Origin of the sequence: Achromobacter spanius (genome assembly GCF_029637605.1) — a bacterium.
In the GTDB taxonomy this organism is placed as follows: domain Bacteria; phylum Pseudomonadota; class Gammaproteobacteria; order Burkholderiales; family Burkholderiaceae_B; genus Achromobacter; species Achromobacter spanius_E.
Window position 1 is genome coordinate 5,136,198 of sequence record NZ_CP121261.1, and the last position, 56,959, is coordinate 5,193,156.

General features: G+C 63.1%; 51 protein-coding genes and 1 tRNA gene (2 of these 52 only partly in view). 30 read left to right on the forward strand and 22 right to left on the reverse strand.

What is annotated here, in order from left to right; all coding sequences use genetic code 11:
* On the reverse strand, positions 1-1,109 hold the 5' portion of the coding sequence (locus tag P8T11_RS22890) for a ribonucleoside-diphosphate reductase subunit alpha (RefSeq protein ID WP_268079871.1). 1,822 nt of this gene lie to the left of the window's left edge; 1,109 of the gene's 2,931 nt are visible here — the first part of the coding sequence; its start codon is at positions 1,107-1,109; the stop codon falls past the left edge of the window.
* A gap of 303 nt (positions 1,110-1,412) precedes the next feature.
* A complete protein-coding gene (locus P8T11_RS22895; protein ID WP_268079870.1) occupies positions 1,413-4,919 on the reverse strand; it encodes an indolepyruvate ferredoxin oxidoreductase family protein in 3,507 nt (1,168 codons plus the stop codon).
* Between the two features lie 130 nt (positions 4,920-5,049).
* On the opposite strand from P8T11_RS22895, the gene P8T11_RS22900 reads away from it, so the two are divergent.
* The 3 genes from P8T11_RS22900 to P8T11_RS22910 all read left to right on the forward strand — a co-directional run bounded on the left by P8T11_RS22900 (position 5,050) and on the right by P8T11_RS22910 (position 7,558).
* Positions 5,050-5,499: an Lrp/AsnC family transcriptional regulator gene (locus tag P8T11_RS22900; protein ID WP_046806515.1), complete on the forward strand. Its 450-nt coding sequence runs from the start codon at positions 5,050-5,052 to the stop codon at positions 5,497-5,499.
* A gap of 254 nt (positions 5,500-5,753) precedes the next feature.
* Complete coding sequence (locus tag P8T11_RS22905) at positions 5,754-6,260, forward strand: hypothetical protein (protein ID WP_268079869.1); 507 nt, start codon at positions 5,754-5,756, stop codon at positions 6,258-6,260.
* A gap of 98 nt (positions 6,261-6,358) precedes the next feature.
* Positions 6,359-7,558: an MFS transporter gene (locus tag P8T11_RS22910; protein ID WP_268079868.1), complete on the forward strand. Its 1,200-nt coding sequence runs from the start codon at positions 6,359-6,361 to the stop codon at positions 7,556-7,558.
* A 230-nt stretch (positions 7,559-7,788) separates the two neighbouring features.
* Here P8T11_RS22910 and gltX read toward each other — a convergent pair whose 3' ends face one another.
* On the reverse strand, positions 7,789-9,195 hold the full coding sequence (gene gltX, locus P8T11_RS22915) for a glutamate--tRNA ligase (RefSeq protein WP_050447116.1): 1,407 nt from the start codon (positions 9,193-9,195) through the stop codon (positions 7,789-7,791).
* A gap of 119 nt (positions 9,196-9,314) precedes the next feature.
* Here gltX and P8T11_RS22920 point away from each other — a divergent pair, with 119 nt between their 5' ends.
* Positions 9,315-11,756 (forward strand): GNAT family N-acetyltransferase, encoded by a 2,442-nt coding sequence (locus P8T11_RS22920; protein WP_268079867.1) that lies wholly within the window; start codon positions 9,315-9,317, stop codon positions 11,754-11,756.
* A 53-nt stretch (positions 11,757-11,809) separates the two neighbouring features.
* Here P8T11_RS22920 and P8T11_RS22925 read toward each other — a convergent pair whose 3' ends face one another.
* The 6 genes from P8T11_RS22925 to yjgA form a co-directional block, all read right to left on the reverse strand.
* Positions 11,810-12,502 carry a cysteine hydrolase family protein gene (locus tag P8T11_RS22925; protein ID WP_268079866.1) on the reverse strand — a complete coding sequence of 231 codons (693 nt, stop codon included), beginning with the start codon at positions 12,500-12,502 and terminating at the stop codon, positions 11,810-11,812.
* A gap of 9 nt (positions 12,503-12,511) precedes the next feature.
* Entirely contained in the window at positions 12,512-13,348 is an 837-nt protein-coding gene (locus tag P8T11_RS22930) for an ABC transporter permease (RefSeq protein ID WP_268079865.1), read from the reverse strand.
* Between the two features lie 3 nt (positions 13,349-13,351).
* Positions 13,352-14,164: an ABC transporter ATP-binding protein gene (locus tag P8T11_RS22935; RefSeq protein ID WP_268079864.1), complete on the reverse strand. Its 813-nt coding sequence runs from the start codon at positions 14,162-14,164 to the stop codon at positions 13,352-13,354.
* Complete coding sequence (locus P8T11_RS22940; protein ID WP_418910279.1) at positions 14,164-15,180, reverse strand: ABC transporter substrate-binding protein; 1,017 nt, start codon at positions 15,178-15,180, stop codon at positions 14,164-14,166. Before P8T11_RS22940 ends, P8T11_RS22935 begins: the two co-directional genes overlap by 1 nt.
* A gap of 612 nt (positions 15,181-15,792) precedes the next feature.
* Entirely contained in the window at positions 15,793-16,470 is a 678-nt protein-coding gene (locus tag P8T11_RS22945; RefSeq protein WP_268079863.1) for an alpha/beta hydrolase, read from the reverse strand.
* 33 nt (positions 16,471-16,503) lie between these two features.
* On the reverse strand, positions 16,504-17,055 hold the full coding sequence (gene yjgA / locus P8T11_RS22950; RefSeq protein ID WP_050447125.1) for a ribosome biogenesis factor YjgA: 552 nt from the start codon (positions 17,053-17,055) through the stop codon (positions 16,504-16,506).
* Positions 17,056-17,113: 58 nt separating this feature from the next.
* Between yjgA and pmbA the strand changes: the two genes are divergently transcribed.
* From pmbA to erpA, 12 genes are all read left to right on the forward strand, one after another.
* Complete coding sequence (gene pmbA, locus P8T11_RS22955) at positions 17,114-18,478, forward strand: metalloprotease PmbA (RefSeq protein ID WP_268079862.1); 1,365 nt, start codon at positions 17,114-17,116, stop codon at positions 18,476-18,478.
* Between the two features lie 291 nt (positions 18,479-18,769).
* The gene (locus P8T11_RS22960; RefSeq protein WP_268079861.1) at positions 18,770-19,864 is read left to right on the forward strand and encodes a TRAP transporter substrate-binding protein; all 1,095 of its coding nucleotides are present in this window, start codon (positions 18,770-18,772) and stop codon (positions 19,862-19,864) included.
* 260 nt (positions 19,865-20,124) lie between these two features.
* Complete coding sequence (locus tag P8T11_RS22965; protein ID WP_268079860.1) at positions 20,125-21,279, forward strand: ABC transporter substrate-binding protein; 1,155 nt, start codon at positions 20,125-20,127, stop codon at positions 21,277-21,279.
* Between the two features lie 172 nt (positions 21,280-21,451).
* Positions 21,452-22,333 (forward strand): branched-chain amino acid ABC transporter permease, encoded by an 882-nt coding sequence (locus P8T11_RS22970; RefSeq protein ID WP_100853198.1) that lies wholly within the window; start codon positions 21,452-21,454, stop codon positions 22,331-22,333.
* Between the two features lie 3 nt (positions 22,334-22,336).
* The gene (locus P8T11_RS22975; RefSeq protein ID WP_268079859.1) at positions 22,337-23,218 is read left to right on the forward strand and encodes a branched-chain amino acid ABC transporter permease; all 882 of its coding nucleotides are present in this window, start codon (positions 22,337-22,339) and stop codon (positions 23,216-23,218) included.
* On the forward strand, positions 23,211-23,999 hold the full coding sequence (locus tag P8T11_RS22980; RefSeq protein ID WP_268079858.1) for an ABC transporter ATP-binding protein: 789 nt from the start codon (positions 23,211-23,213) through the stop codon (positions 23,997-23,999). The genes P8T11_RS22975 and P8T11_RS22980 overlap by 8 nt, the downstream gene beginning before the upstream one ends.
* Positions 24,000-24,054: 55 nt before the next feature.
* Positions 24,055-24,765 (forward strand): ABC transporter ATP-binding protein, encoded by a 711-nt coding sequence (locus P8T11_RS22985; protein WP_100853195.1) that lies wholly within the window; start codon positions 24,055-24,057, stop codon positions 24,763-24,765.
* A 319-nt stretch (positions 24,766-25,084) separates the two neighbouring features.
* The gene (rplM, locus tag P8T11_RS22990) at positions 25,085-25,513 is read left to right on the forward strand and encodes a 50S ribosomal protein L13 (RefSeq protein ID WP_006217309.1); all 429 of its coding nucleotides are present in this window, start codon (positions 25,085-25,087) and stop codon (positions 25,511-25,513) included.
* Between the two features lie 9 nt (positions 25,514-25,522).
* Positions 25,523-25,915: a 30S ribosomal protein S9 gene (gene rpsI, locus P8T11_RS22995; RefSeq protein ID WP_006217310.1), complete on the forward strand. Its 393-nt coding sequence runs from the start codon at positions 25,523-25,525 to the stop codon at positions 25,913-25,915.
* Positions 25,916-26,134: 219 nt separating this feature from the next.
* A complete protein-coding gene (gene argC / locus P8T11_RS23000; protein ID WP_268079857.1) occupies positions 26,135-27,199 on the forward strand; it encodes an N-acetyl-gamma-glutamyl-phosphate reductase in 1,065 nt (354 codons plus the stop codon).
* Positions 27,200-27,245: 46 nt separating this feature from the next.
* On the forward strand, positions 27,246-28,001 hold the full coding sequence (locus P8T11_RS23005) for a DUF6776 family protein (protein WP_268079856.1): 756 nt from the start codon (positions 27,246-27,248) through the stop codon (positions 27,999-28,001).
* Between the two features lie 86 nt (positions 28,002-28,087).
* Positions 28,088-28,459 carry an iron-sulfur cluster insertion protein ErpA gene (gene erpA / locus P8T11_RS23010; protein ID WP_006217313.1) on the forward strand — a complete coding sequence of 124 codons (372 nt, stop codon included), beginning with the start codon at positions 28,088-28,090 and terminating at the stop codon, positions 28,457-28,459.
* Between the two features lie 112 nt (positions 28,460-28,571).
* Here erpA and P8T11_RS23015 read toward each other — a convergent pair whose 3' ends face one another.
* Entirely contained in the window at positions 28,572-29,705 is a 1,134-nt protein-coding gene (locus P8T11_RS23015; protein WP_268079855.1) for an anhydro-N-acetylmuramic acid kinase, read from the reverse strand.
* Between the two features lie 80 nt (positions 29,706-29,785).
* Entirely contained in the window at positions 29,786-31,195 is a 1,410-nt protein-coding gene (locus tag P8T11_RS23020) for a M23 family metallopeptidase (RefSeq protein WP_268079854.1), read from the reverse strand.
* Positions 31,196-31,451: 256 nt separating this feature from the next.
* On the opposite strand from P8T11_RS23020, the gene tyrS reads away from it, so the two are divergent.
* From tyrS to nrdR, 4 genes are all read left to right on the forward strand, one after another.
* Positions 31,452-32,681 carry a tyrosine--tRNA ligase gene (tyrS, locus tag P8T11_RS23025; protein WP_268079853.1) on the forward strand — a complete coding sequence of 410 codons (1,230 nt, stop codon included), beginning with the start codon at positions 31,452-31,454 and terminating at the stop codon, positions 32,679-32,681.
* Positions 32,682-32,753: 72 nt separating this feature from the next.
* On the forward strand, positions 32,754-33,410 hold the full coding sequence (locus P8T11_RS23030) for a YbhB/YbcL family Raf kinase inhibitor-like protein (protein WP_268079852.1): 657 nt from the start codon (positions 32,754-32,756) through the stop codon (positions 33,408-33,410).
* Between the two features lie 336 nt (positions 33,411-33,746).
* Positions 33,747-34,997: a serine hydroxymethyltransferase gene (gene glyA, locus P8T11_RS23035; RefSeq protein WP_268079851.1), complete on the forward strand. Its 1,251-nt coding sequence runs from the start codon at positions 33,747-33,749 to the stop codon at positions 34,995-34,997.
* A 219-nt stretch (positions 34,998-35,216) separates the two neighbouring features.
* Positions 35,217-35,696, forward strand: coding sequence for a transcriptional regulator NrdR (gene nrdR, locus P8T11_RS23040; RefSeq protein ID WP_006217321.1), 480 nt, complete (start codon positions 35,217-35,219; stop codon positions 35,694-35,696).
* Positions 35,697-35,737: 41 nt separating this feature from the next.
* Here nrdR and P8T11_RS23045 read toward each other — a convergent pair whose 3' ends face one another.
* Complete coding sequence (locus tag P8T11_RS23045) at positions 35,738-36,700, reverse strand: GlxA family transcriptional regulator (RefSeq protein ID WP_268079850.1); 963 nt, start codon at positions 36,698-36,700, stop codon at positions 35,738-35,740.
* Positions 36,701-36,717: 17 nt separating this feature from the next.
* The gene (locus P8T11_RS23050; protein ID WP_268079849.1) at positions 36,718-37,281 is read right to left on the reverse strand and encodes a cysteine hydrolase family protein; all 564 of its coding nucleotides are present in this window, start codon (positions 37,279-37,281) and stop codon (positions 36,718-36,720) included.
* A gap of 196 nt (positions 37,282-37,477) precedes the next feature.
* Between P8T11_RS23050 and ribD the strand changes: the two genes are divergently transcribed.
* The 5 genes from ribD to P8T11_RS23075 all read left to right on the forward strand — a co-directional run bounded on the left by ribD (position 37,478) and on the right by P8T11_RS23075 (position 44,373).
* Entirely contained in the window at positions 37,478-38,632 is a 1,155-nt protein-coding gene (ribD, locus tag P8T11_RS23055; protein WP_268079848.1) for a bifunctional diaminohydroxyphosphoribosylaminopyrimidine deaminase/5-amino-6-(5-phosphoribosylamino)uracil reductase RibD, read from the forward strand.
* 770 nt (positions 38,633-39,402) lie between these two features.
* On the forward strand, positions 39,403-41,319 hold the full coding sequence (locus P8T11_RS23060; RefSeq protein WP_418910319.1) for a PrkA family serine protein kinase: 1,917 nt from the start codon (positions 39,403-39,405) through the stop codon (positions 41,317-41,319).
* Between the two features lie 12 nt (positions 41,320-41,331).
* Positions 41,332-42,591, forward strand: a complete 1,260-nt coding sequence (locus P8T11_RS23065; protein ID WP_268079846.1) for a YeaH/YhbH family protein — start codon at positions 41,332-41,334, stop codon at positions 42,589-42,591.
* Complete coding sequence (locus tag P8T11_RS23070; RefSeq protein ID WP_268079845.1) at positions 42,588-44,141, forward strand: SpoVR family protein; 1,554 nt, start codon at positions 42,588-42,590, stop codon at positions 44,139-44,141. Before P8T11_RS23065 ends, P8T11_RS23070 begins: the two co-directional genes overlap by 4 nt.
* A gap of 141 nt (positions 44,142-44,282) precedes the next feature.
* Positions 44,283-44,373, forward strand: a tRNA-Ser gene (locus P8T11_RS23075).
* A gap of 116 nt (positions 44,374-44,489) precedes the next feature.
* Here P8T11_RS23075 and P8T11_RS23080 read toward each other — a convergent pair.
* The 3 genes from P8T11_RS23080 to P8T11_RS23090 all read right to left on the reverse strand — a co-directional run bounded on the left by P8T11_RS23080 (position 44,490) and on the right by P8T11_RS23090 (position 46,839).
* Entirely contained in the window at positions 44,490-45,161 is a 672-nt protein-coding gene (locus P8T11_RS23080; protein WP_278072149.1) for a DUF1120 domain-containing protein, read from the reverse strand.
* Between the two features lie 78 nt (positions 45,162-45,239).
* Positions 45,240-45,941 carry a DUF1120 domain-containing protein gene (locus P8T11_RS23085; protein WP_268079843.1) on the reverse strand — a complete coding sequence of 234 codons (702 nt, stop codon included), beginning with the start codon at positions 45,939-45,941 and terminating at the stop codon, positions 45,240-45,242.
* Between the two features lie 178 nt (positions 45,942-46,119).
* The gene (locus P8T11_RS23090; protein WP_268079842.1) at positions 46,120-46,839 is read right to left on the reverse strand and encodes a DUF1120 domain-containing protein; all 720 of its coding nucleotides are present in this window, start codon (positions 46,837-46,839) and stop codon (positions 46,120-46,122) included.
* Between the two features lie 204 nt (positions 46,840-47,043).
* Between P8T11_RS23090 and P8T11_RS23095 the strand changes: the two genes are divergently transcribed.
* Positions 47,044-47,709 (forward strand): response regulator transcription factor, encoded by a 666-nt coding sequence (locus P8T11_RS23095; RefSeq protein WP_278072179.1) that lies wholly within the window; start codon positions 47,044-47,046, stop codon positions 47,707-47,709.
* A gap of 39 nt (positions 47,710-47,748) precedes the next feature.
* Here P8T11_RS23095 and P8T11_RS23100 read toward each other — a convergent pair whose 3' ends face one another.
* The 4 genes from P8T11_RS23100 to P8T11_RS23115 form a co-directional block, all read right to left on the reverse strand.
* Positions 47,749-48,198: a hypothetical protein gene (locus tag P8T11_RS23100; protein WP_268079840.1), complete on the reverse strand. Its 450-nt coding sequence runs from the start codon at positions 48,196-48,198 to the stop codon at positions 47,749-47,751.
* 189 nt (positions 48,199-48,387) lie between these two features.
* Positions 48,388-50,778, reverse strand: a complete 2,391-nt coding sequence (locus P8T11_RS23105) for a fimbria/pilus outer membrane usher protein (protein ID WP_268079839.1) — start codon at positions 50,776-50,778, stop codon at positions 48,388-48,390.
* 232 nt (positions 50,779-51,010) lie between these two features.
* Positions 51,011-51,715, reverse strand: a complete 705-nt coding sequence (locus tag P8T11_RS23110; protein ID WP_268079838.1) for a fimbria/pilus chaperone family protein — start codon at positions 51,713-51,715, stop codon at positions 51,011-51,013.
* A gap of 190 nt (positions 51,716-51,905) precedes the next feature.
* Positions 51,906-52,136 (reverse strand): hypothetical protein, encoded by a 231-nt coding sequence (locus tag P8T11_RS23115; protein WP_268079837.1) that lies wholly within the window; start codon positions 52,134-52,136, stop codon positions 51,906-51,908.
* Between the two features lie 177 nt (positions 52,137-52,313).
* Here P8T11_RS23115 and P8T11_RS23120 point away from each other — a divergent pair, with 177 nt between their 5' ends.
* The 3 genes from P8T11_RS23120 to P8T11_RS23130 all read left to right on the forward strand — a co-directional run bounded on the left by P8T11_RS23120 (position 52,314) and on the right by P8T11_RS23130 (position 55,254).
* On the forward strand, positions 52,314-53,288 hold the full coding sequence (locus P8T11_RS23120) for an NUDIX hydrolase (protein ID WP_268079836.1): 975 nt from the start codon (positions 52,314-52,316) through the stop codon (positions 53,286-53,288).
* Between the two features lie 82 nt (positions 53,289-53,370).
* Entirely contained in the window at positions 53,371-54,255 is an 885-nt protein-coding gene (gene nadC, locus P8T11_RS23125; protein ID WP_268079835.1) for a carboxylating nicotinate-nucleotide diphosphorylase, read from the forward strand.
* Positions 54,256-54,264: 9 nt separating this feature from the next.
* On the forward strand, positions 54,265-55,254 hold the full coding sequence (locus tag P8T11_RS23130) for a tripartite tricarboxylate transporter substrate binding protein (protein ID WP_268079834.1): 990 nt from the start codon (positions 54,265-54,267) through the stop codon (positions 55,252-55,254).
* A gap of 52 nt (positions 55,255-55,306) precedes the next feature.
* On the opposite strand, the gene P8T11_RS23135 is transcribed toward P8T11_RS23130, so the two are convergent.
* The gene (locus P8T11_RS23135; protein ID WP_100853171.1) at positions 55,307-55,999 is read right to left on the reverse strand and encodes a tellurite resistance TerB family protein; all 693 of its coding nucleotides are present in this window, start codon (positions 55,997-55,999) and stop codon (positions 55,307-55,309) included.
* A 158-nt stretch (positions 56,000-56,157) separates the two neighbouring features.
* On the opposite strand from P8T11_RS23135, the gene P8T11_RS23140 reads away from it, so the two are divergent.
* Complete coding sequence (locus tag P8T11_RS23140) at positions 56,158-56,556, forward strand: OsmC family protein (protein ID WP_268079833.1); 399 nt, start codon at positions 56,158-56,160, stop codon at positions 56,554-56,556.
* Positions 56,557-56,602: 46 nt separating this feature from the next.
* Here the strand turns inward: P8T11_RS23140 and fabI are convergent, their stop codons facing one another.
* Positions 56,603-56,959 carry the 3' portion of an enoyl-ACP reductase FabI gene (gene fabI / locus P8T11_RS23145; protein ID WP_268079832.1) on the reverse strand. It continues 429 nt past the right edge of the window, so the window shows 357 of its 786 coding nt (coding positions 430-786); the start codon falls outside the window, past its right edge; it ends in the stop codon at positions 56,603-56,605.

Sequence of the window (56,959 nt, forward strand, 5' to 3'; positions counted from 1 at the left end):
TGCGAGTGCAGCGTGCCCGAGTTGAACAGCGTCGGCGTCGAGCTCATGAAGTCGAACGAGGACAGGATCTCGTAGAACTCGATGGCGCGCGCTTCGCGGTCGGCTTCGCGCAGCGCCAGGCCCATGGCCACGCGCATGAAGAACACCTGCGGCAGTTCGATGCGGGTGCCGCGGATGTGCAGGAAGTAGCGGTCGTACAGGGTTTGCAGGCCCAGGTAGCCGAATTGCAGGTCGCGCTTGGCGTTCAAGGCCTTGCCCAGGCGGGTCAGGTCATAGTTGGCCAGTTCGGGCGACAGCAGGCCGCCTTCGATACCGCGGGTGATGAACGTGGGGAAGTACTCGGCGTAGCGCGCGATCATGCCGTCTTGCGAGACTTCTTCGCCCAGCACTTCCTTGCGGATCGTGTGCAGCAGGAGGCGAGCGGTGACCTGGCTGTAGGCCGGGTCCTTTTCAACCAGCGCGCGCGCGGACAGGATGGCGGACTTGAACACTTCGTCGACGGGGATGCCGTCGTACAGGTTCTTGACCGTTTCCTTCAGGATGGATTCGCTGTCGATGAATTCGGCCAGGCCTTCGCCGGCGGCAACGATGGTCGCGCGCAGTTCAGCCAGGTCCAGCGGACGGCGCACGCCGGCGTCGGTCACGTTCAGCACGTGTTCCACGGGCGCGGCGGCGGCCTTTTCCTGGCCTTCGGCGGCAGCGGCGGCGGCACGCTCTTGCGTGCGCTTCTCGCGGTACAGGACGTAGGCGCGGGCAACATCATGTTGGCCCGAGCGCATCAGCGCCAGTTCAACCTGGTCCTGGATGTCTTCAATATGGAAGGTGCCGCCGTTGGGGCGGTTGCGCACCAGGGCGTTCACGGCCTGGCTGGTCAGGTTCTCGACCAGTTCACGCACACGGGCGGACGCAGCGCCCTGGCCACCGTTCACGGCCAGGAAGGCCTTGGTCATGGCGATGGCGATCTTGCTGGGTTCAAACCCAACCACCGAGCCATTGCGGCGAATGATGTTGTAGCTGGCCCATTGCCCGCCATTGGCGTCGGCAGGGGAATCGGTTTGCGAGGGCGGCACGGCCGAAGGCCGGGTCACAGAGGCGATCGTAGTCTGCATGGAAGCTCCTGTGCGAAAACGCGTAGATAGCGACATGACGGCGGTCATGCCGGGTATGAATGTGGATCTTTTGAGGGGGTCGGAACGGCTTGGACGGCTTAGTCCAAAAGGCGTGGCCGACGAGAATCAGCGCTTAGGCGACCACAACATGTAGTGTAGCACCCCTCGTTGGACACTAATTCTAGTGATCGAGAACTACGGGAACAAGAAAAAGGTATGACGAAGCTCACAAAAGATTGTTACTAAATGCACTGGGCGCGCCCAGTAAGGCGCGCCCAGGAGTGCACGGCTCAAAGCGAATGTTTATGCGGTTTTCCGCAGGGGCATGTCGCGCGGGGCCGGTGCTGTATAGCTCTGCATCAATCGACCCAATTGCGTCCGGTACTTCTCGACGCTTGCTGCCTTCACGTGGCCGTAGCCGCGGATGGTTTCTGCAAGGCCGGCGATTGTAGCTGCTTGCGCGATGTTGTCCCGGCTCAACCCTACAAGAAGTTGGTCTATGGTCTGGCGGTACTCGGTGACAAGCGCCCGTTCCATCTTGCGTTCGGCGGTGTGGCCGAAGGGATCGAACCAGGTGCCGCGCAGGCCCTTCATGCGCGTCAGCAATTTCAGTGCCGTCATCGTGCGCGGGCCCAGGGTCATCTTGCGCGGCACGCCGGTGCGCGGGTCCTTGCGCGCGAAGATCGGCGGGGCCATATGAAAGCGCAGGCTGTAGTCGCCTTCGAACTGACCCTTCAATTGCGCCTGGAACGCGTCGCCGGTGTAGAGGCGCGCCACTTCGTATTCGTCCTTGTAGGCCATCAGCTTGAACAGGCCACGCGCCACCGCCATCGCCAGCCGCGGCGTCTTGGTGTCGCGCGCCAATTCACGCTCGCGCGCCGCGACGGCTTCGATGACCTCTTGGTAGACGCGCGCATAACGGGCGTCCTGGTAGGCCGTCAGGTCCGCGATGCGGCGGGCCACGGCGCGGTCAAACGTTTCCGGCACATGCAGTTGCACGACCTGGGCGCGCGGACGCAAGGCGCTTTCCAGCGCATCGGGCTGGTGCGCGGCCAGGCGGCCGCTGTCAAAGGCGGCGCGATTGGCCGCGATGGCCACGCCGTTCAGCTCGATGGCGCGGTTGATGGCCGCTTGCGACAGCGGCACGCCGCCACGTTGCCACGCATAGCCCAGCATGAACATGTTGGACAGGATGCTGTCGCCGAACAAGGCCAGCGCGGCTTCATGCGCATCAATGGCGGCCGTGTTGGCATCGCCCGCGGCGTGGCGGATCTTGGCCAGCAGCGCTTCGGGGCGCATGGCGGCGTCGGGGTTGCGGGTGAATTCGGATACCGGCGCAACGTAGGTGTTGACCGTGACCTGGGTATGCCCACGACGCAGCGCGCCCAGCGAATCCGGCGCCACCGAGGCCACCGGGTCGCACAGGATGGCGGCATCAGCCTGCTGCCAATCCAGCCGGACGGGGCCTGCCGGCGCGCCCGCCGGCGCCAGCCGGATGTGGCTGACGACCGTGCCGCCTTTCTGCGCCAGGCCGGTCAGGTCCAGCACCGCGGCAGACAGGCCTTCCAGGTGCGCGGCCATCGACACGATGGCGCCGATGGTGATGACGCCCGTGCCGCCCATGCCCGCCACCAGCAGCCGATACGGGCGGTCCAGCGACGGCGTGGCCGGTTGCGGCAACTGTTCGATCAGGCGTTGCAGGCGTTCCTGATCGGTCTTGGGCGCCGCGCTCTTGCGTGGCTTGCCGCCCATGACCGACACGAAGCTGGGGCAGAATCCTTCCGCGCAGGAATAGTCCTTGTTGCAGCTGGATTGGTCGATGGCGCGCTTGCGGCCATACGGCGTTTCCAGCGGCACCACCGACAGGCAGTTCGATTGCACGCCGCAGTCGCCGCAGCCTTCGCACACGGCGCTGTTGATCAGCATGCGGCGTGCCGGGTCGGGAAACTGGTTCTTCTTGCGGCGGCGGCGCTTCTCGGCGGCGCAGGTTTGATCATGGATCAGCACGGTCACGCCGGGAATCTCGCGCAGCTCGCGCTGCACCGCGTCCAGCTCGCGGCGATGATGCACCTTGATGTTGGGGCCCAGATCCACGCCTTGGTATTTCTCAGGCTCGTCGCTGGTGACGACGATGCGCGCCACGTTTTCGCCACGCAGTTGCTGGCAGATCTGCGGCACCGAGATCGGTCCGTCCACGGGCTGCCCGCCCGTCATCGCGACCGCGTCGTTGAACAGGATCTTGTAGGTGATGTTGGCGCGCGCGGCCACCGCCTGGCGGATCGCCAGATAGCCGGAGTGGTAGTACGTGCCTTCGCCCATGTTCTGGAAGATGTGCGGCATCTTGGTATAGCGCGACAGGCCGATCCAGTCGACGCCTTCGCCGCCCATCTGCGTCAGGCCGCCCGTGTCGCGGTCCATCCAGGCGGCCATGTAGTGGCAGCCCACGCCGGACAGCGCCTGGCTGCCCTCGGGCACCTTGGTCGACGTGCTGTGCGGACAGCCCGAACAGAAATATGGGCGGCGGCGCATGCCGTCGGCATCATTGGACAACGCCGATTGGCATTCGAACGCCGCCAGGTCCGCAGCCAGCGGCAGGCCGGCGGTGCGCGTCAACCAGGTGGCCAGTGGCTGGGCCAGCAGCGACGGGCGCAATTGTCCGGCCGAGGGCACCAGCGTTTCGCCGCCAAAGCCCTTCTTGCCGATGACCGACGGGCGCTCGGGCAAATTGAACAGCAGATCCTTGATCTGGCTTTCGACCACGGCGCCTTTTTCTTCAACCACCAGAATGTGCGACAGCCCGCGCGCAAACTCCAGCAGCCGTTCGCCGTCCATCGGCCAGGTCAGGCCCGGCTTGTAGATACGCACCGGTGCGTTGGCGGTGACAGTGTCCACGCCCAGGCGCGACAGCGCTTCCATGGTGTCCAGATGCGCCTTGCCGACCGTGACAATGCCCACGGTGGCGCGGGGCGCGGCACAGGTCAGGCGGTCGATGCTGTGGCGGCGCGCAAACGCGGCAACCGCTTTCATGCGCAGGTTCATGCGCGTTTCGACGGCCAGCGACAAGAAGTCGCGCGCGGAATATTCCAGCGCTTCGGGCGGCATGTCGGGGTCGGCCGGCATGTCGTAGTGCTGTACGGCGGCCGGCGTGAACGAGTGGCCGCTTTCGATGGTCTCGGACACCGCCTTGAACGCGACCCAGGTGCCGGCATAGCGCGACAGCGCCCAGCCCCACAGCGCGAACGTTTCATATTCGTCGATAGAGGTCGGATGCACGATGGGCATCTGCCAGCCGATCAGCGACGCTTCGCTGGCGTGCGGAATGGACGACGACACGGCGGTGTGGTCATCACCCACCACCACCAGCACGCCGCCATTGCGCGAGGCACCCGCCGCGTTGCCGTGGTGCAGCGCGTCGCCCGCGCGGTCCACGCCCGGGCCTTTGCCGTACCACATGGCAAACACGCCATCGACGTTGCGGTCGGCGCGCACGCCGGCCTGCTGTGTGCCCATGACGGCGGTCGCCGCCATATCTTCATTGATGCCGGGCAGGAACGAGATCTGGCTGGCGTCCAGCGCCTTCTTCGCCTTCCACATCGCCATGTCCACGCCACCCAATGGCGAACCGCGATAGCCCGACACAAAGCCCGCCGTGTTCAGCCCGCGTTCGCGGTCGACCCGCGCCTGCGTGAGCATGATACGCACGAGTGCTTGCGTCCCCGTCAGGAAGATGCGGCCGGACTCCCGGGTGAGGTTGTCGGCAAGCTGGTAGTCAAGGTCCAACTGGGGATCGGGGGCGGGAGTGCCGTCCATAATGAATGCTCCTGGTATTTCGCACCATGATAGGTTCGCGGAGCATCCGATTTATTGCGTTTTTGGATCGTGCTATCCCTATAATACGCAATGAACATTTCGTGTTCGACAAAAACCAGGAGACAAAGCGATGGACAAGACCGATATCGGCATCCTCAAGGCCTTGCAGGAGGACGGCCGGGCTTCGGCGCAGCAGTTGTCCGACAAGGTAGGGCTATCGGCCGCACCGGTGTGGCGGCGGGTGAAGGCGATGGAAGCCAGCGGGGTCATCCAGGGCTATAGCGCCCAGGTGGACCGTAGCAAGGTGGGGCTGGGCTGCATGTTCGCGCAGATCAGCCTGGAGCGGCATTCCTCGAATACGGTCGAACACTTCGAGCGTTCGGTGCGCGACGCGCCCGAGATCCTGGAGTGCTATGCGGTGACCGGCGATTCCGACTTCCTGTTGAAGATCCTGGTGGAAAGCCCGGAAGCGTACGACCGTTTCCTGCACCGCTTCCTGTTCAACATGCCCGGCATTCGCCAGACGCGCACCATCGTGGCGCTGCGCGAGATCAAGCACGAACAGCGGCTGCCGCTGTAACTGATGGATGGTGCTCTCTATATATAGAGAGCGCCGGCGCGAGACATGGGCGCGGTGTCGCTTGAAACCAACGCATTCGTGCGCGTTCCACACCTAAAGCCGGCGCTTTCTGGCGTGCACTGTTGCGCAATTGCACACGGCGCGGATCGTCGTTGATTCTTCCCAGGCGGCTCATTAGAGTGCGTCATGTTTGCTGCGCGAAAGACGTGCCGGTCTGATCGGTGCGCCGCGTCGACAGACGTGCTGAGGAAGTCATGAGCAGTGTGTATTTGCGTTCGGCCAGCATCGCCTGCGCCGTTCTAGTCCTGGCCGGTTGCGCGGTCAGAAAGCCCGCCGCCATCACCGAAGGCCAGCCCGAGGCGCCGCCCAAGCCGGTGGCATGTGTGCCGGCCAAAGCGGGAGATCCCATGATCGGAACCTGGCTGTCGAACACGCGGCCGCGCGACGTCAGCGGGGAACTGCAATCGCTGATCGTCTTGTCCGCCGATGGCACGATGGCCTATGAATCGTTGCTCAAGATCGGGCGCAAGGCGCGTCCGGCCTTGCGTGAGACCGGCTGCTGGGCCGTGGCAGACAACGTCTACACGATGCAGACGACCAAATCCGCCGGCGAGCCCGTGGATGCCAAGGACCCCATCTACGTGAGCCGCTACCGCGTCGAAAAGGTCGAACGCGCCAAGCTCACGCTGCGCGAGCTCAAGAGCGGCGGTCAATTGCTTACCGCGCGCCGCATGCCGCAGGGCTACCGCCTGCCTTACTGACCGTTGCGCGGGGCGGACACTGTCTGTGTCCACCGCGCCAGGATGGGCTGGCTGCGGTAAGGTGCGGGCTTCGACTTTTGCCTTGCCGCCGGTTTCCCATGCCCGCCATGTCTTCTGAAGCACGCGCGATCGCGCTGCTTGCCCTGGCCGCTTTCGTCAGCGCCAGCGCCTTCCGTATCTGTGATCCCATGCTGCCGCAACTGGCGGCGGAATTCGGCACGTCCACCGGGCAGGCTGCTCGCGTGGTGACGGCGTTTGCCGTGGCGTATGGCGTGTTGCAGATGTTCTTCGGCCCGGTGGGCGACCGCTACGGCAAGTACCGCGTCGTCAGCGTGGCGACAGTGGCCTGCGCCTTGGGCAGTGCGGGCGCCGTCATGGCCGAATCCCTGGATATGTTGGTCTTGTGCCGCGCCGTGTCGGGCGCGGCGGGGGCGGGCATCGTCCCGCTGTCCATGGCCTGGATCGGCGACAACGTGCCCTATGAGCGCCGGCAGGCAACGCTGGCGCGCTTTCTGACCGGCACCATCCTCGGCATGTCGGCCGGCCAATTGGCCGGCGGCCTGTTCGCCGATACGGTGGGCTGGCGCTGGGCCTTCGCCTCGCTGGTGGCCGGTTACCTGATTGTCGGCGTCTTGCTGCACCTGGAAGTGCGCCGCCAACGCGCGGCGGGCTTTGCGCAGGTGGACCCCAACGCCGTCCGCCAGGGCTTTGTGGGGCAGGCGCGGCTGGTGTTGGGCACCCCGTGGGCGCGTATCGTGTTGGCGACTGTCTTCATCGAAGGCCTGCTGGTCTTCGGCGCCTTGGCGTTTGCGCCGTCCTACCTGCACGAGCGCTTCGATATTTCGCTGACGGCCGCGGGCGCCTTGGTGGCGGTCTACGCGGTGGGTGGGCTGATCTACACGGTGGTGGCCGGCCGCATTCTCAAGCGCCTGGGCGAACGTGGCTTGGCGGTGGCGGGCGGCCTGGTGCTGGGCGTGGCCTTCCTGTCGTATCTGCTGGGGCCGGTCTGGATGTGGAGCCTGCTGGCCAGCGTGCTGGCCGGCTTTGGCTATTACCTGCTGCACGCCACCCTGCAAACCAACGCCACGCAGATGGTGCCGTCAGCGCGCGGCACCGCCGTGGCCTGGTTTGCATCCTGCCTGTTCATGGGCCAGGCTGCCGGCGTGGCGCTGGCGGGCGCGGTAGTAGACGAGATAGGCGCCGCGGCCCTGTTCGGCGGCTCCGCCATCCTGCTCCCCCTGCTAGGCGCCTTCTTCGCCCGCGCCCTAAAAGCCCGCCCCAAACCCGCCACCCCGTAGGATGGGTGAAGCGCGAGACCGCCCCAAAAAGAACACTAGTGTCGATCGCGCGCAACCCATGCGGCTGTACATAGAACACTAGTGTCGATCGCGCAACCCATGCGGCTGCACATAGAACACTAATGCACATCGCGCGCAACCCATGCGGCTCCGCAAAGAACACCACCGCAGATCCCGCGCAGCCCTTGGTGGGGCCTCAAAAAACCAGCACCACCAAGGGCCCCCCAACCTTAAATCCCCCCCAACCGTCCCAGCACCGTTTCCTTACCCAACAACGCCAGCACCGCATCAACCGCCGGCGTTTGCGTCTGACCCGTCACCGCCACGCGCAGCGGAATCGCCAGTTGCGGCATCTTCAAACCTCGATCAGCCAGCACGGCCTTGATCAGTGCCGACAGCGCTTCACGAGTCCAGTCGATATCCTTGGCCCGCAACGCGAAGTCGGCCAGCGCCTCGCGCGCGGCCGGCGTCAGGTGCTGTTCGACCAGTTCCGGTGCGGCGGGCGTGAACGGCGCGCAGAACAGCATGGCGCCGTCGGCCAGTTGCTCCAGCGTTTCCGCACGGTCTTTCAACAGGCCCATCACGCCCGGAAGATCAATCTTTTCCGGATGGCCGCCACGGTTCGCCACGCGCGGTGCTACGCGCTCGGCCAGTTCCGCGTTGTCCATCTGCTTGATGTAGTGGGCGTTGACCCAGTTCAGCTTCTTCGGATCCCATTGCGACGCGGACTTCGACAAATGCTTGGTGTCGAACCACGACACCAATTGTTCGCGCGAGAAAAGCTCGTCGTCGCCGTGGCTCCAGCCCAGACGGGCCAGGTAGTTGATCATGGCCTCGGGCAGATAGCCCTCGTTGTCATACTCCATGACGTTGACCGCGCCGTGGCGCTTGGACAGCTTTTCGCCATCCGGGCCCAGGATCATCGGCACGTGGCCGTATTCGGGCAGCGTCGCGCCCAGCGCGCGCAGGATGTTGATCTGGCGAGGCGTGTTGTTGACGTGGTCATCGCCGCGCAGCACATGGGTGATGCCCATGTCCCAGTCGTCGACCACGACGCAGAAGTTGTAGGTGGGCGTGCCGTCGGGGCGCGCGATGATCAGGTCGTCCAGTTCGGTGTTGTCGAAGCTGATCGTGCCCTTGACCATGTCGTTCCAGGACGTGGCGCCTTCCTGGGGATTCTTGAAGCGCACCACCGGCTTGCGGCCTTCGGGAACGGCGGGCAGCGTCTTGCCCGGTTCCGGGCGCCAGGTGCCGTCATAGCGCGGCTTGTCGCCGCGCGCGCGGGCGGCTTCCCGCATGGCTTCCACTTCTTCGGGCGAGCTGTAGCAATGGTAGGCAGTGCCGGCGGCCAGCATCTGCGCCACCACCTCGCGGTAGCGATCCATGCGCTGCATTTGGTAGAAGGGGCCTTCGTCGGGCTGCATGCCCAGCCATTCCATGCTGTCCAGAATGGCCTGCACGGCTTCCGGCGTGGAGCGCTCGACGTCCGTGTCTTCAATGCGCAGCACGAACGTGCCTTGGTGATGGCGTGCGAACGCCCAGGAAAACAGCGCGGTGCGCGCGCCGCCCAGGTGCAAAAAGCCCGTGGGCGAAGGCGCGAAGCGGGTACGGATGGGGGAAGTGGCGTTGGAAGTCATAGGGGGCAATGATAGCGGCTGCGGCGCCACAAAGCGGCGTCGGACACGGTCCACGTCAAGCGGACGGCGGGCTGGTCTTGTTACGATGAACGGTATTTTAGATTAGGGCGACCCTCCCTATGTTGCGTCACGCGCTTGCCCCGATGTTCGAACCCAGTTCGCTGGTGATCGTTGCCGACCGGCCCTTGCCGGCGGCGGGCTCGCTGTCGCCCGCGCTCAAGGCAAAGACCACGGTGGTGGATTGCGAACCGGGCGCGGCGCCCGACCTGCCCGTGGCACTGGAAGGCCTGGCGGCGGGCGCGCGGCCCGATCTGGCCCTGGTTTGCGTGTCGCCGGCCGTGCTGCCCGAAACGCTGCGCCGCCTGTCCGCCTTGGCGCCGCGTTCGGTGATTCTGCTGCCGCACCCATTGCCGGATCCATATCCGCGTGGCACCTGGGCCTTGTGCCGGGCATGGGCGGAAGAAAACCGTTGCGAACTGCTGGGCCCGCGTTCCTTTGGCGCGCAGCGACCGCACGCGGGCCTGAACTTCAGTCAGCACCCGGTGCTGGCGCGCGCCGGGCGCGTGGCGCTGGTGGCGCAGTCGCGCTCCATCATGGCCGCCGTCATGGACTGGGCCGAAGACGTGCACATCGGCTTTTCCACGGCGGTGTCGCTGGGCGACGAGGCGGTGGTGGGGCTGTCGAAGGTGCTGGATTACCTGGCCAGCGACCCCCGCACTGACAGCATCGTGCTGTACCTGGAAGACGTGGGCCCGGCCCGCGAGTTCATGAGCGCCTTGCGCGCGGCGGCCAGCGTGAAGCCGGTCATCGTGCTCAAGGCCGGCCGGTCCGACGCCGACAGCGCCGACGCCATTTTCGACGCCGCCTTGCGCCGCGCGGGCGCCGTGCGCGTGCGCTACTTCGTGCAACTGTTCTCGGCCGTGAAGGTGCTGGGCTATACGCGCCGCCCCAAGGGCCGGCGCGTGGCGCTGATTTCCAACGGCAACGGGCCTCCGCAATTGGCGATGGACTTGATTGGCCCCGACGCCGCCGTGCTGCGCGCCGACCTTGCTCCCGCCACCCGCCGCGCGCTGGAGGCCATGCTGGAGCCGGACGCGGCCTGTCAGAACCCGGTCATCACCTACACGCCGCTGACGCCGGAGCGCATACGCGCCATTCTGGAAACGGTGCTGGACGACACGGGTGTGGACGGCGTGCTGGTGCTGCTGGCGCCCGATGCGCTGGCCGACATGCCGGCCGTTGCCCGCGAGCTGGCGCAGATTGCGCCCACGGCCAAGAAGCCGGTCGTCAGTTGTTTCATGGGTGACGCCGGCATGCGGCCCTTGCGGCGCATGCTGGACGACGCGGGCACGCCCGCCTTCCGCACCCCGGAATCGGCCGCCGATGCGTTTGGGGTGCTGGCCTCTCACCACTACAACCAGCAACTGCTGCTGCAGACGCAACCGCAGGAACCTCCCAGCCATGTGCCGGACCTGACCGCCGCGCGCGAGCTCATCGCACGCGTGCGTGCCGATTGTCGGCGCGAGCTGAACACGTCCGAAATCCGCACGCTGCTGGGCCTGTTCTATGTGCCGCTGCGCGACATGCCCATCGACGTGGCGTCGGCGGAACCCGAGTCCCGTCCGATGGCCATCCAGGTGTGGCGCGACCCCCAATTCGGCCCGGTCATCCGCTTTGGCGCGGGCGGCCCCGACGCGGTGCTGTCCGTGTCCGACCGTGGCATGGACCTGCCGCCGCTCAACGGCTTTCTGGCCCGCCAACTGATTGAACGCAGCCGGCTGTGGCGCCGCGTGCTGGCGCCGCGCGTCGGCCACATGGCGGCGGAAGCCTTGCAGCAGGCGGTGGTGCTGGTGTCTGAACTGGTGTCGGAACTGCCCGACATTGAATCGCTGGATATCGATCCGCTCTACGCTGGCGAAACGCATCTGCGCGCGGGTGGGCTGCGCATGACGCTGACCGATACGCCCGGCTGCGAAACGCCGCAGACCTCGGGCTACCCGCACATGGCGATCCACCCGTACCCGACGCGGCTGGTGCATGTGCGCCGCTTCAACGACGGCATTCCCTGGGTGCTGCGCCCGATTCGTCCGGAAGACGGGGGCGCGCTGCAGGAATTCATTCGCGGGCTGTCGGAGCGGTCGCGCTACATGCGCTTCGTGTCGATGATGCGCGAACTGACTCCGCGCATGGTGTCGCGCTACACGCAGGTGGACTATCACCGCGAACTGGCGCTGGTAGCGGCCACGCAGGTGCCCAACCCGGCCAACCGGGGGCATCCGCGCGAGGTGATCGTGGGCTTTGCCCACTACCTGCGCAATCCGGATGGGCGCGGCGCGGAGTACGCGCTGGTGATCGGCGACGACTGGCAGCGACGCGGCCTGGGCCGTCAGTTGATGACGGCGCTGATCGACGCCGCGCGCGAGCAGGGGCTGGAATACATCGATGGCCTGGTGCTGTCGACCAACCGGCCCATGCTGGCGCTGATGACGAGCCTGGGCTTCACGAATGACGCGGATCCGGAAGACCCGACGATGCGTCGCGTCTGGCTGAACCTGGCCTGAGGCTATGACGGCCAAGGCGCGCGGCCGGCCCCGTGACGGGCCGGCGCTCGCTGTCAGGCGGTCTTGCGCACGGCCTGGGCGGACGTCAGTCGCGCCGTCACCTCGTCCACCGACAGCACGTCGCCAAAGAACAGCATCCACCCCTGCAGCGAATGCTCGTGCTCGGCCGGCGTCACGGCCGCCAGCGCGTCGTCCACCATGATCGTGCGGAAGTCGCGCATCATGGCGTCGCGTGCGGTGGACTCGCAGCACACGTTGGTGACGGTGCCGGCGATCAGCAGGGTGTCCACGCCCAAGCCGCGCAACAGCGGTTCCAGTTCAGACGAACCCGGCGCCATGGCGCTGTAAAAGCGCTTGACCACGCGCAGGTCGGTATCGGCCGCATGCAGGTCGGGGTGCAGTTGAAAGCCCGGCGAATCGCGGCGCAGCGTTTCCAGCCGGCGCTTGCTGCGCTCGGGCGTCAGCATCACGCCGTGATGGTGCGACCAGAAGGCGTCGGCATTGTCGGACGCCGTCTGCACCCACACCACCGTGCCACCCGCCGCGCGCACCGCGTCGCACAGGCGGTTGACGGGGGCGATGATCTCGCGGGCGGGGGCGCATTCACCCTGATAGCCGGGCAGGGTGAAATACTGCTGCATGTCGACCACCACCACCGCGGTACGGCCGGCGGGCAGTTCGTCATACGGATGCAGGCAACCTTGGCGGGCCACGACGCGGTCTTGTACCCATTGCGGAAATTCCATGACGATTCCTTATCCGTAACGCCGCGCCACGGCGGCTTCGATGCGGTAGATGATCATGTACATCACGCTGGAAATCAGCGCCAGCATGGTGATGGCGGTCATGACGATGTTCAGCTTGAACACCTGGCTGCCGTTCATGATCAGAAAGCCCAACCCGGAATCCGCCGACTGGAATTCGCCCACGATGACGCCCACCAGCGCCAGGCCGATGTTCATCTTCACGGCGGCGATCAGGGTGGGCACGCTGCCGGGCAGCACCACCTTGGTCAGCACCTGCCAGCGGCTGGCGCCGAAGGTGTGGGCAAGCTTCACCTTGTTCAGGTCGATGCCGCGAAAGCCCGCGTACACCACCATGATCGTGACGAATACGGCGATGGCGACCGCCATGCCATACACGGCGTAGTCAGACCCCAGCCACAAGTAGAAGATCGGCACGAAGGCGATCTTGGGCATGGCGTTGGCCACCACCAGAAAGGGGTCCAGCACCTTGTACAGAAAGTCCGACCACCACAGCGCCGCGGCCACCACGATGCCGATCACCATGCTCAAGGTAAAGCCGACCAGCGTGGCCGACAGCGTGGTCATGATGTGCTTGGCCAGTTGGCCGTTGGTCCACAGGTCAAGAAAGGTGGGCCATAGCGCGCTGGGGTAACTGGTCAACAGCGGGTTCAGGATGTGCATGCGCGGCAGGATTTCCCATGCGCACAGGAAGACGACCAGCAGCAGGGCCTGGGTCAGGCGGATGTTGCGCTTCTTGGCGCGGTCGCGCCGCAGGTAGTCCAGGTATTTGGCGCTGGGCGCGGGTACGGCACGCAGCGGCACGGTATTGGCGATGGGAGCATTCATGGGTCAACCCTCCACATGGACGTCCAACTCGTCCCATAGCTGTTTGAAATACACGTTGAACTCGGGCCGCGATCGCGCCTGGAAGGGCGTGGGCCGCGCGCCGTCGCCATAGTGGATGCGGTACTGGCTTTTCAGCCGGCCGGGCCGGCGCGACAGCACGATGACGCGGTCGGTCATGGCAATGGCCTCGCCGATATCGTGCGTGACCAGCACCACGGTCTTGCCCTCGCGCCGCAAGATGTCCACGACTTCATCCGAGATGGCCAGGCGCGTCTGCGAGTCCAGTGCCGAAAAGGGTTCGTCCAGCAGGATCACGTCAGGCTCGGTCACCAGCGTGCGCGCCAGCGCGGCGCGCTGGCGCATGCCGCCCGACAACTGCCGCGGCGTGTGCGACAGGAATGCACCCAGCCCGCATTTTTCCAGCAGATGCACGGCACGTGCCTCGCTGCGCGCATCGCGTCGGCCCTGGATCTCGGCGCCCAGCATCACGTTGTCCAAAATGGTGCGCCATTCAAACAGGTAGTCTTGCTGCAGCATGTAGCCAATGCGCGGGTTCGGCTTGGTCACGCCTTGGCCGTCGATCATCACCGCGCCGGATGTCGGCGGGATCAGCCCGGCAATCAGCGACAACAGCGTGCTCTTGCCGCAGCCGCTTTGGCCGATCAGGCTGACCAATTCGCCCGGCGCCAGCGAGAACGACACGTTCGATAGCGCCTCAGTTTCGCCTTCGGCCGTGAAGTACGACAGGCACACGTCGCGCAGTTCGATCTTCGCCGTGGCGGTGGCGGGCTTCAGGTTGTGGACGGCGGCTCCCATCACTGCACCTTGTTGGCAAAGTCGGCCACCACCACATCCTCGTATTTCACGCGGGCGGTGTCCTTCATCACGGCGCTGGCAATCAGCATGTCTTGCAGCCGGTTCATGGCTTCGGCCGTGACCAGCGGCGTCGTCTTCCAGATCTGGTATTGCTTGTAGCGCTCGATGGCTTCGGTCACCGCGCCCTGGTCCATGCCCGGGAAGTACGTCATGATCTGCGGCGCCAGCGTGGCGGCAGGCGTGTCCTTCACGTATTTCTCGGCGCGCGCGACCACATTGGTCCAGGCCTGGATGACCTTGGGGTTGTCGCGTATGTATTTGTCGGTGGCGGTAAAGACGGTGTAGTCCACCTGGCCGACCTCATGGCCCACTGACGCCACGATGTAGCCCTTGCCATGGCGGACCAGTTCACCGGCCTCGGGTTCCAGGAAGATGCCGTATTCACCTTGGCCCGCCATCCATGCGCCGGCACGGGCCGGGATGCCGATGTTGTTCAGCAGCTTCACGTCTTTCTTGGGGTCCACGCCATGCTTGCGCAAGGCCGTTTCCAGAAACACGATGGGGTTCGACCCAGGCCGAAAGCCGATGACTTCCTTGCCCTTGAGCATGGACCAGTCAAACTTTTCAATCGGCTTGCGCGCCAGCAGGAAGAAACCGTCGGTGGCGGTCAAGCCCGCGAAGATCTTCGGCTTGACCGGCGATTCGCTGTTCTGCACGTAGATGGACGCCTCGGGCCCGATCAGCACGATGTCGGCGCTGCCGGACAAAAGGGCCGTCATGCCCTTGTCGGTGCCTTGCGAGGTTTTCATGGACACGTCCAACCCGGCGTCCTTGAAGTAACCCTGCGACAGCGCCACGTATTTCGGCACGTACAGGATGGATCGCACGACCTCTTCGTAGCGGACCTTCACGGGAGGATTCAAGGCTTGGGCCTGCGCGGCCAAGGGGGCAACCAGCGGGGCGATCAGCGCGAGCAGCGCCGCGCCCGCCAAACGGGGCAATGGCAAGGATTTCACGGGACTTTCTCCTGCGTCTTGTATGGCACGCCGAAACCCGGCGCAGCATGGCCAATGGGGTGGAATCGACAACAACAACAGGGAAGCCCGAACACCTGCAGCCCGGGCCGATAAGGCATGGATCGAATACTATATTCAATACAAGAGGGCGACAAGCATTTTGGGATTGGCGTTTTTCTCTATGGACGAGCGCCGTCTGGCCCGGGAGAATCTAGGGCTTGGATACTGGTTGGTATACAGAATGGGATTTTGGCATGGTGATGGGTTTGCGCGCTGACGTGCAGTGCGCGCGTGACGACCTAGCCGCGCCACACCCATCCTACGAACGACAGCCGTACCCCGTAGGATGGGTGCAGCGCGAAATCACGCGCAGCAGATCCCCACGGCCAACCGCGCGAAACCCATCACACCCCCGAGACAGCCGCACCCCGTAGGATGGGTGCAGCGCGAGATCACGCGCAGCAGATCCCCACCGCCAATCGCGCGAAACCCATCACACCCCCGAGACAGCCGCACCCCGTAGGATGGGTGCAGCGCGAAATCACGCGCAGCAGATCCCCACCGCCAACCGCGCGAAACCCATCACAGCCCCCGCGACAGTCAAACCCATCATCACCCCAGCACGTCATTCAAAAACGCCGAAATGTCTCGCACTTCCTCGGCGCAAACCGAATGCGGCATCGGATACGTGTGCCAGCGCACGTCGTAACCCAGGCGCTTCAATTCCGTCAACGATGCCTCGGCGCGCGCCAGGGACACGACCGGGTCGTACTGCCCATGCGCCATGAAGATAGGCGTGGCGTTATTGGCGGCGTTGCGTTCCGCCTCGGCCGTGTCCACCAGCGGCAGATACCCCGACAGCGCCATCATCCCCGCCAGTTTCTCCGGCAGCCGCAAGCCGGTATGCAAGGTCATCGCACTACCTTGCGAAAAGCCCGCCAGCACGATGTTCGACGTCGGAATACCCCGCGCATTCTCCCGGGCGATCAGCTTGTGCACGGCCGCTTCCGACGCGCGGATGCCCTTGGCGTCTTCTACGCGCACCAGGTCCATGACCAGAATGTCGTACCAGGAACGCATCGCCATGCCGTTGTTGATCGTCACGCGCTGAACCGGCGCGTTCGGGAATACAAAGCGCACCCCCAGGCCCGCGGGCAAGTCCAGTTCCGGCACGATGGGGGCGAAGTCGTTGCCATCGGCGCCCAAGCCATGCAGCCAGATGACGGCGTGCGTGGGGTTGGGGGCGGTTTCGATCTCGATGCAATCGAGCAGGTCAGTGGGAGCGTTCATGGCGGCCGCGGGAAAAATTTCAGGAAGTGGGAATCAGAGCGTCAAGGTCTTCAAGGCCTGGAACAAGGCGCGATAGTGCTTCTTTTGCGGTTCCTGGCCTTGCAGCAGCGAGGCATTGCCCAGCTTTTCCTTGCGCGCGGCGCGGATCAGCGTGCGCAATTGCTGCGCATCGGCTTGCGGGTTTTTCGCCAGCAGCGTGGTCAGCGCGTCGTCGTCGTCCAGCAGCCGGTCGCGCAGCCCTTCCAGGCGGTGCATGGCGGCGGTTTCCTCGCGCGAGCCGTTTTCCCAGACATCAAGCTGGGCGCGGATTTCGTCAGCGGGCGCGTCGCGCATCAGCTTGCCCACAAAGTGGACCTGCCGGCGGCGGCCTTCACGCCCCGTCGTGCGCTGCGCCGTGCGGATCGCTTCATAGAGGCGTTCGGCCAGCGGCAATTGCTTGAGGCGGTCGGGGGACAGTTCGATCAGCTGCTTGCCCAGGTCCAGCAAGGCGTGCATTTCACGCTTGACCTGGGACTTGCTGGGACGGTCGTAGCCGTTCTCGTCGTAACCGTCGTCGACGGATTCTTCTTCAGTATGGGAATTCATGGAAAACTGCGCAATGACAGACTTGGCTATGATAACCGTCTCTGCAAATTGGACAGCAATGGTTAAATCCTCCTCATCCCTGCCGCTGGCGGCGAATCACGCGCGTTTTTCCGAACTCGTCGAACAAACCCTAGCCTACGCGCGCCAGATCGGCGCCTCGGACGCGGCGGCGGAAGTCTCGGAAAGCCTGGGGCTGTCGGTCGCAGTCCGCAAGAACGACATCGAGACCGTTGAGCAGACGCGCGATCGCTCACTGGACCTGACGGTCTACGCCGGCCAGAGCCGTGGCTCCGCCTCGACCTCCGACTTTTCCGAAGCCGCCCTGCGCCAGACGGTCGAGGCCGCCTGGCACATCGCCCGCCACACCGCCGCCGACCCGGCCGCCGGCTTGCCCGACGCCGATCAGTTGGCCACTGAATTTCCCAATCTTGACCTGCACCACGCCTGGACGGTTTCCACCGAGGAAGCCGCTGAACTGGCGTTGCGCGCCGAGCGTGCCGCGCGTGAAGTCGATCCGCGCATCACCAACACCGACGGCGCCACCGTGGGTACCTACGAAGGCCAGTTCGTGATGGGCAACAGCCGCGGCTTCCTGGGCGGCTACCCCTATTCGCGGCACAGCCTGTCCGTGGCCCCCATTGCCGGCCGTGGCAATGGCATGCAGCGCGACTACTGGTACACGTCCGAACGCGATCCCGCCAATCTGGCGTCGCCCGAGTCCATCGGCCGTTATGCCGCCGAGCGCACCTTGTCGCGCCTGTCGGCTCGCCGCATCCGCACCGGCAAGTTTCCGGTGCTGTTCGAGGCTCCGCTGGCGCTGGGCCTTGTGGGCGCGCTGACCCAAGCCGTCAATGGCGGGGCGCTGTACCGCAAGGCCAGCTTTCTGCTGGACGCGCTGGGCAAGCCCATCTTCCCCAAGCACATCAACCTGACCGAAGACCCGCATATCCCCGGCGCCATGGGCAGTTCGCCTTTCGACGACGAAGGCGTGCGAACCCGTCGCCGCAACGTCGTGTCGGCGGGCGTGCTGGAAGGCTATTTCCTGTCCAGCTACACGGCGCGCAAGCTGGGCATGGCCACCACAGGCAACGCCGGCGGCTCGCACAACCTGGTGTTCAGCTCCACGCAGACCAAGCGCGGTGACGACTTCGAAGCCATGCTCAAGAAGATGGGTACGGGCTTTCTGGTTACCGAACTGATCGGGCAGGGCGTCAACTACGTCACGGGCGACTACTCGCGTGGCGCGTTCGGCTACTGGGTGGAAAACGGCAAGATCCAGCACGCCGTCCAGGAAATCACCATCGCCGGCAATCTGGCCGACATGTTCCAGCAGATCGTGGCAGTGGGCGCGGACACGATCTCGCGCGGCACGAAGACCACGGGTTCGATCTTGATCGAGCAAATGGCGATTGCAGGGACCTGATTGATTGGCGCGCGACAGCCGTGATGGGTTTGCGCGTTGCCCGCTTCATTCTTTTGGTGACCGTCTCGCGCTACACCCATCCTACGACCGTAGGATGGGTGTAGCGCGGCAACCCCTAAAGCAAAACGCAACCCACCACCGCGCAAACCCATCACCATCACCACCGCGCAAACACCCCCAACCCACCACCAACAGCCCGGGAATTCCTCTACTCACCCACCCCCGCTCAACGTGTAATATCCGGCGGGTATTGCTCGAAGTCCCTAGAAGCTGCTGGTCAGGAGCATCGCGATGCAACGACGTTCATTCTTGAAGCACGCAGGGCTTGGCGCCGTTGCAACGGGCGCCGTGGTCAGCACGCCCGCGTTCGCGCAAGACATGCCGTCGCTAAGTTGGCGCATGGCTTCCGCCTTTCCCGCTGCGCTGGACTTGCGCATTGGCGCCGGCGAGCAATTCTGCAAGTTCGTGTCGGAATCCACGGGCGGAAAATTCAACATCCGCCACTTCCCCGAAGGCGAGATCGTGCCCGCGGCTGACCTGCTGGAAGCGGTCTCCACCAACAAGGTGGAATGCGGGCACGGTTCTTCTCGCGCCTTTCACGCAAAGAGCCCGGCGTTTTGTTTTGATGCCTCTGTGCCGTTTGGGCTGAACGCCCGTCAGATGAACGCCTGGATGAGCGAGGGCGACGGCCTGCGCCTCACGCGCGAACTCTTCAAGCCGGAAAAAATCATCAATTTCCCGCTGGGCAATACGGGCGCGCAGATGGACGGCTGGTACACCAAGGAAATCAAGCGCCAGGCTGATCTGAAAGATCTGAAGATGCAGGTGGCCGGGCTTGCCGCCGACGTGCTGGCGCGCTTGGGCGTGGCGCCGCAGCCCGTAAGTCAGGCTCCGCTAGCGGAAGCGTTCGAGAAAGAGGGCTTGCAGGGCATCGCCGGAGCAGGTGCCTATGACGATGCCAAACTTGAGCTGAATAAAGTAGCCAAGTATTACTACGGACCCGGCTGGTGCGTCCCCGGTGAGCAGTTGTCGCTCTATATCAATGACGACGCCTGGAACAAGCTGCCCAAGCATTACCAATCGGTGCTGCAGGCCGCCGCGTTGGCGGCCCACGGGTCGCTGACGGCGCGCTATGACGCGCGCAACCCGGCAGCACTGGCGCAATTGTCGGCAAATGGCACGCAAGTGCGCGCATTTCCACGGTCCATCATGGACATGGCGTTTGAAGCCACCCAACAGGTCTACCAGGATTTGTCCGCCAAAGACGCGCGGTTCAAGGCAATACACGACAGTTACATGGGCTTTCGCGACAGCGAAATGCACTGGTTCCGCTTGACGGAAAACGCCTACGGCCAGTATGTGGCCGTGGCGCTTTCCGGCAGGTAGCAGGGAGGGCGCCGACGGCCGAATGGCATTCGGTGCAAAGTAGGGTTTTTGCTAGCAATACCGCATTTTTTACAAAAAAATGGGCGGTTTTCGGGCTTTTCTCGAACCACATTCGAGTTTCGGCCTGATACAAAGGAGTAATATCGCGGGTCTTGACGCGCAACCATGGCGCCTTTAGGCGGCATATGACGTCAATCCGGCGGGATTACACCAGCCCGGATTACCAATATTCCGAGACAGACTTTAAGGTGGTATCAACCATGCAATCCAAGACCAAGAAGCTGCTGGCCGCGCTGATCGCCGCCGGTATCGTCCCGGCTGCGCACGCGGCTGACATCAAGCTGGGTGTGGCGGAAGCCCTGTCCGGCGGCGCCGCTCAGTATGGCGTGTCGATCCGCAACGGTTTCCAGCTTGCCGCTGACGAAATCAACGCCGCGGGCGGCGTCAACGGCAACAAGCTGGTGCTGGTGGTTGAAGACGAACAAGGCAAGAAAGAAGAAGCCATCAACGTCTTCAAGAAGCTGATCTTCAAAGACAACGTCCTGATGGTCTTCGGCCCGACGCTGTCGAACTCGGCCCAGGCCGCCGACCCGGTCGCCCAAGCCGCCAAGACGGTCGCCTTCGGCACCTCCAATACCGCCGACGGCATCACCTCCATTGGCGACTACGTGTTCCGCAACTCGGTCACTGAAGCCGACGTGCTGCCGGCCACGATCTCTACCGTCAAGGCAAAGACCGGCCTGAAGAACGTGGCTGTGCTTTACGGCAACGACGACGTCTTCACCAAGAGCGGCTACGACAACTTCAAGAAGGCCCTGGAAGACCAGAAGATTCCGGTCACCACGACCGAAACGTTCGCCAAGGGCGACGTGGACTTCAAGGCTCAACTGACCAAGATCAAGGGCACCAACCCCGACGCCATCGTGCTTTCCGCACTGCTGGCCGAAGGCGCGCCCATCATGGTGCAGGCCCGCCAATTGGGCCTGAACGTGCCCGTCATCGGCGGCAACGGCATGAACTCGGTCAAGATTTTCGATCTGGCCCCCGGCGGCGCATCGAACAATCTGTGGATCGGCAGCCCGTGGTCCATCGAGAACAAGGCCCCCGAGAACGTCAAGTTCATCGACGCCTACAAGGCCAAGTTCAATGGCTCGCCCGACCAGTTCGCGGCGCAGTCGTATGACGCCATGTACATCGTGGCCCAGGCACTGAAGAACACCAAGATCACCGGCGACCTCGCCAAGGACCGCACGGCCCTGCGCGACGCATTGCCCGCCGTGACCTGGACCGGCGCCACTGGCCCGTTCAAGTTCCGTCAGGCCACCAACCGTGCCGGCAAGCCCGCCGGCTACGATGCCGACCAGTCGCCGATCGTCAGCGTGACCAAGGACGGCAAGTACGTCATCGAAAAGTAAGCGGTACGCATCCCCGCGCGGGGGGATGCGCCTTGCGGACGGTCGTCAGGCAGTCCGCAAGGCGCTTTTTATCGCAGGGCCGTCCCAATAAAAGCCATGCCGTCTTCGCGGGCGGCGTCAGGCCATGCAGTGGGCGCTGCATGGGGCCCTCATAGATCTGGAAAGTCCCATCATGTTCGAACAACAATTCGTCAATGCCTTGTCGCTGGGCTGTGTGTATGCACTGTTCGCGCTGGGCTTCACGCTGATCTTCGGCGTGCTCGGGGTGATCAACCTGGCGCATGGCGCCGTCTTCATGGTTGGCGCCTACGCGGCACTGTTCGTGGTCCAGCAATTCGGCCTGCCCCTGTGGGCGGCGCTGATGGCCGCGTTCTTCGTGGCAGGCTTCACCGGGGTCATCATCGACTATCTGGTGCTCAAGCCGCTGCGCAAGCGCAACGCGCCCCACTTGATCCCCATGATCGCCACCATCGGCGTAGGCATCATCCTGAATAACGGCGCCCAGAGCATCTTCGGCGCCAGCAACCTGCGCTTCCCGCACGGCACCGTGCCCGAAGAAGTGATCGAAGTCGCGGGCCTGCACCTGACCGTCATCGAACTGGGCATCATCTTCCTGTCGTTCGCGCTGATGGCCGTGCTGATGTACGTGATGCGCCGCACGCAGTTCGGCCGCGCGCTGCGCGCCATTGCCGAGTCGCCCAAGGCCGCCTGGCTGCTGGGCATCAACGTCGAAAAGCTGTTCGTCACGACCTCGTTCGCCGCTGCCGCCCTGGGTGGCGTGGCCGGCGTGCTGATCGGCCTGTACTCGAATGCGCTGTTCCCGCTGATGGGCCAGCCGATGCTGCACAAGGGCATCGCGGTCATCATCCTGGGCGGCATGGGCGACATTCGCGGCGCCATGCTGGGCGGTCTGTTCCTGGGATTCGCCGAGGTGCTGTCGGTGGCCTACATCGGCTCCACCATGCGCGACGCGGTGGCTTTCGGCCTGCTGTTCCTGATCCTGCTGGTGCGCCCGCAAGGTCTGTTCGGCAAAGTGGTTCAACGCAAGGCTTAAAGAATGAGCGGATTCGAAAACTTCTGGGCCATTTACGGCAATCTGGTGCTCACGCTGGGCACCAACGCGTTGCTGGCCCTCTCCATCTGGCTGACCCTGGCCTGCGGCATGCTGGCCATGGCCAACGCCGCCTTCATGGGCATCGGGGCGTATACCGCCGCGCTGCTCACCATGAACTACGACGCCCCGTTCACGGTCGCGCTTGCCGGGGGCATGGCCGCGCCCGCGCTGGTGGCGGCCTTGATCGGCTTGCCGACCTTGCGATTGTCAGGGGTCTATCTGGCCATGGCCACGCTGGGCTTTGGCGAAGTGGTGCGCGTCACCATCCTGAACACCGATTCGCTCACTGGCGGCGCGCTGGGCCTGAACGGCATTCCGCAGCTAACCCAGTGGTGGCATGTGGTGCTGGCGGTGGTCATTGTCCTGTTCGTGCTGTGGCGCGTGCGCGCGTCCAAGATTGGACGTTCGTTCGACGCCATTCGTGGCGACGAAACGGCGGCTGGCCTGATGGGCATCGACGTGCGCGCCAACAAAATGCTGGCGTTCGTGGCCGGCGCGATGATCGCAGGTCTGGCGGGCGCCTTGAACGCGCACCTGACCTTCTTCATCGGTCCTAATGAATACGGCTTTGACCGTGGCGTTGAAATCCTGACCATGGCCATCCTGGGCGGCATCGGCGGCTTGGCCGGTCCCGTGCTGGGCAGCTTCATCATTACCGTGCTGCCGGAATTGTTGCGCGGTTTTGCGGATCTGCGCCTGGTCGCCAACGGAGTGATTCTGGTGGTGATTGTGTTGTTCCTGCCGCAAGGCATCTGGGATCCGGTGCGCTTCAAGCGCTGGATGCGTCAAGGCCGAGGCGGCCAGGGAGGCAAGCGTCATGCTTGAGCTGACTTCCGTCTCCAAGAGCTTCGGCGGCCTGCATGTGCTGCATGACGTCAGCCTGTCCGTGCCCGAAGGTTCCATCTTCGGCTTGATCGGCCCCAACGGCGCCGGCAAAACGACGGTGTTCAACCTGATCACCGGTCTGCTGCCGCCCAGCGGCGGCACCATCACGTTTCAGGGCCAAAGCGTTCTGGCCAAGAAGCCGCACAGCATCACGCGCATGGGCATTGCCCGCACGTTCCAGAACATTCGTCTCTTCAAAGAGATGACGCTGCTGGAAAACGTGGTGGTCGGCGCCTACCGGCACATGAATTACGGCTTTCCCAGCCTGCTGCTGGGCCTGTCGGGCTATCGCGAGCACGAACAGCGCGCCCGCGAACGCGCGCACGAACTGCTGACGTGGATGCGCCTGGATCACAAGGCCAACGATCTGGCCGACAACCTGTCCTACGGCGAACAGCGCCGCCTGGAGCTGGCGCGCGCGCTGGCCACCGAGCCCAAGCTGCTGCTGCTGGACGAGCCGGTTGCCGGCATGAACACCAACGAGCGCGCCGAGCTCATGCGCGAAATCCTCGCCATTCGCGATCGCGGCTACACCATCCTGATGATCGAGCACGACATGCGCTTCGTCATGGGCTTGTGCGAACGCATCGCGGTGCTGAACTTCGGCAAGATCATCGCTTGCGGCGGCCCTGACGAAATCCGCAACAACGAGCAAGTCATCGAGGCCTATCTGGGCCGCGAAGACGACGAAGACACCGAACAAGTGGAGGCCGCCAAATGAGTCGCTGGGCCGCTCCCAAGACGAATACCGTAGCGCGTTGCGCGGAGGTTGCACAATGAGCGCGATGCTGGAAGTCCGCGGGCTCGAGGTCAACTACGGCCATATCGAAGCCGTTCGCGGCATCGACCTGGACCTGAACGCCAACGAGATCACCGCCCTGGTCGGCGCCAATGGCGCCGGCAAATCGACCACGCTGCTGGCGCTGTCGGGTCTGTTGCCCAAGGCGCGCGGCCGCGTCTTGTTCGAAGGCGAAGACATCACCAATCTGGCGCCGCATCAACTGGTGGCGCGCGGCATCGTGCAGGTGCCTGAGGGCCGGGCAATCCTGACCACCATGACGGTGCAGGAAAACCTGGAGCTGGGCGCCTATCGCCGGGGCCTGAAGAATGTGGGGCCTGACCTGGAATACGTGTTCAACCTGTTTCCGCGCCTGAAGGAACGGATCACGGGTATTGCCGGCAACCTGTCCGGCGGCGAACAGCAGATGCTGGCCATTGGCCGGGCCTTGATGGCCAAGCCGCGCCTGTTGCTGCTGGACGAGCCGTCGATGGGCCTGGCGCCGATCGTCGTGCAGGAAATCTTTCGTTCGCTGCGCGCCATCAACGCCGACGGCCTGACGCTGTTCCTGGTGGAACAAAACGTGCGCCAGGCGTTGAAGATTGCCCAAAGCGGCTATGTGCTGGAAAACGGCGCGATGGCGCTGACGGGCACGGGCCGCGAATTGCTGGGCCATCCGCGGGTGCTGGAAGCGTATCTGGGCGCCTGACCGCGCGTTTTGTTCCGGGGGTTTGTCCCCGAATTTTCATGTGCGCTGGCTGCAACGTTGCTTGCGGCCTGCCGCCGCCTGAGTTCTTTTCGCTTGCCCAATCTTTGAGCAGCCGTGTTAGAATTTCAGGCTTTCCCTCATTTTGACCATTGCACGGGCGGGTAATAACGCTTAGGCGGGACGTCGATAAAGGCAAAACCAAAGGCAAAAACCCGAACCAAAATTCGTGGTTTTTAGTTCATCAGGTTTTGTCCAGTTGGGGAAAGAACACTGGCTAGACGTTCTAGCCAGCAAGAACTTTTTATTCTTAGGAACCATCATGAAGACCTTTGTGGCCAAGCCGCATGAAGTCCAACGTGACTGGTTTGTGATCGACGCCAAGGGCAAAGTCCTCGGTCGTGTGGCCAGCGAAGTCGCACGTCGTCTGCGTGGCAAGCACAAACCTGAATTCACGCCGCACGTTGATACTGGCGATTACATCGTCATCATCAACGCTTCCGATATCGTCGTTACCGGTACCAAGGCGAAGGACAAGAAGTACTTCCGCCACACCACGTACCCGGGCGGTATCCGCGAAACGAACTTCGAGAAAATGCAAGAGCGTTTTCCCGGTCGCGCCATTCAGAAGGCCGTTAAGGGCATGCTGCCCAAGGGTCCTCTGGGCTACGCCATGATCAAGAAGCTGAAGGTCTATGCTGGTGCCGAGCACCCGCACACCGCCCAGCAGCCCAAGACGCTGGATATCTAAGGAAACGCCATGATCGGTAACTGGAATTACGGAACCGGCCGTCGCAAAACTTCGGTGGCTCGCGTTTTCATCAAGAAGGGCACGGGTAAGATCGTTGTCAACGGCAAGCCCGTCGACGATTTCTTCGCCCGCGAAACTGGTCGCATGATCGTGCGCCAACCGCTGGAATTGACCGGCCACCTGGAATCGTTCGACATCAAAGTCAACGTCCACGGCGGCGGTGAAACCGGCCAGGCTGGCGCAGTCCGTCACGGCATCACGCGTGCCTTGATCGACTACGACGCGACCCTGAAGCCCGCACTGTCGCAAGCTGGCTTTGTGACCCGCGATGCCCGTGAAGTCGAACGTAAGAAGGTCGGCTTCCGCAAGGCACGTCGTCGCAAGCAGTTCAGCAAGCGTTAATGTTGCTGCAAAAAACCCGCTTCGGCGGGTTTTTTGTTTTTGGGCGGTGACGAAAGCACGACGTCTGATTCGCGCCGCCGGCTTCGGCAACGCGGAACTCCGCCCATTCACGCCGGTCGGAAGAGTCCAGATTGCCCATCGCGATGCTCGCGTTGGCGCGACCTTGTATTCTCCGGGCGATACAATCTGTTTTCGTCCTACGAAGAGTTCATACCTATCATGGCCCAAGCATCGAATACCCGTATCAAGGTTGGTATTGTCGGCGGCACCGGTTATACCGGCGTCGAGCTGCTGCGCTTGCTGTCGCAGCATCCCAACGTGGAATTGACCGCCATCACCTCCCGCAAGGAAGATGGGCTGCCGGTCGCTGATATGTACCCGAACCTGCGAGGCCGCGTGAACCTGGCCTTCTCCGCGCCGGAAAAAGCGTCGTTGACGGATTGCGACGTGGTGTTCTTCGCCACGCCCCATGGCGTCGCCATGGCACAAGCCCAGGAACTGATTGCCTCGGGCACCCGCGTCATCGACCTGGCTGCTGATTTCCGCCTGCAAGACATCCCTACGTTCGAACGCTGGTACAAGATTCCCCACACCTGCCCCGACATCCTGGCCGAATCCCAGTATGGCCTGGTGGAACTGAACCGCGACGCCATCGCCAAGGCGCGCGTCATCGGCAACCCGGGCTGCTACCCGACCACGGTGCTGTTGGGTCTGGCCCCGCTGCTGGAAGGTGGGAAGTCGCTGGTGGATGCGCAAACGCTGATCGCCGATTGCAAATCCGGCGTGTCGGGCGCAGGCCGCAAGGCCGAAGTGGGCTCGCTGTTCTCGGAAGCGTCCGACAATTTCAAGGCTTATGGCGTGTCGGGCCACCGGCATCATCCTGAAATCGTTGCGCAATTGGAGAAAATCGCCGGGGGCAAGGTTGGCCTGACGTTCGTGCCGCACCTGGTGCCGATGATCCGCGGCATGTTCTCCACCCTTTATGCCCGCATCCTGCCAGAGGCCCGCGACACTGACTTCCAGGCGCTGTTTGAAGCGCGTTACGCCAATGAACCGTTCGTTGACGTCATGCCGGCCGGCAGCCTGCCCGAAACCCGTTCGGTACGCGCGTCGAACAACTTGCGCATCGCACTCAGCCGACCGGGCAATGGTGACCAATTGATCGTCATGGTCGTCCAGGACAATCTGGTCAAGGGCGCCGCCGGCCAAGCGGTGCAGAACATGAACTTGATGTTCGGCGTTGCCGAGTCCACGGGTCTGGACCAGGTGGCCATTCTGCCTTGAGGCCCTGTGCGGGTCGGCGGCGTGCGCCGCCGGCCTTGCTTGCTTTATGCCAGTCGATCGCCCATCCCCCAACCCGCAACCCCGCTCCTTGAGTGGGCTGCTGCGCGTGCTTGCGGGGCTGCTGATAGGCGTGCTGTTAGGTGGCGCCGCTGGCTATGGGGTCGCGCTGCGACAAGCGCGGCCGCAAGATGCCGTGGTGATCAGCGCGCAACAGGCCGAGGCGCAGGCCGAAGCCATGCGTCAGCAGGGCGCGCAGTTGCGCTACACCCAAGGCCAGTTGGATACGGCCGACGGCGAACTTGTTATCGAGCGGGCGGCGCGGCAAGAACTTGAAACCCAGTTACGCGCCGCTCAGGCCGAGGTCGGCAGGGTGCGCGACCAATTGGCGTTCTACGAGCAGCTCTTGCCCGCCGGGCCGGAAGGGTCCGTGGACATTCGCGGTGTGCAAATTGACCGTGAAGGCGGTGGCTTGCGCTACAAAGTGCTGCTGATGCGCAGTGGCCGCAATGGCGGCGCTTCTTTTGCGGGCGCCCTGCGGTTCCAGGCCACGGGTGTGCTCATGGGCGAAACCGTCACGGTGGAACTTGCACCCATGCAGGTCAAGGCCGAAGCCGGCCCGGTGTCGGCCGCGGCCGCCGCCGAGTCGACTTCGGCAGCTTTGCTGGCCTTGCAATTTGATCAGTACCAACGCAGCCAGGGCATCCTGGCGATCCCCGAGGGATTTGTCCCCGAAAGCGTGACCGTCAGCGTCCTGGAAGGCGAAACCGTCCGCGCCTCGCGAAGTGTCAAACTGGAACTTTGAGTCTAGTCAAGCCCTGCGCTATAGTGACACTATGCGAGCGCCGTTGCCGCTCACCGAAATATGGCCGATCCGGCCAGGAGTGAACCATGAATGCAGTAACCGAAACCGTCGATCTTCAGGCCGCCCCGCCTGTGCCCTTGGTATTTACCGACTCGGCTGCCGCCAAAGTGAAGGATTTGCTGGCCGAAGAAGGCAACCCCGACCTGAAGCTGCGCGTCTTCGTCCAAGGTGGCGGCTGTTCGGGCTTTCAATACGGCTTCACGTTTGACGAAGTTGTGAACGAAGACGATACCGTGCTGGACAAGGCTGGCGTTCAACTGCTGGTTGACCCGATGAGCTTCCAATACCTGGTCGGTGCTGAAATCGACTACAAGGAAGACCTGGAAGGCGCCCAGTTCGTCATCCGCAACCCCAACGCCAGCACCACCTGCGGCTGCGGTTCCTCGTTCTCGGTGTAATCACCCTGGCAGGAAATTAAAAGCCCTTCGGCGTGCCGAAGGGCTTTTTGCATGGGCCTCGCCGATACGATACGCGATGCGCGCTTTGAGCCCTTGTGGTCCCCCAAGGCCGTTATGCCGGATACAGCGCGCCCAGGACCCGTGGGCCGCGAGCCCCGGTCACCGCCGGCAGCCCGGCCGGCTTGCGTTGGACGAAGGCCTGCGCAAGCCATGCGAACGCCAGCGCCTCGACTTGCTGCGCCGGTACACCAAGCGCGTCGGTCGGGTGCACGGGGCGCTGCAGGCAATACGCCAGCTCCTGCATAAGGCCGGCGTTGCGGGCACCACCGCCACAGACAAAAACTTCCTGCGTGTGCGCGGCGGCCGCGTCGATGGCGTTGGCGACAGTTCGGGCGGTCAGGCGCTGCAACGTCGCCTGCACGTCCTGGGGCGCTGGTGTGGGGCCGTCAAAGGCCGCCAGGCGGTCATCCAGCCATTGCAGGTTGAACAGATCGCGCCCGGTGGATTTGGGCGCTGGCAGGGCGAACCAGGGTTCGCTGGCGATCAATTGTTCAAGCAGGGGGGCGACGACCTTGCCCGTGGCAGCCCAACGGCCATCAGCGTCAAAGGGTTGTCCCAGGTGCCGTTGGCACCAGGCGTCCAGAAAGACATTGGCAGGCCCCGTATCGAAGCCGCGTACGGGAAGACCGGGCGCAAGCAGCGTGACGTTGGCGATGCCGCCCAGGTTAAGGACGGCTCGTCCTTGCGGCGCGCCGAAGATCGCTGCGTGAAAGGGCGGAACCAGCGGCGCGCCCTGGCCGCCAGCGGCCACGTCGCGGCTGCGGAAATCCGCCACCACGTCAATAGCGCTCAGCTCTGCAAGCAGCGCCGGTGCATTGAGTTGCACGGTATAGCCGCTGTCCGGGCGGTGCCGGACGGTTTGGCCGTGGGCGCCGATGGCGGTCACATCGCGGGCATGCAAGCGCGCGTCTCGCAGCAAGTCGGACACGGCCTGGGCATACAGCCTGGCCAGCGCGTTGGCGGCAAGGCTGGCGCGCGCCAGTTCGTCGTCGCCAGGCCGATTCAAGGCCAACAGCTCGCGACGCAGGTTTTCCGGCATGGGCAGGCTGGCGCTGGCCAGCACCTGCGGCGCCTGCGTGTCACTCAAGCGCACCAGCACACCATCCACGCCGTCCACGCTGGTGCCGGACATCAAGCCGATATAGAGCGCCGCGCTGGCGGGCGATACAGGTACGGTGGAGCTCACGGGCGCCTCGAAGAAAGAAAAAAGGCGGCCGGCAGAATGTGCGCGGGCCGCCTTTTGGGACGTTTGCTGCTACACGCTGTCTAGCGGCTGGCCACGTTGGTCAGCGCGTCGGGCAGCGTCTGCTGGAACTGCGTCAGCAGCAGGATCTGTTGCTTGTAGGGCGCCACGGCCTGGTTGAATGCGCGGGCTTCGGCCGGCTCCAGGGCGCGGGCAACTGGCAGGTCGACCGACAGCGGGTCGATCGGCACGTTGTTGACGCGGAACTCGTAGTGCAGGTGCGGGCCGGTGGCCCAGCCGGTTGAGCCGACATAACCCAGCAACTGGCCCTGTGAAACCTTGGAGCCCTTGGTGACGCCCGCGGCGATGCGGCTCTGGTGCGCATACAGCGTTGAATACTTGCCGTGATGCTTCACGATGACCACGTTGCCATAGCCGTTCTGCCAGCCCGAAAACTCAACCGTGCCGTCCGCCGTGGCGTGGATCGGCGTGCCCGAAGGCGCGGCGTAGTCCACGCCCTTGTGGCCCGTCCAGGTTTTGTGGATGGGGTGCATGCGCATGCCGAACGTGGAGCTGATGCGGCTGAACTTCAGCGCGGTGCGCAAAAAGGCACCGCGCAGGCTGGTGCCGTCGAAGTCGTAATACGAGCCGGACTTTTCGTCCGGGCTGAACCACACGGCGTTGTAGGACTTGCCGCCGTTGATGAATTCCAAAGCCAGCACGCGGCCTGCGCCGGCATAGCGGCCGTCGTGCGAACGGACCTCATAGACCACGCGGAATTGGTCGCCCTTGCGCAGGTCGCGCAGGAAGTCAATCTTGGCGCTGAGAATGTCGGCCATCTGCATGGTGACCGAATCCGGGATGCCGGCGCCATCCGTGGCGCCGAAGAGCGACGACTTGATCGTGCCCACGGCCACCCGGGTTTGGCGGTCGGTGTTTTCGGTGATTTCCTCGGCCTTGTAGCTATCGCCGGACGGGGCAACATGCAGCATGCGCGTCACGACCTGGCCGTCAGATTCATTGCCGGGCGTATGGATGTAGCGCAACCAGACCAGCTTGCCTTGCTCATCCGTGGCGGCTTGTACCGAGCGCCCCGGATACAGCTTGTAGATGCTGCGGGCGCTGGCGTCGTGCGTCAGGAAGCTTTGCAGGTTGGGCGCGTCCAGTTCCAGCCGTTGCAATACAGCGGAAAGCGTGTCGCCTGGGCGGATACGGGTTTCGCTGATGTACGGCGCGGCGCTCGGCGTGCTGACTTCGACTTGCTCGGCGGTCAGCGGCAGAACGCTCTGGATGATGCGGGACGGGGGGAGTTCGGAGCGGTCGGGTTGCTGCACCATGCCCAAGGCGGCGGCGCCGGCAAACAAACCGATTGCGGTGACGAGAAGAGTGCGGCGGAAAAGTCCCGAGCGATGGGGCTTGGGCTCAACGGGCGCAAACAGGGCAGCAACTTTGCGCTTGATGCTACTCGCCAGTTCGTGGAGGCCACGATTCATCGTGAAGAAACCCTCTCAGGTAGCTGGGCTCGCAGGGTGCGTGACACGATCGGCCCCCGCGCACCACGATATCCGGGGCAAGGGCTGGCGCTAGGCGCATCTTGTGAACAACGGGTGGTAGGCCGAACCGCAACTGCGTATAGATAGCAGTTGCGTATGATTGGGCGGTATCCTAGCTGATTCGGCTAGAATTTTCGATAGTTTTCGTCACTTTTTACACCTTTTTGTCGGCTGAAGCCGCTTTGGTCCCCCTGCCATGTCTCCCTCTGAAGCCCCTATTTCCCCTGAAGTCGAAGCCGATCTGCGTATAGCCAAGCGCGGCTGCGACGAATTGCTGGTCGAATCCGAGTTTGCTCGCAAGCTGGCCAAGAGCCGTGCGACCGGCGTGCCGCTGCGCATCAAGCTGGGGCTGGACCCCACCGCGCCGGACATCCACCTGGGTCATACGGTGGTGCTGAACAAGATGCGCCAATTGCAGGACCTGGGGCACAACGTCATCTTCCTGATCGGCGACTTCACCTCCACCATTGGCGACCCCAGCGGCCGCAACAGCACCCGGCCGCCGCTGACCCGTGAACAGATCGAGTCCAACGCCAAGACCTACTACGCGCAAGCCAGCCTGGTGCTGGATCCGGCACGCACCGAGATCCGTTACAACTCCGAATGGTGCGATCCCCTGGGTGCGCGCGGCATGATCCAACTGGCCTCGCGCTATACGGTGGCCCGCATGATGGAACGCGAAGACTTCACCAAGCGGTTCAAGGGCGGCATCCCGATTTCGGTGCACGAATTCCTTTATCCCTTGATGCAGGGTTATGACTCCGTGGCGCTGAAGTCCGATCTGGAGCTGGGGGGCACCGATCAGAAATTCAACCTGCTGGTGGGCCGCGAGCTGCAAAAGGAATATGGCCAGGAACCTCAGTGCATTTTGACGATGCCGCTGCTGGTGGGTACGGACGGCGTCGAGAAAATGTCCAAGTCCAAGGGCAACTACATCGGTATTTCGGAGTCGCCCGATTCGATGTTCGGCAAGCTCATGTCGATTTCCGACACCCTGATGTGGCGCTACTTCGAACTGCTCTCGTTCCGCTCGCTGGAAGACATCGCCGCTCTCAAGCAAGAGACGGATGGCGGCCGCAACCCCCGCGATGCGAAAGTCATGCTGGCCCAGGAAATCATCACGCGCTTCCATTCCGCCAAGGCGGCGGATGATGCCCTGGCATCCTTCGAGGCGCGCTTTCGCGACGGCGCCATCCCCGAAGACATGCCTGAAGTGAACGTCGGCGGCGCGCCGGTGGGCATCCTGAAGCTGCTGCGCGAGGCGGGCCTGGTGGCTTCCGGTTCGGAAGCCCAGCGCAACGTGGAGCAGGGTGGCGTACGCGTCAACGGCGATCGGGTCGAAGATAAATCGTTGCAATTGCCGGCTGGAACTTACGTGGTGCAGGTGGGCAAGCGCAAGTTCGCGCGTGTTAACTTGAACCCATGATTGCGAAGTTTTGATACGCTGAGCAAACGGACAGGGGCTGGTACGCCTTTGCGGCATTTCAAGGAGCACGACATGGAACTTTCGAGTTTGTCTTTTTCCGATCACGAGTCGATTCCGGAGCGCTATGCGTTCGGCAAGATCGATGCGCAATCGCACGTCGCGCTGGCAGATAACTACAACCCGCAGTTTTCCTGGGACAACGTCCCGGAAGGCACGCAGTCGTTCGCGTTGATCTGCCATGATCCGGACGTGCCGTCGCGGCCCGATGACGTCAACCAGGAAGGCCGCGAAGTCCCGGCCGACCTGCCGCGTGTTGATTTCTTCCACTGGGTGTTGGTGGATCTGCCGGCGGATCTGCGGGACATCGACGAAGGTGCCTTCTCCAATGGCATTACGCCGCGCGGAAAAGGCGGCCCGCTGGCGCCGATGGATGCTCGCCAGGGCATCAACTCGTACTCCTCGTGGTTCGCCAACGATCACGACATGAGCGGCGACTACTTCGGCTATGACGGCCCGTGCCCGCCCTGGAACGATTCCATCGTGCACCGCTACGTGTTCACCCTGTATGCGCTGGACGTCGGCAGCCTGAACCTGAACGGCTCATTTACAGGCGAAGACGCGCTGCGCGCCATGCAGAAGCACGTGCTGGCCCAGGCCTCCGTCACGGGCACCTACACGCTGAACCCCCGGCTGGCGCCCAAGCAGATCGGCGCGACCTCCGCCTCGTAACTGCTTGGCCTGTTTGGCCTGGTCGGCAACGTCAAAAAAACCGCGATAGCGATATCGCGGTTTTTTTTCGTTCTCCTTCCGTACGCGGCCCCGCAGCTACTAGCGAGTAGCTTCTTGGCTTGCCGGTTTGCATGAAAGTTGCTCAAGTCGGATTGAGAGCGGTTTTCGGGCGCCGCGCGATAGCGTGGTTTTCGTGCCCGTCGCGCGTTTTTTGCTCGCCTTCGGCGCATTTTGGCGGCAATTGACTCCGGCTGACGGGGTAAACTAAGCGAATTCTTCGGGTTTACCCACCCGACACTGCTTTCTCCTCTCTTACCGCCTCAGGAATCCCCCGTCATGTTTGACCGCAACCTCACCTTGTCCAAGGCTGACCCGGACGTTTGGGCCGCCATCCAGAAGGAAGACGTACGCCAAGAGCAGCACATCGAGCTGATCGCTTCGGAGAACTACGCCAGCCCGGCCGTCATGCAGGCCCAGGGCACGCAGCTTACGAACAAGTACGCCGAAGGCTACCCGGGCAAGCGTTACTACGGCGGTTGCGAGTACGTGGACGTGGTTGAACAACTGGCCATTGATCGCCTGAAGCAGATCTTTGGCGCCGAAGCCGCCAACGTGCAGCCCAACTCGGGTTCGCAGGCCAACCAGGGCGTGTACATGGCCGTGCTGAAGCCGGGTGACACCGTGTTGGGCATGAGCCTGGCCGAAGGCGGCCACCTGACGCACGGCGCGTCGGTCAACGCTTCGGGCAAGCTGTACAACTTCATCTCGTATGGCCTGGACGAAAACGAAGTCCTGAACTACGCGCAAGTCGAACAGCTGGCCAAGGAACACAAGCCCAAGCTGATCGTCGCGGGTGCATCTGCCTATGCCCTGCATATCGATTTCGAGCGCATGGCCCGCATCGCGCGCGAAAACGGCGCGCTGTTCATGGTCGACATCGCCCACTACGCGGGTCTGGTTGCCGGCGGCGCCTACCCCAATCCGGTTCCGCACGCCGACTTCGTCACGTCGACCACGCACAAGTCGCTGCGCGGCCCGCGCGGCGGCGTCATCATGATGAAGGCCGAACACGAAAAAATCATCAATTCGGCCATCTTCCCGGGCATTCAAGGCGGCCCGCTGATGCACGTCATCGCCGGCAAGGCCGTGGCGTTCAAGGAAGCCCTGGACCCCAGCTTCAAGGACTACGCGCAGCAAGTGGTCAAGAACGCCAAGGTCTTGGCGGATACGCTGGTCAAGCGTGGCCTGCGCATCGTCTCCGGTCGCACTGAAAGCCACGTCATGCTGGTTGACCTGCGCTCCAAGGGCATCACGGGCAAGGAAGCGGAAGCGGTGCTGGGCCAGGCCCACATCACGGTCAACAAGAACGCCATCCCGAACGATCCGGAAAAGCCCTTCGTGACCAGCGGCATCCGCCTGGGTACGCCCGCCATGACCACGCGCGGCTTCACCGAAGCCGAGGCCGAACTCACCGCCAACCTGATCGCCGACGTGCTGGACAATCCGCGCGACGAAGCCAACATCGCCGCCGTGCGCGCCCGCGTCAATGAACTGACCTCGCGCCTGCCTGTCTACAGCAAGCAATAAGTAGTCAGCGGCAAACCTTCGACGGGCTTCCCGCCGAAGGGCCAATAAAGAAAGGGACGGCCCCGCAAGGCGCCGTCCCTTTGCTTTCAGGGCGACGGGCGCTATCCTCGTTCCTAGCCGTGATGATATTGGGGACGAATTAACCCGTTTCGACGCTTCGCGGGGGAGCGTCGTTACAATATGCTCAAATTTTGCAATCCGTGCCTATAGGGAACACACATGCGGTGTCCATTTTGCGGCCATGCCGAAACGCAGGTTGTCGACAGCCGGGTCTCGGAAGAGGGTGATGCGATTCGTCGTCGCCGCCGTTGCCTGTCCTGTGACAAGCGCTTCACCACCTATGAACGGGTTGAGCTCGCCATGCCTTCCATCGTGAAGCGCAACGGCAGCCGCAGCGACTACGACCCCGTCAAGTTGCGCGCCAGCCTGAGCCTGGCGCTGCGCAAGCGCCCCGTCAGCACTGAAGACGTGGATGCCGCGGTTGCGCGTATCGAAGAGCAGTTGCTGGCCAGCGGGCTGCGTGAAGTGCCGTCTGAGCATATTGGCGAACTCGTCATGAACGAACTACGCAAGCTGGACAAGGTGGCTTACGTGCGCTTTGCGTCCGTCTATAAAAGCTTTGAAGACATCGGCGAATTCGTTGAAGCGATCCGCGAGATGCAAGGGCCGCTGCTGCCTGGCAAGCTGCGCAAAGAGTAAACGCTGTTCACGTGTAGGCGAATAACGGCGCTTCGGCGCCGTTATTGCATGGGGGCCGACCGCGCCAGGCTAGGTGTATTCGGCTGGAACTTGCGCCAAACCCGGCGCATGTGTTGCGCGGAGCCGAAACCGGACTTCTCCGCCACGCGCTCCAGGTCCAATCGCGTTTCGCGCAGCAGGTCGCGCGCCAGCGCCACCCGGATCTGATAGAGGTAGTCCATCGGCGTGCAGCCCGCGTGTTCGCGAAACAGACGCGTCAGGTGGCGCGGGCTGGTGTGCGCCTGATCCGCCAAGGATTGTGCGGACCAAGGCGCGGCGGGATTGCGGATGACCGCGTCCTGGACGCGATGCACGCCGGGATGCATGTGGCTGCGGTGCGCAAGCCACGGCGACAGCGTGGTGTCCGTGCCCGCGCGGCGCTGGTAGACGACCATGTCACGCGCCACTTCGCTGGCCACGCGCGGCCCGCAATGGCGCGCCACCATATGTAGCGCAAGGTCGATGCCCGCGGTGATGCCGGCGCTGCTGACCAAGTTGCCGTCTTCAACGAAGATGCGGTTGTCGTGCACGCGCGCACTGGGGTCGATGTCCGCCAATTGCGCAAGGCAGGAATGATGCGTGGTGCACTCGCGCTGGCGGGTCAGCCCGGCGGCTGCCGCGAACAGCGCGCCCGCGCACACCGTCATCAGCGTGAACTGGTCCGCGGGCTGGCGCAGGGCTAGCCAGTCGATGATGGCGCGCGCATCCGGCGAGTCCAGGCGCGTGTGTTTGCCCACGACGCCCGAAATAATCACAAGCGCGTTGGCGGGCAGGGCGGTCGGCAACGGCTGAATCCGCGCCAGATTCAAGCCCGGCAGGCCGCTTTCCACTTCCGCCGTCGGGCCGCAGAAGTGTTGTTCGAATGTCCCCGGGCATCGCTTTTCGGCGACACGGAACGCCTCGGCGGGGCCCGCCAGGTCCAGCAGGACGATGCCCCGCGTCAGGACGAAATACACGGGAATCATGGGTGACTCTGCCTGGCTCAACTGGCCAATGCGTCAGCCGCGTGGGTGATGCGGGCAAAGCGGCCGTTCAGTACCAGCTCGGTGTGGTCCCGGATTTCGGCCGGGGTGTAGTGCTTGCCCGACGGGCTTTGCATGGCGAAGGTCAGCGTGGCGTCCGTCGGGAACACCACTTTGAAGCCAGCGTCGCTGGCGTGGCGTGAGGTCGTTTCGCAGCACTGCTCGGTACGGATGCCGCTGACTATGATCCCGTCGATGCCGTTGTCGCGCAGCCAATCGTGTAGCGTCGCGCCGTTTGCGTCCTGTGCATACAGCGACGAATGCACGGTTTTGTGGAACACGGCTGCCGGGGAAATACGCAATTCTTCAAGCGTCCTGACGTGCCCCGAGGCCAGTGAAAATGGGTTGGCGGCATCGTCGGACGGGCTTTTGTGAAACACCTGAAGCACCGGAATTCCCTGGGCGCTGGCTGCATCGATCAAGCCCTGGATCTTTTCCAGAAATGCGGGGTACTCGGCTTCGTCCCAAAACGGACGGTGACGGAAGGACTCTTGTACGTCGATGACGATCAGTGCTTGCTTCATGTTCCGGGCTCCTGGTTTAGGAATTTAGAGGGGGTGAACGCATTCTGCGGGTAATTTCTGCCCCCGGCGAGATCGTCCCAAGCCACGTAACGGCCCAAAACGGACATGCACGTAAAAGGCGCGTTTGACGCCAGCATACCCCTTGCCAGTGGGCGGGGAACCACCGCGCGCCTGCGGCCGGACATACAATTCCGCCATGACGACCCCAAGCAATTCCGACGATATCTTCTGGATGCGGCGCGCCCTGGCGCAGGCCGAAAGCGTGCTCTACACCACCGCGCCCAATCCTCGCGTGGGTTGTGTGATCGTGCGAGACGGCCGTGTGCTGGGCGAGGGGGCAACTCAACCGCCTGGTGGCCCCCATGCCGAAATCCGCGCCTTGCTTGATGCGCAGGCGCGTAACGAGACAGTCGAGGGGGCCACCCTGTATGTCACGTTGGAGCCTTGCAGCCACTTCGGGCGCACGCCGCCTTGCGTGGATGCGGTGCTGGCGGCCAAGCCCGCGCGCGTGGTCGTGGCCATCGGCGATCCCAACCCGCTGGTCAACGGCCAGGGGCTTGCGCGCTTGCGCGCGGCTGGCATCGCGGTCACGACGGGTGTCTGCGTCGAACAAGCGCTGGCAATCAATGCCGGTTTCATCTCGCGAATGAGCCGTGGCCTGCCATGGGTATGGATGAAAATGGCCGCGTCCCTTGATGGTCGCAGCGCCTTGCATAACGGCATGTCCCAATGGATCACCGGCCCTGAAGCACGCGCCGACGGCCATCATTGGCGCGCGCGTAGTTGTGTGGTGCTGACCGGCATGGGCACTGTGCTGAAAGATGATCCGCTGCTTAACGTGCGCGAGGTTGAAACGCCGCGTCAGCCGCGAAGGGCGGTGGTGGACGGCCTGTTCGGCATTCCCGAAAGCGCCCGCCTGTTCGATGGTGGACCCGTTATCGTTTTCACTGCGCGCGAAGACGCTGCCAAAGCGGCGCGCCTGGCGGCCAAGAACGTGCAAGTCGTGGTCTTGCCGGGACCGACGCCAGGGCGCGTGGACCTTGTCGGCATGATGCAATGGTTCGCCCAGGCGCAGTTCAATGAGGTCCATGTCGAGGCCGGAGCGGGCTTGAGCGGCGCGCTGGTGGCCGCGGGTTGCGTGGATGAGTTGCTGTTGTATCTGGCGCCTGTGCTGCTTGGCGATGCGGCGGGCATGGTGCGCTTGCCGATGCTTGAGCATCTGGACGCCGCGCGGCGTTACGCATTCATCGATAGCGCACAAGTGGGCGCGGATTTGCGCCTGCGTGCGCGGGTGGAAGGCGCGTGGCGCACTCTGATGCAGCGCGTGGCGTTGCCGCCGATTGCGTCGTGAATACTGTGTGGCGGCGAGCAAGCCGCTGCTCCATTTCGCGCGTGCTAGCACTCAAGCTCAATGGCTGCTAATCGCGCGCGCAAGTCGTATTGGCGATGCTCTGCGTCGCGTTCAGCAAGGCAATTGAGGCAAGTTTGCGAGTGTTTGCACGCATGGTTTTCTTGCTGAAAACCCGCATTACGATTTTGATCATTACGCCAAATGAATTGCCACAAAAGCGTCAATTGGCTTTAGCATAGGCACATGACTTGGCGATTCGTGCATACGGCCATCACCGAACAGCGCTACACGCCCTCGTCACCACGGATTCCCGTGCCGCGATATCGGCGCTTTTCATAACCGAACCGGCATGCTGCTGAACGAAGCGCAACGCGCTCTTCAGAACGTTCGCCGCCATCGCATGGCGGACGCATCGGGCTACTGCCCGAATCATAAGAATCCACCGGGATATCGCTCATCCCTTCAATTCATTGCTGACCATTTCATGTGCAGTCGCACCACGCGTGTCTGCCATAGCAATATTCTGAAGACGAGCCAGTTAACTTATTCACGTAAGTTGCATTCCCTGACGGAACTTGTGTCCGATGGGTGCAGCCTAAACGGAAAGGGCCCGACCGTGCTTCATCGTTGTTGTGTGGCGAAAGCAACATAACAACTGGCCGAAAATGCTAATCGCGAGATTGTCTAGTAATGCGCAGGCACTGAGGCACAATGGGGACACGTAGGCGTAGTGAATTTTTCGCGTGTTGTAGGAGGTTTCCGTGCAAAACATCGTCGAAGGCTTCAAGTCGCAGTATGCAAGAGAGCAGGAGTCAGAGCTTTCTCTTGAGGAGTATCTGAACCTCGCCAAACGTGATCCCATGGCGTACGCCAGTCCCGCTGAGCGCATGCTGGCGGCAATCGGTGAACCCGAAGTCGTGGATACACGCAACGACCCACGTCTTTCCCGTTTGTTTTCCAACCGGACCATCCGGCGCTATCCGGCGTTTCAGGAGTTCTACGGCATGGAGGACGTGATCGGGCAGATCGTCGCGTTCTTCAAACACGCCGCGCAGGGGCTGGAAGAGCGCAAGCAAATCCTCTATCTGTTGGGCCCCGTGGGCGGCGGCAAGTCGTCCATCGCGGAGCGGCTGAAGGCCCTGATGGAAAGCTATCCCATCTATGCCCTGAAAGGCTCGCCCGTCAACGAATCTCCGCTTGGCCTGTTCCATCCGGAACGCTTTGGCGACACGCTTGAAAAGGAATACGGCATTCCGCGCCGCTACCTGACGGGCATCATGTCACCCTGGGCGGTCAAGCGCTTGAAAGAGTTTGATGGCGACATCTCGCAATTCCGCGTCGTGCGCCTGAACCCCTCGGTGCTGCGCCAGGTGGCCATCGCCAAGACCGAGCCGGGCGACGAAAACAACCAGGACATTTCCTCGCTGGTCGGCAAGGTTGATATCCGCAAGCTCGACCGCCATTCACAAGACGACCCGGATGCCTACAGCTATTCCGGTGGCCTGTGCCTGGCGAATCAGGGCTTGCTGGAATTCGTCGAGATGTTCAAGGCCCCGATCAAGATGCTGCATCCCCTGCTGACGGCCACGCAGGAAGGCAACTTCAAGGGCACCGAAGGCTTCTCCGCGATCCCCTTCAACGGCACGATCCTGGCCCACTCGAACGAGTCCGAATGGCAGACCTTCCGCAACAACAAGCACAACGAAGCGTTCCTTGACCGTATCTATATCGTCAAGGTGCCTTACTGCTTGCAGGTGTCCGAGGAAGTTCGCATCTACGAAAAGCTGCTGCATCACAGCTCGTTGTCGGCCGCCCCGTGCGCGCCGGGAACGCTGGACATGATGGCGCAGTTCTCGGTGCTGACCCGACTGAAAGAACCCGAGAACTCCAGCATCTATTCGAAGCTGCGCGTCTATGACGGTGAAAGCCTGAAGGATGTGGACCCGAAGGCCAAGGCCTTGCAGGAATACAAGGACTACGCCGGCACGGACGAAGGCATGAACGGGGTGTCCACGCGATTCGCGTACAAGATCCTGTCCAGCGTCTTCAACTACGACCAAACGGAAGTGGCCGCGAACCCGGTGCATTTGATGTACGTGCTGGAACAACGGATCGGCCGCGAAGACTATCCGGAAGAGATCCGCCGGCGCTATCTTGAGTTCATCAAGGGCTTTCTGGCGCCGCGTTATGCGGAATTCATCGGCAAGGAAATTCAGACCGCCTATCTGGAATCGTATTCGGAGTACGGCCAGAACATCTTTGACCGCTACGTCACGTTTGCCGATTGCTGGATTCAGGACGAAGAGTTCCGCGATCCGGAAACGGGCGAAAGCTTCGATCGCAGCGCGTTGAACGACGAGCTGGAAAAGATTGAAAAGCCGGCTGGAATTGCGAACCCGAAGGACTTCCGCAACGAGATCGTGAACTTCGTGCTGCGGGCGCGTGCCAATAACAACGGCCGCAACCCGAACTGGACCAGCTATGAAAAGCTGCGCGAAGTGATCGAGAAGAAGATGTTCTCGAACACGGAAGATCTGCTGCCGGTGATTTCGTTCAACGCCAAGGCTTCGGCCGAGGACAAGTCGAAACACCAGAGCTTCGTGGATCGCATGGTGGAAAAGGGCTACACGGAAAAGCAGGTCAGGCTGCTGTGCGAGTGGTACCTCCGAGTGAGGAAGTCTTCCTGAGCGAGGTGAATCATGAATTCACTGATCGATCGCCGTCTTAACGGGCGCAATAAAAGCGCCGTCAACCGCGAGCGTTTTTTGCGGCGCTACAAGGACCAGATCCGCAAGGCGGTTCACGGGATGATCCGTGACCGCTCCATTCAGGATATGGATCAAGGCGGAGAGATCAACCTGCCCGCCCGGGATATTTCCGAGCCTACGTTCCGGCACGGCTCGGGCGGTGACCGCGAGATGGTGCACCCTGGCAATCGCGAATTTGCCAAGGGCGACACCATCGACCGGCCGCAGGGCGGCCAAGGCGAGGGCGGGTCCGACCCGGGTGAAGGGGAATCGGTAGATCAATTCACCTTCAGCCTGTCGCGGGCCGAGTTCCTTAACCTGTTCTTCGAGGATCTGGAACTGCCGCATCTGGCGCGCAACCAGTTGGGTGAAGTCAGCCAGAAAAAATGGCAGCGTGCCGGTTACACCACGACCGGCTCGCCCAGCATGTTGAGCATCAGCCGCACGCTCAAGTCATCGTTGGCGCGGCGTGTTGCGCTGAACGTGAAAGCGCGCGCCGATCTTGAAGACGCTGAAAAGGCCTTGGCCGATGCGCGGGCGGCGGGCGCGCCTGCCGCAACCATCCGCACGCTGGAGCAGGACGTCGAGGACTGCCGCGAGCGCCTTGCCCGCGTGCCGTTCCTGGACGACCTGGACCTGCGCTATCGCAATCGGGTGTCGGTGGCCATTCCGATGGCGCGCGCGGTCATGTTCTGCCTGATGGACGTGTCGGGGTCCATGGACGAAGGCAAGAAGGACCTGGCCAAGCGCTTCTTTACGCTGCTGTACCTGTTCCTGTCTCGCAAGTACGAGCACGTGGACCTGGTCTTCATCCGTCATACGGACAACGCCGAGGAAGTGGACGAGCAAACGTTCTTCTACGACCCCAAGAGCGGTGGCACCATCGTGCTGTCCGCGCTGGAGCTGATGCGCGAGATTCTGGAGAAGCGCTATCCGCCCTCGGGGTGGAACGTGTATGCGGCGCAAGCCAGCGACGGCGATTCGTTCGGCGCCGACGCGGGCAAGAGCGCGCGCTTTCTGGCGGAGCATCTGCTGCCGTCGACACGGTATTTCGCCTATATCGAAATTCCCGACTCGCAAGAGGCTCGCAAGAGCAGCCTGTGGGCCGAGTATGAACAGAAGCTGGAGCCGCATTTCGTCATGCGGCGCATCTGCGATCGCGGCGAGATCTTTCCCGTGTTCCATGACCTGTTCAAGAAGGAAACCGCATGAATGCCATCGTGGGTGCTCTCGTGGAGCCGGATACGGCCGGCGGCGCTCGGCCGATATCCCAAGGCTCAGAATGGACGTTCGAACTGATCCAGTCCTATGACGACGCGATCTCCAAGGTCGCGGCCGAGTACGGCCTGGACACGTATCCGAACCAGATCGAGGTGATTACCTCGGAACAGATGCTGGATGCTTATGCGTCGGCCGGGCTGCCTATCGGCTATCCGCACTGGTCATACGGCAAGGAATTCATCCGCAACGAGCAATACTACCGGCGCGGCATGCAGGGCCTGGCGTACGAGATCGTCATCAATTCCAACCCGTGCATCTCTTATCTCATGGAAGAAAACTCCATGACGATGCAGGCGCTGGTGATTGCGCATGCGTGCTATGGGCATAACTCGTTTTTCAAGGGCAACTACCTGTTCCGGCAATGGACCGACGCCGATGGGGTGCTGGACTACCTGGTATTCGCGCGCAAGTATGTGATGTCGTGCGAAGACCGCTACGGCATCGACGCGGTGGAATCGCTGCTGGATTCCTGCCATGCGCTGTCGCACCACGGGGTGGACCGCTACAAGCGGCCCGCGCCGATGTCATTCAAGGAAGAGGCCGCGCGTCAGGCCGAGCGCAAGGAACACGCGCGTCTGCAATACAACGACTTGTGGCGCACGTTGCCGCGCCTGGAAGCCGACAAGGACACGCGCACTGATGCGCCGGTGTTTCCGCCGGAACCCGAAGAGAACCTGCTGTACTTCATTGAGAAGTACTCGCCCAAGCTGGCTCCGTGGCAGAAAGAGCTGGTGCGCATCGTGCGCAAGATTGCCCAGTACTTTTACCCGCAGACCCAGACCAAGGTCATGAACGAAGGGTGGGCCACGTTCTGGCACTACACCATCCTGAACCGCTTGCATGAAAAAGGGCTGGTCAACGACGGCTTCATGATGGAGTTCCTGCAAAGCCATACCAACGTTGTCAGCCAACGCGGCTTTGACGAACGCGGCTATGGCGGCATCAACCCGTATGCGCTGGGCTTTGCGATGATGACGGACATCCGCCGGATCTGCGAAGCGCCCACGCCTGAAGACCGAAAGTGGTTTCCCGATATTGCGGGCGGCGATTGGCAGAAGACGCTGGACTTCGCCATGCGCAACTTCAAGGACGAGTCCTTCATCTCGCAGTACCTGTCCCCGCGGCTGATCCGCGAGTTCCGCTTGTTTGCGATCTCGGACCATCAGTCGAACCCGAAGCTGGAAGTGGCCGCCATCCACAACGACGAGGGCTACCGCGACATTCGCCGCCTGCTGGCCGCGCAGCACAACCGCGACAACCAGGTGCCGGACATCCAGGTGGTGCGTTTCAATCGCGATTCGGACCGTTCATTGGTGCTGCGGCATTTGAAGAGCCGTGGCCGCCCCTTGGCGGGCGAGGATGCCGAGCAGGTCATGAAGCATCTGGCGCGCCTGTGGGGCTTCAGGGTCAGGCTGGAAGAAACCGAGCCGGACGGCACGGTCAGTTCTTACCGCGAGCAGGAACCCCCAGCTCCGCACTAAAGGATAGAAGGGGAGCACACTGAGCAACGCCGCTCGGTGCGTCCCTCTTTCTTGCACGGCTTGCTGCGCTGCGCCGAAACCTGCTAGAATCGCGGATTCGCAATTTTCGTAGTGACTTTTTGCCTACGAAAATACCGATTAGGACAGGTGGCCGAGCGGTTGAAGGCGCACGCCTGGAAAGCGTGTATACGTCAAAAGCGTATCGGGGGTTCGAATCCCCCTCTGTCCGCCAAGAACTCTGATGGCAATCGCCATCCAAGCTATACCGGACCCGGTACAGATGAAATACATAAGGCCCTCGACTTCAATGAAGCCGAGGGCCTTTTTGTATTGCAACCTGCTGCGCGGCTACAGGTAGCGCAACGTGAACGTCACCGAACCATCCAGTGGAATTTCCTTGGACGTTGGCAAGGCAGCGGTTCCGTTCAACACGGGTGTCACGGCCAAGCTGACGGACGCAGTCGTGATGGGAGTGGCGGTGGCATCTTTGCCGAACGAGTATTCGTCCGCCGGATTCACGTTGATGGTGTCCATGCCCGATTGAACAGGCCAGCTTGCGCTGCCGCTGGGACGGGAAAGAACCACGGACGTACTGTTGAACGGCGGGATGCCGTCAACCACCGTGGCCTCGGGGCGCACCAACAGCACGACGGCACCGATCTTGACATCGTCGATACGGCCCAATCCCCAAGCGTGAGGCGCGCCGTTCTGCGGGTTTTGATAGGGCCATGGCATGCCGTCGGCGATGGCTTCCTGATGTGTGATGGCAGTGTCCGGACGGTTCTCGTGAACCGTGAAAGAGACGCGTGTCGGGCTGCCGCACGCGATCTCCATGCGTGGACGCTGTTCGGGCAGCAGCGTTCCGTTGCGGTTCAGCGACTGAAAAGGCAGGGTGCCGAAGTCGACGGCGCTTCCACTACCAAAGCCCATGCTGCAGGCTGGCGGGGTGAGTTGGCCGCCGATGAGCAGATCGGCTTGATTGGTGCCTGCATGCGTGGTGCAAGCGGCGGCCAGAGTCAAGCCGGCGCAAAGGCGTGGCAGGGTTTTCATCATGTGAGCGAAGAGAGTCAAATTCGAGCGGATGCCATTGGAACGTGGTTACAGGTAACGCAACGTGAACGTGATCGAGCCGTCCAACGGAATTTCGTTCGCTGCGGGCAAGGTTGACGGTTGGCCGATCATGGGGGAGAGTCCGACCGCCAACTGCGCGTTCGTAATCGGTACGGCGGGGCCGCCCGTCGGGCCGAACGAGTATTCAAGATCGGGGCTGAGGTTGACTGAATAGTGCGATGACCCTATCGACCAGATATTGCTTCCCGTGGGGCGCGCAAGGATCTTTTGCACCCCCGCTTCGGTCAGGAGCGCTCCGTCGACCATGGTGCTGGCGGGAATAATCAGCGCGATCAATGCGCCCGTCTTGATCTGTTTGCCGTCTGCAAAGCCCAACCCCCAGGAATACTTGGTGCCGTTCTGCGGGTTTTGGTATGGCCAGTTGAGATTGGGCGCTTCCTGAAGCGTGATGCCCGAGCCTGCCCGGTTGTCCAGCGCGACAACGCTGACGCGCGTGGGGGTGCCGCAATCGATCTGCAGGAGGGTGTCTTTGCTGCCGAGTTTCGTGCCGTTGTTGTCCAAGGCGTTAAATGCGATGGCGTCGAAGTCGAGCGTTGCATTACCGTCAAAATGGGCGTTGCATGCCGGTGGTGTGAGCTTGCCCGTCACGGTGAGATTGCTATTGCCGGCAGCGTGCGATGTGGCAGCCAACGTGACCAACGCCACGCCGACAAAGAATTGGTTTTTCATGATTAGCTTTCCTGATGTCAACAAATGCCGTCCTCGGAGGGCAATGAACCACCTGACCCGACTTTGCGCACATGCAGCGGGGCCGAGCGACCTTGTGGAGCCGCACGGTCGAATGCTGCATTTGTCTTGGGGATATTCGATTGCAGGAGGGCGCCACAGCGCGCCCTCCGCGCTACCGTTACAGGTAAACGAGCGAGATCGTGGCGCTGCCGTCCAGCGGGATGGCGGCGGTCGTGGGGAGTTCGCTGGCGCGGTTGATCGTGGGCATTACGGTCAGCGAACCGGCTACCGCCGTGACCGGTACCGGCGTGGCGTTGGCGCCCGGGGAGCCCAGGAAGAATGAGTAGGTGAAATTCGGGCTGATGAACTGCCGCAATACGGCTTCGGCGGACCAGGTGCGCTTGTCCGCGCTGTAGAGCACGGTAGCCTTGCTGCCGTTGGCTTGGACGTCGCCTTCCTTGAAGCCGAACATGTAGCCGCCGATGGGAATCTGCGTGTCGTTGGCGCCAGCGACGGAGCCGAGCCCAAAGATGTAGGCGTCGGTGATGTTGGAGCTGATGGAGCCCCAGGCGTTGATGTTCAACGAGGCTTTCAGAACTTTGCTGCTGGCGCGGTTGTCTACCACGTGCAGGCCGACGCGCGTGGCGCCGTCGCAAGTGATGTTCAGGCCAACCGTTTTTTCGGTCAGCTTGGTGCCGTCGACGTTGAGCGAATTGAATGCGCGGTCGCCGAAATCAAGCACGCCGTTGCCGGCCAGGGAAAGGTCGCAGGACGGGGGCGTGATGCGACCGGTGATCTTGAGTTCAGCTGAGGGAGCCGCTTGGGCGGATGCGGCGATCAAAAAGCTTGCGGCCAAGAGGTAGCGCAGGGTGGGCAGGGGGCGTACCGAGTAATTCATGACTATCCAGTTTCTGGTGGGACAAAGGAATCACTCTAGGAAACGGATGACTTTTGGGATATAGGCATGCGCCTAATCTTCATTACGGTTGCGTAAACAGCTGCGTTACTATTTGTCCACGTTGGTTTTTCGTTCAACGAGAAACAGTGGAAAATCTGGGCTCTACCGGGGAATTCCATATTGTCAGCATCCAATTTTCGTCCGTTGCGCATCGCGATCCTGGATGACCATCCGGTGGTACGGGCAGGCATGTCTGCGTACTTGTCGCAAAACCGCGACATTGTTGTCATCGGCGAGTACGAAACCAGCCGGGACCTGATCCAGGCGCTTGCGAACCAGACCGCCGACGTCTTGTTGATCGATTACTCGTTGGGCCCCGCCGAGGTCGACGGCATCTCGCTGATCAAAACGCTGCGTATCAAGTTTCCCGACGCGCGCATCCTGGTGTTCTCCGCGCTTTATGACCCCGCCACTGTTGCGCTGGCCTTGCGATCCGGCGCGCACGGTTTCGTGGGCAAGGGCGGACGCGAAGAGGAAATCGTGCTGGCGGTGCGCAAGGTTGCCGCGGGAGGCACGTATTGCGATGCGCAGATGACGTACTTGTTGTCCGGTGCAAGCACCGAGCAGACTGAACCGCCACCAGGCGATCCCGCCTTGCTGCCGTCGGCATGTGGCGTGCTGGATGGCGCGTCGCTGTCGGACCGCGAGCGCGAGGTGATTCGTTGCCTGCTGGCTGGGATGACAATCTCTGACATTGCCGTCAAATTCGGGCGCAGCCCAAAAACCATCAGCGCGCAGAAGGGCACCGCTTATCGCAAGCTGGGCGTGACGACGGACAACGGCCTGTTCAAGCTGTGCGGGCTCTTGTAGAGCCGCTTTGCAACGGTGAGCCGCAGCGCGGCCGAGCCTTCAAGGATCCAGCAATTCAAACTGCAGCGTGGCGGACCATTGCGTCTGGTCGGTGACGCGAACGTCGGCATCGGCCACTTGAGGTTGCAACACGATTTGAGCGGTAATGCTGCGCGCGGCTCGGCCCTGTTCCAGCGCTATCGTGTCGCCGGGCTGCATGGCGATCTGGGTCTGTGGGCCATGAGGCGAATTCGGATTGAAGACCCGGGTCGCCACGCCGTCAACCGTGACGTGGCCAAGCTCGACCTGCACGGCGCCGGCTCCCGCGAATTTCGCAGCCCCATCGTGGCGCGCGGGCGCGTTCAGGCGCAAGACAATAGGACGCGCGCTTGGGCAGTTGATGGTCAACGGCACAGAGCGGCGCTCAAGTTGATAGCGACGACTTGCGTCCAGTGTCAGTTGCCCAGCTGTGAAGCTGCCGTAATCCACGGTGGCCAGCCCAAATGCCATGACGCACCCGGCCATCGGCATCGCAGGCGCCGGGCGCGCCATGGGTGGCGATGGCTGCGCCACAGCCTGGAGCGTCCAGCTACCTGCAAGCAGCAACGTGGCTGCCGCCAAAGCGGCCCGAGCGCGCGGGAGGATGCAGGGCCTTGTAAGAATCATGGTGTGGTCCTATGCGGGTTGGGGCGGGTTCGTCTATGGGCGGCACGTGGCTAGCGCGCGTTCGTACAGCGCGTCCAGGTTCGGCGCGGAGGGAAGGTCAAAGTCGAGCGTGCAGGCCGCGTCGTCCGTTGGTGCAACGCTGTATGGCGCGCCGTCCGCCTGCAAATCAGGTAGGAATATCTGGCCGCCGCTCGCCACCAGCGTAATGAAGGCCCCTTTCGCATCCAGCACGGCAGCGCCCTTGGGCACGGGTGAGCCATCGGCGTAGGTGGCGGTCAGCAAGGCGCGGCGGACCGTGACAACGGCGAAGTCAACCGCTGAAACCGAGCCGCGCGCGGGCTCCAGGCTGTAGCGGCCGTTGATCAAATCCACATTGCGCGCCAATGATGTCGTGGCCACCTGGATCTGCCCGTTGCGATAGGCGGGCAGTGATGGAATGACGGCGCGGCCCCACGGGTCAGTCCACACGCTGCCGGCAGGCGTGCTCAAACGCACGCCGGACAGGCCGCCCACGGACGCGATGGCGAATGTGTCCTGTACCCGGTAGGGCGAAAAGCTCAGGCCTTGCGCGTGCCCGACGAGCCCGCCGCGCATGCGCACGGAATGGCTGTATCCACCGGTGAAGCTGCTTGCCGCGACGTTCAGCTGTGTATAGGCGGAATTCATGCCGACCGAGCCTGAATAGCTGGTCTGGCCTTGGGAACTGGTGGTGGCCCCCAGCGCGTAGCTGCTCCCCTCGCCGATGGACGCGCTGGTGTTAACGCCGTAGCTCGTGCCATTGTCCTGCCGCTGCATGGATGCGCTGACGCTTTGCTTGCCCAAGGGCAGGCTGACGTTCAGGTACATCAGGCTGCCCTGGGTGCGATGGCTGGAACCCATGTCTCGTTCGAACGACACCGACAGGCTGGCGCGACTGAAGCTCTTGCCCCAGCTCAATATGCCGCGTCGCGACGCGTTGCCGCGGGTGTTCAGGGATTCGCTGTAATTGGCGCTGAAGCCGCCCAGCGTCGATCCACTCCAGCCAAGCCCGGCGCTTATCTGCTGCTTGATGCGGTATTCGTGATGGGGCGGGTAAAGGTGCGCCTCGTCCTGCCGCCTGTGCCGTGGCCGTGTGCCGCTGCTGTCGAGCACGTCGCTGTAGCCATCCGTGCGTCGCAGGAAAGAGATGTTCGAAGACACACCCGGCAGCAACTGGGCAGAGGCCGACACGATGTGCTGCGCGCCGCTGCGCTCCGTACGCGAGTTTTGCGAATACGTGCTCTGCATGCCAGCCTGGATGCTGCCGGGCAGCACCATGTCGGAGCGTCCGCTGATGGCGCGATAGTCCTGGGTGAGCAGGGCGCCGGCCGCGATATTGGCGCGTTTGCCCAGTGGGATGCCGTACTCCGCTGCCGCGACCGGCCTGGTGTTGGCGTCGGTGGTGCCGGTCTGTCGCAGCATGCCAAGGCCGCCGCTGAAGCCAGCGGCCGCGCCCACGCGGTCTACCTGCAGCGCTGCCGCAGGGACGTAGAACACGCGCTCTTCGCCCGACGCTTCGTGAATCACAACCTTGATGTCTTGAGTCAGCGAGCGCGGCTGCACGTCGGTCATGGTGAAGGGGCCAGGGGGAACGATGAGGGACGCCAACGGTATGCCGTTCTGCCAGACCTCCACGCGTGCCTGCGTATGCGCGATTCCGCTGATGGGCGGGCCTTCATGCTGATGGCTTTGCAAGGCGGTTTCGGGGAAGAGTTGAAGCCCCGTGACCGGCACGCCGCCAAACAGCGTGCCCTGCAGATTGATCTGCCCCGCCTGGAAAGTCGTCCCCCATGCGGGCAGCGTGCGTTGCGCATAGGCATCGATATGGTTCCACGTCGACGTTCCGCCGATGTTGGAATAGGTGCTATTGCTGCGCAGGATCCAATCGTTCGCGTTCAGGCCCAGTTCGGTATAGGCCTGCAGGTAATTGCTTTTTCCGCCGATATAACGCGTCTGGTTTGAGAGCACGTCGTAGTTCAGGATGACGGCACGTCCGCCCGATTGATACGTCGTCGCGCCTGCCACTCTGTTCATTGCGCCAGGCGGCGCCACGATTTCGACGGTCATGCGTTCTGGCTGCAGCGAGATCGTGGTCGTGGGCCATGCTTGCAGAAACGCGTCAGGACAGACAGGCGCGTCGTTGCCTTGCGACACGGGCACTTTCAGCTCTGCCTGTGTCAGCAGCGCATTGGTCAGACAGAGCTTGCCGTCGGTATCGAAAGTGGCTTGTGTGCGCCCCACGTTGCGGCCATTGACGGTAAGGTGCACCGTTTGATGGCCGGGCAGGAATTGCGGGCCGTTCTGAAAATGTGACGCGATGGCGGGATTCAGTCCACGGCTTTTCAGGATTTCAAGGTCAAAGCCGCCGGCGCCGGATTGCGCATAGGCAGACCAGTGCAGGCACAACAGTAGGCTCGCGGTGGCCAGGGTGCGACCACGAGCGTTGCGTAAGCAGAGACAGAACATGAAAGCCATGATTGGTCTTGGCGCAATACCGTTGCGGCCCCGGGGGCCGGGGCCGTTCGCGTGTAGCCAAGCGTGTTGGTGCCGAGGTCGGGCAGCCCGGGCGTGGCCGCCCAGTGGGGCCGCCGAGGTGGGGCCGCCGAGGTGGGGCCGCCGAGGCCAGGCCGAGATACGGTCAGTGCTTGATCGGTGCGTCGAACGACGACACTTGATAGCCGTAAACGCTGGCGGGGTAGAGACGCACGGTGCTCTGCCCTTGCAGCGGGGCGCCCGTGGTGGCGAGTTGCAGCGTTTCGCCGGGCAAGACATAGGTTTTGGGTAGGGTCAGCGCCTGATTCGAGGGCTGAGCATGGACCTGCTGGTCCATCCGTACGATGTAGGGGCTGGGATTGTGCACGGTCAGTGTGCCGTCACGAACTTCCCACTGAAGCTTGCGCCAGGGGGCGTTATCGTTCGGCACCCCCTTGGGGAGCGCGATCAGGGGGAGGTCTTGGCGTATGGTCAGGCGCAGTTTGTTGCCTTGCTCGCCAGATTGCGGAATGCCTTCGAACACGGCGCGCTTCATGCGTTGCGTGTCCAGGGGTTTGTCGCTGGTCAGCAGAAACCGGACCAATTGCGTTTTGCCGGGGGCCAGCACGGCGGCGGGCGGCGACACCGTGACCCAATCGTCCTGGTCTTCCTGGATGTTTTCAATGATGGACACCAAGAGCACGGGTTCGTCACCCGTATTCTTGATGCCGATGGTGCCTTCGCCGGTATTTTCGTGCACGAGCACGACCGACGTTTCAGGCTGGATGCCCATTGCAAGGGCTTGGCTGGTGGGGAACAGGAGGGCGAATAGAGATGCCGCGACGATGCGCGGAAAGGAATTTTTGAACATGGGGGGATATCGCTAAGGCATCGGCCCAAAGGGCCTTGAAAGCGTAGCAGTGTAGAAACGGGTGGCCCCCGCTTGATATAGGCGAGCGCCTATTTCCCGTGTTCAAGTGCAGCGGGCCGAACCGTTGCCGGTCCGGCCCGCACGCTAACCGTGTCGATGCGGCTAGCGCATCATCGCTCGTGGCGCTGCGTCAGGTTTTGCGGTTCTCGTAGGACGTATCCAGCACATCGTCCTCGGGCGTGATGACGCCGGGTTCTCCGGGTTGCGCAATGGCGCGTCCGTCGCGTGGCATGCCAGCTACTTGCTTGCTTTGATCCGGCATCGGTAGCGTTTCCGTGCCTTTGCGCGGGTCGGTGGGCGGGCGTGGGTCGACGGCCTTGGCGTCGGCCGGGGCTTGGGGGTCGGGGGCAGTTTTCAACATGGCTCTTGCTCCGCTTGCGGGCGTCCCAGGATGGCGACGCGCCTGAGTACCTGCGGTTTATCTTAGACCTTGCGCGCGCCCTCGCGGCCATCCAGCCTGTCACGTTTGCAAGGGGCTGTTGCAGCATCGGAACCTTATAATTCCGGCTCCTCGCCGATAAGCGGCCAGGCCTGTGCAATGCGCTGGCTCACCTCTTTGCCTACCCCTTCGCGACCTCTATCCTTGACCGAATCCGTCGAACGCTCTGTCCATACCGAACTCGTCGCCGTGCTGGTGGCCGTGACCAACGGCGAACCGCGCGTGTTGACCACGGATGACGCGCGCGCCTTGCCGGCTGGGCCGTTCGAATTGTCGCATCGTTCGTTGCAAGCCGGCCTGCGCGCCTGGGTGGAGACGCAGACGCATCATCCCTTGGGCTATGTGGAACAGCTCTACACCTTTGCCGACGGCGACCGTTCCGACGAATCCGGCGCGCGCGTCATGTCGGTCAGCTACCTGGGCCTGACGCGCGAAGCCGGCGAAACCGGCGTGGCGCAGGTCGGCTGGCAAGACTGGTACCGCTATTTCCCGTGGGAAGACCGGCGTGCCGGCGCGCCCGCGCTGGTCGAGGATTTGATCGTGCCGTGGTTGGCGCAATGGTGCGAGGCCAGCGCCGACCCGGCCGTGCGCACACGCCGCCGGCAGCGTGCCGCCATCACGTTCGGTCTGGACGGCGCGGCATGGAATGAAGATATGGTGTTGCAGCGCTACGAGCTTCTGTTCGAGGCGGGGGCCGTGCCCGAGGCCGTGCGGCGCGGGGGCGGCAAGGCCGTGTTGCCCGGTGAGCCGATGCGCCACGATCACCGCCGCATTCTGGCCACCGGCATTGCGCGCTTGCGTGCCAAGATCAAGTACCGCCCCGTGGTGTTTGAATTGATGCCGGCCCAGTTCACCTTGCTACAACTGCAGTTGGCCGTCGAGGCCTTGGCGGGAAGGGCATTGCACAAGCAGAATTTCCGTCGCCTGATCGAGCAACAGGCACTGGTAGAAGAAACGGGCGAGATGGCGACGGGTACGGCGGGCCGGCCAGCCAAGCTGTTCCGTTTCCGGCGCGACGTGCTGCTGGAACGCGCCATTGCCGGCAGCAAATTGCCTTTGTCCCGGACCTTGTGACGCTTGACAAGGCTTATGCTCGTATTTAGCATAACTAGTGCGCAATCTCTGCGCGCCTTTTTTTAACTCACAAATACTCAAAATGAGCATTAAAGCCGAAGTGCCTTCGAATGCCTTTCGCCTGACTGTCCCGCCTCTGCCGGACGTCATGCTCTTGCCGCTGGTTCAAGCTGCCTTGCTTGAAGATCTGGGCCGGGCCGGCGACTTGACCACCGATGCCATCGTGCCGGCCGACGCCGTCGCGGAAACCCGGCTGGTGTCACGCCAAGAGGGCGTGTTGGCCGGTTTGGACCTGGCTCGCCTGGCATTTCAAACCATGGATCCGGGGATCCGCTTCAGCGCATCGCTGCGCGACGGCGCTGACCTGTCACCCGGCACCGAGATTGCGCGCTTGCATGGCAATGCCAGGGCGATGTTGACCGCGGAGCGGGTGGCGCTGAACTTCCTGTGCCACCTGAGCGGAGTGGCCAGCGCCACGGCGTCAATTGCGCGAGCCATTTCCGGCTACGGCGCGCGCGTTACCTGCACCCGCAAGACCCTGCCGGGCTTGCGCGCCGTGCAAAAGTACGCGGTGCGCGTGGGCGGGGGCAGCAACCATCGCTTCGGGCTGGATGACGCCGTGCTCATCAAAGACAACCACATTGCGCTGGCCGGCGGCGTCGCCAACGCCGTGCAGCGCGCGCGGGCGGGCGTGGGCCACATGGTCAAGATCGAGCTGGAGGTGGACACGCTGGCACAACTGGAAGTGGCGCTGTCGCTAGGCGTGGACGTGGTGTTGCTGGACAACATGAGCCTGGATGAGCTGCGCCGCGCCGTCGACATGGCGCGTGGCCGGGCGGTTACCGAAGCCTCGGGCCGCATCACGCCCGAAACTGCCGCCGCCGTGGCCGCCACCGGCGTGGACCAGATTGCCGTCGGCTGGTTGACCCACAGCGCCAAGGTGCTGGACATCGGCCTGGACGCCTGAGAGCCTGATATGAAAAACCTGCTTCGACTTTGCCTTGCGTTGTGCGCCGTTCTTCCGCTGGCGTCCTGCGGTAATTCACCCTCGGGCGATGCGGCGACTGACGCCTCCTACCCTGCGCACCCCATCACGATCGTGGTGACGTTTCCGCCCGGCGGGGGCACGGATTTGCTGGCGCGTCGCATCGGCGCCAGCCTGCAAGAGCAACTGGGCCAGCCGGTGATCGTCGAGAACCGACCCGGCGCTAGCGGCAATATCGGCGCACGCATCGTGGCCGAGGCGCCGCCGGACGGCTACACCGTACTGATGGTGAACAGTTCATTCGCCATCAATCCCGGGGTCTATCGGAACCTGGATTTTTCGCCGAAGCAGGACTTTGCCGCCGTGATCAATGTGGCGTTCGTACCGTCCGTCTTCGTGGTGCCGGCCGCATCGCCGCTGCAAACCTTGGGCGATGCGCTGGCCGTGGCCGTGCCAGGCAAACCCTTGCCGTTCGCATCGTGCGGCAACGGCACGCCGCAACACCTGGCGGGGGAAATGCTGGCGCGATCCAGCGGCGCGGTGCTGCAGCAAGTGCCTTACAAGGGATGTGGCCCCGCGCTGAAAGACGTGACGGCCGGCCAGGTGGCGATGGGTATCGTGACGGCGTCCAGCGCGGCGCCCCTGATTGCCGCGGGCAAGCTGCGCGCGCTGGCGGTGACGTCTCCAGCGCGTTCTCCGTTGATGCCCACCGTGCCCACGGTCGCCGAGCAAGGCATTGCGGGCTACGCGTTGGACCAGTGGCATGGTTTGCTGGCGCCTGCCGCCACGCCGCGAGCGGTGGTCGACAAGCTGAACGCCGCCGTGACGAAGATCGTGCGGCGGCCCGAGATGCAAGCCGCGCTGCGTGAACAGGGTTTCACGCCCGCCAGCAGCACGCCCAAAGAGTTTCAGTCGATGATCAACGCCGACATCGACCGCTATACGGCATTGACGGCATCGATCGGCTTGCGCGCGGATTGAACAACCGTTGGGGGAGATGGCGTCGGCGGTGCGCCGACGCCATCTCCTTCATTCAGGCGACCGCGCTCTTGGCATGCTGTTCCAGCTTTTCCTTCAAGCCGGGCTCCAGCCGGAGCTGACGCGCCAATTCGTCCAGGTAGGCGCGTTCCATATAGCTTTCCTCGTCCACGACGAGCAGGCTGGCCAAGTACATTTCCGCGGCCATTTCCGGCGTCTTGGCGGACTGGGCCACGGCAGCCGGGTCCAGCGGTCGCGACAATTCCGTTTCCAGCCACTGGCGGTCTTGGGCATCGGATGACAGCTTGGCCAATTCGGTTTCGAGCAGGCCGCGTTCTTCGGGGCCGATGTGGCCGTCGGCCTTGGCCGCGCCGATCATGGCGGTCAGCACGGCGTTGCTGTGTTGCTCGGCCTCGGGCGCGGGCAGGCGGTCCAGGGTTTGGGGCGGCGCGGCTTGTGCGCCACCGGCCTGGTTGCGCTGCCAGTCGCCATAAGCGCGATAGGCCAGCGCGCCCAGCGCCGCCATGCCGCCATACATGGCGACTTTGCCGCCGATCTTGCGTGCCTTCTTGCTGCCCATCAACAAGCCCAGCGCGCCTGCACCCAGCGCACCCCCACCCAGGCCGGTCAGGAACGAACCCTTGCCGCCTGCCGAGCCGCCCGTCGCGCCTTGCACGCGGTTGGTGGCGTCCGATAGCAGGCCTTGGCCCGATTGCAGCAATTGATCAAGAAGTTGTCTGGCGCTCATGCGTCCCCCTAAGTCAGTTCATGAATTGCGGATAGGGATATCCGACCAGTGGTGTGCCAATAAGTTCAGCATTTCGTCAGGTGTGGATGACGCTGGCGGATGCTACAAATTGGGCTTGCGGCATCCGCGACGGACACCGAACCCAGGAGAATGAATTCATGAGCATCCGCGTCCACCAGAATGCGCCCGACACGTTGCAATTCACCGCCACGGCCGAGGGCCACGACTTGCCGTTGGCGATGCCGCGGCCGCAAGGAGAAGGCCCCGATCCGCATGATTATTTCGACACCGCGCTGGGCGGATGCAAGGCGATGACGCTGATGGTCTACGCCCAGCGCAAGGAGCTGCCGCTGAAGTCGGTGGATGTGGAGGTGGTGCGCGACGCCAGCGAGGAGCGCAAGGGCGTGTATCGCCTGACGGCCAAGCTGACACTGCATGGCGACCTGTCAGACGCGCAGATTGATGAGCTTCTGGCGGTGGCCGAGAAATGCCCGATCCACAAGCTGATGACGGCGGTGGACGTGCAGGTGTCCACGTTGGTGGTACGGCCGGCTTGAGCTGGCCGTGGGGCGGGGGGAAAACCGCCCCGCCCCACGGCAAGTATCAGCCTTCCATGCCCGGGACGACGGTCGAGAAGCCGGCGTCCACGTGGGTGATTTCGCCGGTGACGCCGGCGGCCAGGTCCGACAGCATGAACGCCGCTACGTTGCCCACGTCGTCAATGGTGACGTTGCGGCGCAGCGGCGCCTGCGATTCCACGAACTTCAGGATGGACGAGAAGTCCTTGATGCCGCTTGCGGCCAGCGTCTTGATGGGACCGGCCGAAATGCCGTTGGCGCGAATGCCGCGCGGGCCCAGCGCCGTGGCCAGGTAGCGCACGCTGGCTTCCAGCGATGCCTTGGCCAGACCCATGGTGTTGTAGTTGGGAACCACACGCTCGGCACCCAGGTAGGTCAGGGT

What these genes read in the sequence shown, in the direction of transcription:
- P8T11_RS23140 (WP_268079833.1), top strand. Translation starts at nt 56,158, where the DNA reads ATGAGCATCCGCGTCCACCAGAATGCGCCCGACACGTTGCAATTCACC.
- P8T11_RS22895 (WP_268079870.1), bottom strand. Translation starts at nt 4,919, where the DNA reads ATGGACGGCACTCCCGCCCCCGATCCCCAGTTGGACCTTGACTACCAG.
- P8T11_RS23045 (WP_268079850.1), bottom strand. Translation starts at nt 36,700, where the DNA reads ATGATTCCCGTGTATTTCGTCCTGACGCGGGGCATCGTCCTGCTGGAC.
- P8T11_RS23090 (WP_268079842.1), bottom strand. Translation starts at nt 46,839, where the DNA reads ATGAATTACTCGGTACGCCCCCTGCCCACCCTGCGCTACCTCTTGGCC.
- rpsI (WP_006217310.1), top strand. Translation starts at nt 25,523, where the DNA reads ATGATCGGTAACTGGAATTACGGAACCGGCCGTCGCAAAACTTCGGTG.
- P8T11_RS23050 (WP_268079849.1), bottom strand. Translation starts at nt 37,281, where the DNA reads ATGAAGCAAGCACTGATCGTCATCGACGTACAAGAGTCCTTCCGTCAC.
- P8T11_RS22920 (WP_268079867.1), top strand. Translation starts at nt 9,315, where the DNA reads ATGTTGCGTCACGCGCTTGCCCCGATGTTCGAACCCAGTTCGCTGGTG.
- P8T11_RS23110 (WP_268079838.1), bottom strand. Translation starts at nt 51,715, where the DNA reads ATGTTCAAAAATTCCTTTCCGCGCATCGTCGCGGCATCTCTATTCGCC.
- ribD (WP_268079848.1), top strand. Translation starts at nt 37,478, where the DNA reads ATGACGACCCCAAGCAATTCCGACGATATCTTCTGGATGCGGCGCGCC.
- P8T11_RS23020 (WP_268079854.1), bottom strand. Translation starts at nt 31,195, where the DNA reads ATGAATCGTGGCCTCCACGAACTGGCGAGTAGCATCAAGCGCAAAGTT.
- P8T11_RS23070 (WP_268079845.1), top strand. Translation starts at nt 42,588, where the DNA reads ATGAATGCCATCGTGGGTGCTCTCGTGGAGCCGGATACGGCCGGCGGC.
- P8T11_RS22910 (WP_268079868.1), top strand. Translation starts at nt 6,359, where the DNA reads ATGCCCGCCATGTCTTCTGAAGCACGCGCGATCGCGCTGCTTGCCCTG.
- P8T11_RS23030 (WP_268079852.1), top strand. Translation starts at nt 32,754, where the DNA reads ATGGAACTTTCGAGTTTGTCTTTTTCCGATCACGAGTCGATTCCGGAG.
- P8T11_RS23135 (WP_100853171.1), bottom strand. Translation starts at nt 55,999, where the DNA reads ATGAGCGCCAGACAACTTCTTGATCAATTGCTGCAATCGGGCCAAGGC.
- P8T11_RS23005 (WP_268079856.1), top strand. Translation starts at nt 27,246, where the DNA reads ATGCCAGTCGATCGCCCATCCCCCAACCCGCAACCCCGCTCCTTGAGT.
- P8T11_RS23065 (WP_268079846.1), top strand. Translation starts at nt 41,332, where the DNA reads ATGAATTCACTGATCGATCGCCGTCTTAACGGGCGCAATAAAAGCGCC.
- glyA (WP_268079851.1), top strand. Translation starts at nt 33,747, where the DNA reads ATGTTTGACCGCAACCTCACCTTGTCCAAGGCTGACCCGGACGTTTGG.
- P8T11_RS22985 (WP_100853195.1), top strand. Translation starts at nt 24,055, where the DNA reads ATGAGCGCGATGCTGGAAGTCCGCGGGCTCGAGGTCAACTACGGCCAT.
- P8T11_RS22930 (WP_268079865.1), bottom strand. Translation starts at nt 13,348, where the DNA reads ATGAATGCTCCCATCGCCAATACCGTGCCGCTGCGTGCCGTACCCGCG.
- erpA (WP_006217313.1), top strand. Translation starts at nt 28,088, where the DNA reads ATGAATGCAGTAACCGAAACCGTCGATCTTCAGGCCGCCCCGCCTGTG.
- pmbA (WP_268079862.1), top strand. Translation starts at nt 17,114, where the DNA reads ATGGTTAAATCCTCCTCATCCCTGCCGCTGGCGGCGAATCACGCGCGT.
- P8T11_RS23085 (WP_268079843.1), bottom strand. Translation starts at nt 45,941, where the DNA reads ATGAAAAACCAATTCTTTGTCGGCGTGGCGTTGGTCACGTTGGCTGCC.
- nadC (WP_268079835.1), top strand. Translation starts at nt 53,371, where the DNA reads ATGAGCATTAAAGCCGAAGTGCCTTCGAATGCCTTTCGCCTGACTGTC.
- P8T11_RS22960 (WP_268079861.1), top strand. Translation starts at nt 18,770, where the DNA reads ATGCAACGACGTTCATTCTTGAAGCACGCAGGGCTTGGCGCCGTTGCA.
- rplM (WP_006217309.1), top strand. Translation starts at nt 25,085, where the DNA reads ATGAAGACCTTTGTGGCCAAGCCGCATGAAGTCCAACGTGACTGGTTT.
- yjgA (WP_050447125.1), bottom strand. Translation starts at nt 17,055, where the DNA reads ATGAATTCCCATACTGAAGAAGAATCCGTCGACGACGGTTACGACGAG.
- P8T11_RS23130 (WP_268079834.1), top strand. Translation starts at nt 54,265, where the DNA reads ATGAAAAACCTGCTTCGACTTTGCCTTGCGTTGTGCGCCGTTCTTCCG.
- P8T11_RS22925 (WP_268079866.1), bottom strand. Translation starts at nt 12,502, where the DNA reads ATGGAATTTCCGCAATGGGTACAAGACCGCGTCGTGGCCCGCCAAGGT.
- tyrS (WP_268079853.1), top strand. Translation starts at nt 31,452, where the DNA reads ATGTCTCCCTCTGAAGCCCCTATTTCCCCTGAAGTCGAAGCCGATCTG.
- P8T11_RS22905 (WP_268079869.1), top strand. Translation starts at nt 5,754, where the DNA reads ATGAGCAGTGTGTATTTGCGTTCGGCCAGCATCGCCTGCGCCGTTCTA.
- P8T11_RS22970 (WP_100853198.1), top strand. Translation starts at nt 21,452, where the DNA reads ATGTTCGAACAACAATTCGTCAATGCCTTGTCGCTGGGCTGTGTGTAT.
- P8T11_RS22945 (WP_268079863.1), bottom strand. Translation starts at nt 16,470, where the DNA reads ATGAACGCTCCCACTGACCTGCTCGATTGCATCGAGATCGAAACCGCC.
- P8T11_RS22980 (WP_268079858.1), top strand. Translation starts at nt 23,211, where the DNA reads ATGCTTGAGCTGACTTCCGTCTCCAAGAGCTTCGGCGGCCTGCATGTG.
- nrdR (WP_006217321.1), top strand. Translation starts at nt 35,217, where the DNA reads ATGCGGTGTCCATTTTGCGGCCATGCCGAAACGCAGGTTGTCGACAGC.
- gltX (WP_050447116.1), bottom strand. Translation starts at nt 9,195, where the DNA reads ATGACTTCCAACGCCACTTCCCCCATCCGTACCCGCTTCGCGCCTTCG.
- P8T11_RS22975 (WP_268079859.1), top strand. Translation starts at nt 22,337, where the DNA reads ATGAGCGGATTCGAAAACTTCTGGGCCATTTACGGCAATCTGGTGCTC.
- P8T11_RS23100 (WP_268079840.1), bottom strand. Translation starts at nt 48,198, where the DNA reads ATGGCATTTGGGCTGGCCACCGTGGATTACGGCAGCTTCACAGCTGGG.
- P8T11_RS22900 (WP_046806515.1), top strand. Translation starts at nt 5,050, where the DNA reads ATGGACAAGACCGATATCGGCATCCTCAAGGCCTTGCAGGAGGACGGC.
- P8T11_RS22935 (WP_268079864.1), bottom strand. Translation starts at nt 14,164, where the DNA reads ATGGGAGCCGCCGTCCACAACCTGAAGCCCGCCACCGCCACGGCGAAG.
- P8T11_RS23120 (WP_268079836.1), top strand. Translation starts at nt 52,314, where the DNA reads ATGCGCTGGCTCACCTCTTTGCCTACCCCTTCGCGACCTCTATCCTTG.
- P8T11_RS22965 (WP_268079860.1), top strand. Translation starts at nt 20,125, where the DNA reads ATGCAATCCAAGACCAAGAAGCTGCTGGCCGCGCTGATCGCCGCCGGT.
- argC (WP_268079857.1), top strand. Translation starts at nt 26,135, where the DNA reads ATGGCCCAAGCATCGAATACCCGTATCAAGGTTGGTATTGTCGGCGGC.
- P8T11_RS23115 (WP_268079837.1), bottom strand. Translation starts at nt 52,136, where the DNA reads ATGTTGAAAACTGCCCCCGACCCCCAAGCCCCGGCCGACGCCAAGGCC.